Genomic DNA, 56,329 nt, shown 5'->3' with positions numbered 1-56,329 from the left:
GAGCTTAAGCGGTGGCACGGCGCCATGTGGCTGAGCGTCGTGGCCTATGGATTTGCGATCACGCTGGGCTGGGCGTACTGGCCCGCTTTGGCTGGCGCCGGCGGTCGAGTCCTGGCGTTGGGCACCCTGGTGCTGGCCCTCGCTGCCGCTGTTCAAACGGTCAAGACCTGGCGGGCCGATCTGGTCGCGCGACGCCGCCGACTACGGCTGGCGATGCTTGCGATCAATGTCCTGCTCATCGCGGCCGTCGCCGTCGCCGGCTTCGCCGCAATTCCTGTCGCGGTTCCCGGCGCGCCCGGCAGCTTCCCGACCGCGCTCGGCCTGTTCCTGGTGGCCATCCTCGCCGGACTGGGGGCTTTCGCCACGCAGCCGGCCGTGCCCGTCAACGACGCTACGGCGGCAATTGCATCCAGCGATGCGCGCGAGGCCGATCGCGCCACCGCGGGGCGGGTGGTCGTCGATCCCCGGGTCGCCGTCGATCCGATCCTGCTGCGGCGTCTCGACCATCTGATGACCGTGGAGCGAACCTACCGGCAGGAAGGTCTTGCGATCGGCGCGCTGGCGGCGCGGCTCGACGTTCCCGAGCACCGGCTTCGTCAGGCCATCAACGAAGGGCTGGGCTATCGGAACTTCAATGCGTTCCTCAATCGCTACCGCATCGAGGATGCCAGGCTGGCGCTCTCTGATGTGACGCAACGGGAGGTCCCGATCCTGACCATCGCCATGGATGCAGGCTTCCAGTCGATCGGACCCTTCAACCGCGCCTTCAAGGCCGAAACCGGCGTCACCCCGACCGAATTCCGGCGCGAGGCGCTGAGCCGGTCGGAAACCGACTGCGATCCCGGGATCAACCAGCCGCGCCGGGAAATCGGCTAGCCGATTTTTGGATCGGGCGAGAAGGCCGTGACCCGATGGGGCAGATTGGCGGGCAGAAATCTCTGTCAGTCAGCACGCTGCGCGGCGCCATCGTCTGGTTCGATCCATCAGGCACTGGGCGCGCGGCTCTCGACGGCGTCTTCGCACGGATCATGCGCAATCCGCTGGCGCCGCTGCTTCTGGCGATCCCGATCGGCATCGCTTTCAGCCTCGACCCACGCTGGATCAATGTGATGGGCGTGAGGACGCCGGATCAATCGCTCATCACCAACGTGCAGGCCTGGATCGGCTTCGGCATCGCCTTCGGCGTCGGCTGGCTGTTGCATCGGCAGGTCGATCTGCTGCGGCTGCTCGAGCGACGCTGGCTGTCGCATCTCCTGATCGCGCTTGGCCTGATCCTGATCAGCTTCGTGCTTGTCGGGGTGATGACGTCCGCGCCGGGTGCACCGAAACTGCCTTTCAGCTTCGCCACACTCAGGCTTGTCTCCGCGATCCTGTACGCGCCGGCCATATGGATTTCGAGCTTCGCCGCCATCGGTCTCGCGCTTCGCTTCATGTCCGGCTTCAGCCCGACCCGACGCTACCTCGCTGATGCCTCTTACTGGCTCTATCTGATCCACATGCCGATCGTGATGACGCTGCAGGTCGCGCTGTCGCAACGCGACTGGCCCGGGCTGATCAAATTCGCCATCATTCTCGTCGTCGCGATTCCGCCGATGCTGGCGAGCTATCATCTCCTGGTGCGTTTCACCTTCATCGGTGCGGTCCTGAATGGCCGCCGCGCCGAGAAGCGCGTTCTCCCGCAAGGCGGAATTGCGACTGCGTAGACAGTGCCGCCTCACGCATTAAGATGCCCGCAACAAAATAAGCGGGCAAGAAAACTGGGAGAAGCGTCATGAAGTTCGGCATCTTCTATGAGCTGCAACTGCCGCGGCCCTGGGTGGCCGGCGACGAGCTCAGCCTCTACCAGAACGCACTCTCGCAGATGGAGCTCGCCGACAAGCTTGGCTACGACCACGCCTGGGTGGTCGAGCATCACTTCCTCGAAGAGTATTCACACTCGCCGTCACCTGAGTCGTTTCTTGCTGCCGCAAGCCAGCGCACCAGGAACATCCGGCTCGGCCACGGCATCCTCCAGCTCACCACCAACCATCCGGCCCGCGTTGCCGAGCGCGTCGCGGTGCTCGACCTCTTGTCCAATGGCCGCTGCGAATTCGGCATGGGCGAGAGCGCCTCGATCACCGAGTTGACGCCGTTCGGCCGCGACATGGAGACCAAGAAGGAAGTCTTCGAGGAGGCCGTCGCCGCGATCTTCCCGATGTTCAAGGATGCAGGCTCCGAGCATCACGGCAAATATTTCGACATCCCCTTGCGCAATGTCGTGCCGAAGCCGGTGCAGAAGCCGCATCCGCCGCTGTGGATGGCCTGCTCGCAGCTGCCGACCATCGAGCGTGCCGGCCGCCACGGCTTTGGCGCCCTCGGATTCCAGTTCGTCAGCGCCGATGCCGCGCATGCCTGGGTGCATGCTTACTACAACGCGATGACCAAGCGTCTTGCCAAGCTCGCCGATTACGAGATCAACCCGAACATGGCGCTGGTGTCGTTCTTCATGTGCGCGAAGACGGATGAAGAGGCGCGTGCGCGCGCCGACGGCGCCACCTTCTTCCAGTTCGCGCTGCGCTTCTACGGCGCCTCGCAGAACCGTCAGCGGCCCGCGCCCTACACCGTCAACATGTGGGACGAGTACAACAAATGGAAGCGCGACAATCCGGAAGCGCAGGAGGCCGCCTTGCGCGGCGGCCTGATCGGCTCGCCGGAGACGATCCGCAAGAAGCTCAAGCGCTTTCAGTCGTCGCATATCGACCAGGTCATCCTGCTGAATCAAGCGGGCAAGAACAGCCACGAGCACATCTGCGAATCGCTCGAACTGTTCGGCCGCGAGGTGATGCCCGAGTTCCAGAACGATCCGGCGCAGGCGGCCTGGAAGCAAGGCGTGATGAGCGGCGAGATCAAGCTGGAAGAGATCGACACCGAGGCTTTTACCGACCGCTACGGCAAGCTCGCCATCAACGTCGCGCCGGCGAAGGCGGCGGTGGGGTAGGGGCGAGCAGCCCGTCGTTCGGCATGGGCCCCGGCTCAGCAGCGCACCGCTGAAGAAGCGCTGCGCTGCGTCCGGGGCACGAGACTGAATCGACCAGCAACGCTCTCGTGTCCCGGACGCGCTGCAGCGCGTAGCGATGCTGCGCAGAGCCGGGACCCACGCGGCATACGTCGGCCCAGCCGACTTCCAGCCAAATCCCCTTGCTGATATCCTCCGCCAAACAACCTTGGCGGAGGAATCCCATGCGGCCCCACGCGGCGCCCCCAACTCCAGCGGCCGGCGACGTCACGCCCGCGGTGCTCGCCATCGGTCGTCCGGATTTTCCAAACATCCTCATCGACACGCTGCGCCGGCAGGCCGGCGTCGGCCATTGCATGGTGTTTGCGCTAACGCGCGCCGGCGCGGCGAGCTGTCTGCTCGATGTCGGCAACATCCCGACCGGCGGTGATCTCGGCGCGGCCTATGCCGGGCAGTTTCACCAATCCGATCCCAATCGCGATGCGCTGTTCGAAGCCGAGAGCGGAGGGCCGATCGTGCTGCCGTCGTTCGCACCGCGCATGTATGGCGCGCGCTACCGAAAAATCTTCTTCAACGACTCGGACATTGTCGACAAATGCGCGACTGCGATCTGGACGGGCGACATCTGCTTCTATGTCAATTTCTACCGCATCACCGCCCAGGGCCGCTTTGGCGACGTCGAGCGTGCGCGGCTGCAGGCGATCGCACCGGCGATTGGCGCCAGCGTCGCGCGCCATTTCCAGCGGGCCGTGACCGCAACGCCCGACCAGTCTCTCGCCGCGCTGTTCGAGACGCGCGCGCCACTCTCCGCGCTGACGCCGCGCGAACAGGAGGTCTGCCGCCGCATCCTGCTCGGCTTCAGCTCCGAGGCGATCTCGCAAGCACTCGGCATCAGCCTGCATTCGACCCTGACCTACCGCAAGCGCGCCTATGAGCGGCTCGGCATTTCCGCGCAGAATGAATTGTTCGGAATTGTGCTGCGCCTGCTCGCGGGGCCTGGTCGCCTGAACTGAAGGGTACGCCAGGTCCGCGATCTCTGCTTCCGGGGGTAAAGCGGACACCTGACCGCGCTCCGTGCATCTCGCTCTGAGCTAGTAGGCAGGACCGCCACCAGCTAATATTGAACCAGGGGTGAGAGGTTGGAGCAGGTATCCGGGCCGCCTCTTGGATTTTCGCGAAGGTCGAGGGGCGTTCTGTGGATGGGCTAGGAGACGAGGAAAAGTGGCCGGAGCCGATCTGGCAAATGACACCGCCCGAGGCCGCGGGCTGGTCCCCAAACGCGCTCGCTCATGTAGACGCAATCGCGGATGAGATTGGGACTGCTGCTCTGATGATTATCGAACGCGGAGCGGTCGTTCATCAGACGGGCGCGGTCGCTCATCGCTTCATGTGTCATTCGATTCGTAAGAGCCTCTTGTCGGCTCTGTTCGGCATCTACGTTGCTGAAGGAAAAATTGATCTGTCTTCCACTCTTGCGTCACTCGGAATCGACGACAAGGAGGGATTGAGCGATCGCGAGCGCCTGGCGTCCATAAATTCGCTGCTCATGGCGCGCTCCGGTGTCTTCCATCCGACGGGGTACGAAACCGCTTTGATGATCGCAAGGCGGGAAGCGCGTCACAGCCACGGTCCAGGAACGTTCTGGTGCTACAACAACTGGGACTTTAACGCGCTCGGCACGATATTCGAGCAATGCGCCGGTCTTGGTTTGTATGAGGCCTTCCGGGATCGGATCGCCATACCCTGCGGTATGGAAGATTTTCGCTATGGGCCAGACGCGAAGGACGGCGATTACGTGGAGCTCGAAAAGAGCATCCACCGCGCCTATCCGTTCCGTCTCACGGCCAGGGATCTTGCGCGGTTTGGGCTGCTTTATCTCCGTGGCGGACGCTGGGGCAGTCACCAAGTGGTGCCGAAGAAATGGGTGAAGCTCAGCGTGCAACCCTACTCAGATGCGGGCCCGGCCGGAGCTTATGGTTACATGTGGTGGGTGGTCCGCGACGGTATCCATTTCCCGGCAACGATCATGCCTCCCGGCTACAGTGCTCAAGGAGCCGGTGGTCATGTGATGATGGTACTGCCGGAGCAGGACCTCATCTTGGTGCACAGGGTCGATACAGATGCAGGCCGAGTCGTTTCGCCTCTGCAGCTTGGCCGCTTGTTTGAAGCAATTCTCAGCGCAAAATACGACGCATTGTACTAGGCATGATCGATCATCAGCCTGCGTGGCAGTTCCCGGACCGTCGGTGACGGCAGCTTCTCTGGTCCGAAGCCAGCCCATCGCGTCATTCGCGCGGTGGCAGCTTCTCGGCTGAACATCGCAAGAGTCGCCGCCACTTCCGCTATCCGGGGAAAGACGCGACGTTAGGGGGCGTTGGATCGACCACCGCTTCTGATCCGAAGCGGGCATTGCGCATGGCTCGAAATCCGTCGAGCCATGCGATCCTGTGTCTCGGGCGGTGTGGACTAGCGGCGGCCCTTGATTTCGGCGACTCGATTTTCGCCGGCCAACTTGCCTCCGGCTAGCAGGCTGCTGCAAATCCACCGAGCCTCTCTGGAGGTCGAGCCCAGGAAGGTTTTGGTGTCGACGCACTGCGCGTAGGTGTTGTAGGTCAGCGTGTCTCGGCACGTCGGCGAGAAATTGCTGATATCGCGATCACCACTTATACTACATCCAACCCAAGGCGCGTTGCCGACCCTGTAACTTGTTTCGCAACCACCGTTGCAGGTGCTGGCGGATTTCTCCAGCCTGGCAAGCCGCCCCAATGCCGTACCCGGCGCGAATACCGGATTTTGAGCGGTTGACGAGCCGGATGTCCGGTGGGCTGTCGATGTCGTTGACCTCCGCGGCGACGCAATCGTTGGTTTTGCCATCTGCTTCGGTGCTTCGACCGAGACGGCGGGAAGCGCGGAGTCTGAGCCGGTTGTGGGTTGCGACATTGCCGTACCGCTGGCGCTGCATAGCAAGACGGCTGACAAAATAGCGACGGCTGACGGCACGGCGAAGCCTGAAGACAATTTCATGAGACAGCTCCCCAAATGCGGGACGGAAAAGCCGTCCCGTCAGCTCTAGGTTGTACCATGGTATTCCGAAACCGGCAATCTGAAGGGCGAAAGACCATCTGACGATTTGTCGTCATAGACTGCGACTGCAACGCCCGGCCAGAACCTCGCGGCGCTGTTCGAGACGCGCGCGCCACTCTCCGCGCTGACGCCGCGCGAACAGGAGGTCTGCCGCCGCATCCTGCTCGGCTTCAGCTCCGAGGCGATCTCGCAAGCACTCGGCATCAGCCTGCATTCGACCCTGACCTACCGCAAGCGCGCCTATGAGCGGCTCGGCATTTCCGCGCAGAATGAATTGTTCGGAATTGTGCTGCGCCTGCTCGCGGGGCCTGGTCGCCTGAACTGAAGGGTACGCCAGGTCCGCGATCTCTGCTTCCGAGAGCAAAGCGGACTCGCGGCCCGGGCTGCGCGATCGTCGCCTTGTGACCCCAAAGCGGACATCCGCTTGGCGCGTCCGGACCGGCATCCAGACCGAAGCTCGATTGGGCAATCAAACCGGCGCGGCCACTTACAGACTCGGCCCGCTAGCGGCCAGACTCTTTCTGCTCGATCTTATAATTCGCCTTGATAAAGGCACCTATTGCGCGCCGGGCGTCTTCGACAGACTTTTTCATATCCGCCCATAGCGACAGCAAATCGAACTTTTTATCATCACGATCATAATCGAAGCCGAACATCCGATGTACCAAGTTGGTGTCCCAGCCTACCGCGAGCTCGACTTGCGCCGCTTCGCACATGGATTGATATATTTCCATCTTTAACTTCATTGCAGAAAATGAGGCTATTACTGTCTGGAGCTGCTCTGAGAGAAGCGAAAGATGAATACGGAAACGTTCCAGCGCATGCTCATGGGCGGCGATAGCGTCTTCCCCCGCGGGACTCGTGCGTAAACGATCGAGCTCAGTAATGTCTTTCTCGACGTCGCCTAGAATATCGTCCATCCGACGCAACGCTTTATACGACGTGTAGCTTGCTGCCCGGACTTCATCCTTATCGAAGAACGAATCTGCGCGCGCTCCAAAGATGTCGACGAGCTTCTTTGCTACTATATCGACCACGGATGCAACAAACGTCCCTTCGATGATCATGGCAACCTCCGATCGCGCTGGTGAGCGATAGAGTACCACGAAGAGCAATTTATGATAGGTGCATCGCGCGCCAGGGGGCTGAGGACCAAGCTTGACCGGGCAGACCCGCCGGAGATGAGCTGTCGCCCCCACTCTCCGACACCGCGATGAAGGTCACGGTCCTTAGACTGCCTATTTGGTCGGTTTGTGGCCCATCGGCGAAGTGGCAGCACGTCTCGCTGAGGTCCGTTTAGCGGGGTTCAGCGGACCGGGTTCACTTACGTTGCGTCTATCGTTTTTGACCCAACTCAGACATCGCGGGCAGGACGACTGCCAGCACCAGCGAGTTTGGCATTCATCCGAAGAGCGGCGCTAAGAAGGCTGGACCGGTTTGTTTGCACGGCCGCCACGCGATGGCTTCCACGCCGGAGGAAATCGCTCTAAACTAACAAGAGACGCAAGAGTAGCAACGCGCCGGGTCTTTGTTGATCTGTGTCAGGCTGGATACCGCCAACTCGGAACGCACTGCAAGATGATCTTTCCAGAGCGATCTCAGTTGCTGGGCGCGAAAAACAGCAGCAGGCTCGTTCGCGACCGCAATGACGGCGGCTCGGCACAAACCATTGGGGCGAGGCAACATGTTTAGTACGTCCTCGTCATGCGGCACCTCGGCCTATTTTAAAAGTCTGACGCGAGCCGGCCAACGAATCAAGGCGGCTGCAAGGAGAGTGCCGTTCGCGCTCGTTGCCGCGCTCGTTGCTGCAAGTTCGAACGCCACGTTTGGAGATACGCCGGCCGCACGAAGCTTTTCGCAACCGGGCCTTCAGCGGGTTGGTGATTATCTACGACATGAGATCGCGATCGGTAAAATTCCAGGTGCGATCCTGTTGATCCAGCAGCATGGAAAGCCAGTCTATTATGAAAAATTCGGCCTGCGCGACGTCGCAACCAAGGTAGCGATGACGGATGACACCATCTTTCGGTTCTATTCGATGTCGAAGCCGATCACATCGGTTGCCGCGCTGATGCTGGTTGACGACGGCAAGCTGTCGCTCGATGACCCCCTCTCCAAATACATTCCGGCCTTTGCCGACGTAAAGGTCGGCGTGGAAAAGCTCGACGCGACTGGAAAGCCAGTGTTTACGCTGGAACCGCTCAAGCGCCCAATTACCGTACTCGATCTGATGCGACAAACTTCCGGTATCACCTACGGGTTTTACGGCGACGGCCCCGTGCAAAAACTCTATCGGCAGGCCGACCTTTACGGCGGCGATTTTGACAACGCCGAGTTCGCTGCGCGCCTAGCGAACCTGCCGCTCGCCGAGCAGCCGGGCACCACTTGGACCTATAGCCATTCCGTCGATGTGCTCGGGCGGGTGATCGAGGTGGTTTCAGGACAATCGCTGTTTCAGTTCGAGAAGGAGCGGCTGCTGGATCCCCTTGGCATGAGCCATACCGCGTTTTTTGTTGCGGACGAGGCAAAGCGCCCGCTGGTTGCCCAGTTCCTGCCGGATGATCTGATAGATCCACCCATTGCCGGAATCAGGGAACCGATGGTGCATAGGCGCTGGGAATCCGGTGGTGCCGGACTGGTAGGGACGACCGGCGACTACGCGAGCTTTGTGCAGATGCTCCTGAATGGCGGCACGCTTGACGGACGACGCTATCTGAAGCCGGAGACGGTGGCCCTGATGACGTCGGACCAAATCGGTCCTGAGAGCGGAATCGCACCTGCTAGTGTTTATTTTCTGGCAGTCCACGCCGGATTCGGACTGGGCGTTGCCGTGCTTACATCGCCGCAGCCGAAGAGGCCGTGGCCGCCAGGCATATATGGATGGGATGGCGTGGCCGGCGCCTTTTTCTTTGTTGACCCGTATGACGATCTGTTCGCGCTCTGCATGATGCAGTCACCATCGCACCGCGGCCGGATCGAGACGGAGTTGGCGCCGCTGATTTTTGATGCGATGGTGAGGTAGGCTGCCAAAGCTTGATCGACTTCAGGGACCGATCGCGATTGCCGTTAGCCAGGAGTGCATTCGGCTCCATCCTCGAGTTGCCCACGTCACTCCTCGACTTCGCCGGCGAGGTGATCCGATCAACTTCGAATGATTGACGCCGAGTACGTTGATCGCCGCTGCCATCGAACAACATAGCCTCCTAGTCCTACTGGATCACAAATTTCGTCGTTGGCTTAGCGGTATGCGACGGGTGCAACATGAGCATCGTTGCAGGTTCGCTACAATCGCGACCGCCAACAGGCGATGGATGGTTGCGATCGAGTTCGGAACGTGGCGTTGCGGCCGGATCGGGGGCGCCGCGGGGTCGGTAACCACGGGGAAGGGCAGGTTTTTCGATTGCAGCGGCGCCATCAGGTCCTGAGGGGGGAATCCTCTCCCGCTCGGAGATCAGAAAACCGTAGGCTGCGATCGACATCGTGCCGTGGTGGTGAAAGCCTCGCCACGTGCGCCCCTCATAGTGGCCGAGGCCGATTTCCTGCTTGAGTTCCTGATAATCGCGCTCGATTCGCCAGCGCAGCTTGGCTAGATCGACGAGGTCGCGCAACGGCATGTCGTGGTCGACGGTTGCGAGCCAGAACTTCGTGGGCGCAGCTTCGTTTTTGGGCCATTCGATTAGCAGGATCTCTTCGGCAAACTGCGCTTCGCCCCGTATTGGCGCGGCACGCACGCGTACGCTAGCAAAGCGTGATCGCAGTTTCTCATTGCTGCCGTCTCGCCACGTGATGGTGCGCCAAGCGTGTTTGGGCAGGCTGCGCGCCAAAGCTTCGACGCTGACGCGCTTCGGCTTCCGATTGTCCTCGCGCACCGCGCGCACTTTGACGGTCGAGACGATGGCTGCCACGTAGTCTAGCCCCAAGCCCGTGATCGCTCGGCGCAGACCGCTGTTCGTCCCATAACTCGCGTCAATCAGCACGGCACCGCAAGCCACCTTTGCCGTCACAGCCGCGCGGATCTGCTCCAGCGCAAGCTGCGGTTTGGTTTTGAACCTGATCGAGCGTGGCACATGCGCCTCGGCGCGGCGCGATCTGTCGCCTGTCCACGCTCGCGGCAGATACAGCCGATATGCGATCGGCAGACTGCCATGATGATTGGCGATCGACAGCGTCACCGCCACCTGGCAATTGGCCTGCTTGCCGAGTTGTCCGCAATATTGATGATGGACCCCGACCGAATGCCGGCCCTTCTTGGGAAACGACGTATCGTCGATGATCCAGGCTTCGATCGGTCCATGCCGCGTCATCGACGGCATCACCAGGTCTCGCACCTTGGCCAGCATCTGATCGTCCGACCATTCCGAATTGGCAACGAAATGCAGCAGCTTCTGATGCTGTGCCGAAACCTGCGCCGGCGCTGTCACTGCCGCCATCGGCTCCACGCTGCGACGCCCTTCCGTCGCCAATAGCCCTGAGCAATAATCCCGCAGCGGTCCCGCCCGGTCCGCGTGCCCAACCACCTTCGTCAGCTCGCCGACATACGCCCCAAATCGATCCGCAATCGCCATTCCGCTGCCGCGATCCATCACAGCCTCCTCGCTAGACGGAAAGCTCAACAACCATCTGATTCCAAACTAAAATCAAACGTGGCAAACTGACTCAGCTAAATGACTCAGTCGTACTAGTATCTCTGACACGCCACAAAACCGTTCATCGTTCCGCCGCGATAATCCAATCTTAGTACGTATCTAGTCGTACCGACCGTCTTGGTAGTAGGCAGCCCGGATTCGAGTGGTGTACCAGCTCAAACGCCGTGATGTCGGGTTTAGGACTGAGAGCCGACCGAGGTAAGACGGCGCCGCGATGCCCGTTGTTGACCCTAGGCTTTGATTGTCATGGGCGTGCTTGCTTATGCCCAGAAACATGAAGGGTGCTTGCGCGGACGCTCGCTCCAAACCTTCCAGCCCTGCGGATCAATCGGCTCTGACATATAGCGCTGCCCGCGACGCCGCGGCTTGTCTGGCGAGACTGTGTTTCAACAGCCTAGGTCTGGTTGTGGCCCTAGGCGGCGGTTGGGGGATGTCTGCTTTTTCGCTGCTGTCAGGGGGTAAGCAGACATCTGGCGAACGGGCCGCGACCGCCCGCCTTTGACCCTTAGTAGAAACTAACGTTGCGCAATCAACATGCCCAACATGCATTCCGAATGGCTTCGTCAGCTACCCTATTTGGTTCACACCAACAGAGAACTCGGCCTAATGCTGAGAGGCACGAAGCCCCTCGCATATTTCACGGATTTCGTTGGTCGTGAACCAGACATCTGTATTCGATATTGGCGGATGTTCGACAGGCATGTTGCTGTAGGCCGCCTGATAAGACGCGAAGTGATCGAACCATGCCCTGAACTGCCGCAACTCGAATATCGGGTGCTGTTCTACGCCTTACCGGGCCACGAGTGGCGGATCGATGCTATGCTTGCGCTCCTGCACGAACCCGGAGCTTGGTCCGATGACCGCGAAAGGCGCTTTGGCGAGTCGCTTGGCTACGAGGAGTGGCAGAATGACTATTGGCTAACGCACCGTCGTTCGCTCGCAGACGCTTAGTCTGCACTTGGCCCATAACGAACGTCGCTCATGCGTTTGTCGATGTCCGCTGTTGTGTGCCATGCGGAGCCGCTATCGTGCCCGCGCGCACCCGACCTAGGGAGACACGCTCCAATACTTTCTGTCCCTATCCCTAGGGACAGACGCCGTCACCGGATTTCGCTAGGCTGGCTTGGATCACAGGAGAATCCAGGGAGAGCCCGCTTGAGCACCGCGCCGCGCATCGACATCGACCCGGCCTCGTTCTGGGCCGATCCCTATCCGATGCTCGCAAGGCTGCGCAGGGAAGCGCCGATCGCTTTCGTGCCGCAGCTGGGCTCGACGCTGCTGACGAGCCGCGACGACATCTCGATCTCCGAGAAGCAGATCGACGTGTTCTCCTCCCACCAGCCCGCCGGCCTGATGAACCGCCTGATGGGCCACAACATGATGCGCAAGGACGGCGAGGCGCATCAGGTCGAGCGGCGCGCGATGTTTCCGACGGTGTCGCCGAAGACGGTGAAGGCGCACTGGACCGCGCTGTTCCAGGCGCACGCCGATCGCATCATCGAAAACATCCAACCCGGCAGCCGGATCGATTTCATGCGCGACTTCGCGCTGCCGTTCTCCGGCGAGTGCCTGAAGTCGATCACCGGCCTTACCAATATCGGCTTCGCCGACATGGATGCGTGGTCGCAGGGCATGATCGAGGGCATCGCCAATTACGGCGGCGATTCCGCGGTCGAGGCGCGCTGCCATGCTGCGACGTCGGGCATCGATGCTGCGATCGACGACATCCTGCCGGTGATGCGCAAGAATCCCGACCAGAGCATTCTCGGCGTGCTGCTCGCCTCCGGCATGCCGATGGAGAGCGTGCGCGCCAACGTGAAGCTTGCGATCTCCGGCGGCCAGAACGAGCCGCGCAAGGCGATCGCCGGCACGGTGTGGGCGTTGCTGACGCATCTCGATCAGCTCGAGCTCGTGCGCAAGGGCGAGGTGACGTGGCTCGAGGCCTTCGAGGAGTACGCGCGCTGGATCTCGCCGATCGGGATGTCGCCGCGCCGGATCGCAAAACCGTGGAGCATCCGCGATGTCACGTTCGAAACCGACGAGCGCGTGTTCCTGATGTTCGGTTCCGCCAACCGCGACGAGAAGCATTTTGAGCGCGCCGACCAGTTCGACGTGCGGCGTGACACCTCGAAGAGCGTCGCCTTCGGCGCGGGGCCGCATTTCTGCGCCGGCGCCTGGGCGTCGCGCGCCATGATCGCCGACGTCGCGCTGCCGACGGTGTTTGCGCGTGCCAAGGGAATCGAGCTTGCCGATGACGAGCCGGTGCGGATCGGCGGCTGGGCGTTCCGGGGCTTGCAGAATTTGCCGGTGAGATGGCTGCAGTAGCGCGCAGGGGAGGTCCATTCCGAGCGCCGCCATCATGCCATCCTGCGCCTGTTTTGCCCGACGTGTCAAATTTATTTCGGATAATTCGTATGTGATTGTTTTCACTCGCCCCGGCTACTGTGCATGGGGTTGTTTTCGCGCTTTTTGTTCCGGCCCCGAGTCCAGGCCGGATCCGCGCGGCCCTTCACATCCGCGTGCAGAAAAATTCCATCTTCATTCGCTCCACCGTTTGAAAGATTAATCATGCGCTCTGCCACAAGGGCAGTGCTTGCATCGCTATTTTCCCGCACGTCTCGACAGCTTTCCCGCCCCGCACCATCATTCCCCGGACATGAATGATGACGGCCGTACGCGGCCGGGAGTTTGGAATGCAGCGTCGTGACTTTCTGAAACTGTCCGCTGGAACCGCGGCCGCAGCGGCGTTTGCTCCGCGCGCGAGCGCGCAGGCCGCGGTGAAGGAAATTCGTATCGGCTACCAGAAGACCGGCGTGCTGGTCATCACGCGCCAGCGGTCTACCTTGGAAAAACATTTCACGCCGCAGGGCATCGACGTGAAATGGGTCGAGTTCTCCTCGGGCCCTCCGATGATGGAGGCGATGAATGTCGGCAGCGTCGATTACGGTGCGGTCGGCGATTCCCCGCCGGTGTTCGCCCAGGCCGCGGGCGCGGCGATCGTCTATGCCGCCGGCCAGCCCATCACCAACGGCCAGGGCATTCTGGTGCCCAAGGATTCATCGATCCGTTCGATCGCGGACCTGAAGGGCAAGCGCATCGGCTTCACCAAGGGCTCCAGCGCCCACAATGTCGTGGTGCAGACGCTGGAGAAGGCGGGCCTGACCTACGCGGACATCACTCCGGTCTATCTGACCCCGCCGGATGCCGGTCCCGCCTTCGCCAATGGCAGCATCGAGGCCTGGGCGATCTGGGATCCTTATTTCGCGATCGGCGAGACCAGGCAGAACGGCCGTATCCTGATCAATGCGCGCGAGGTCACCAAGACCAACTCCTTCTACATCGCCAACCGCGAGTTCGCGAAGAACCACGGCGCGGTCCTGCAACAGATCGTCGACGTCACCACCGCGACCGGTCAATGGGCCGAACAGCACCGCGGCGAGGTCGCCAGGTCACTGGCCGCGATCACCGGCGTGCCGCTGGACATCCAGGCCGTCGCCGCCGAGCGCGCGAATTTCGTGATCGGCCCCGTCACCGACGAGATCGTCGCGACCCAGCAGGGCGTCGCCGACCGCTTCTACAAGCTCGGCCTCATTCCGAAGCCGGTCGTCATCCGCGACATCGTCTGGCGCAGCACGGCGACCTGATCGTGCCAACCAACCTCCCCATTTCAAAAGGTTTGAACATGAGGCGTATCATTCAGCGTCTGATCGCGACGATCGTGCTCTCGATCGGCATCGTCGCGGCTGCGGTCGGCACCTCCTACGGCCAGGACAAGGTGGTCCGCATCGGCTACCAGAAATACGGCAAGCTGGTGCTGCTCAAGAGCAAGGGTACGCTGGAGCCGAAGCTCGCGGCCGACGGCTACAAGGTGGTGTGGACCGAATTCCCGTCCGGCCCGCCGCTGCTCGAAGCGCTCAACGTCGGCGCCATCGATTTCGGCAACACCGGCGAGGCCCCGCCGATCTTCGCGCAGGCCGCCGGCGCGCCGATCCAGTATGTCGCCTACGAGCCGCCGGCGCCGAAGGGCGAGGCGATCCTGGTGCCCAAGGACAGCCCGCTGAAATCGGTCGCCGATCTCAAGGGCAAGAAGGTTGCGCTCAACAAGGGCTCCAACGTTCACTATCTCCTGGTCAAGGCGCTGGAGAAGGCGGGCGTCAAATATTCCGAGATCGAGCCTGTGTTCCTGGCGCCGGCCGATGCGCGCGCCGCCTTCGAGCGCGGCGCGGTCGATGCCTGGGTGATCTGGGATCCGTTCCAGGCCGCGGCGGAAGCCGCGACCGGCGCGCGTACGCTCGCTGACGGCACCGACACCGTCGCCAACTACCAGTTCTATTTCTCCTCGAAGAAATTCCTCGACGCGAACCCGAAGATCGTCGACGCCGTGCTCACTGAGCTGAGCTCAGTCGACGATTGGGCCAAGGGCGACATCCACGCGGTCGCCGAACAGCTGGCGCCGGCGATCGGCCTGTCCGTCCCGGTGGTCGAGGTCGCGCTGAAGCGGCAGTCCTACGGCATCAAGCCGCTGACCGATGCCGTCATCGCCGATCAGCAGCAGGTTGCCGACGCATTCTTCGCCCTCAACCTGATCCCCAAATCCATCAAGATTTCCGACGTGGCCGGAGGCCAGGTTCATGAGTAAGCAATCCAACGCCAACATCCTCTGGTTCCTGCCGACCCACGGCGACGGCCGCTACCTCGGCACCGGGATCGGCGGCCGCGAGGTCAATTTCAACTATCTGCGCCAGGTCGCGCAGGCGGCCGATCAGCTTGGCTATTTCGGCGTGCTGCTGCCGACGGGACGGAGTTGCGAGGATTCCTGGGTCGTCGCCTCCTCGGTCGCGCCGTTCACCGAGCGGCTGCGTTATCTCGTCGCCGTTCGTCCCGGCCTGCAATCGCCGACCGTGGCGGCGCGCATGACCGCGACGCTCGACCGCATCACCAATGGCCGCTTGCTGATCAACGTCGTCACCGGCGGCGATCCCGTCGAGAACAAGGGCGACGGCATTTTCCTCGGCCATGACGAGCGCTACGAGGTCACGCGCGAGTTCCTCAACGTCTATAGCGATCTGCTTGCGGGCAAGACCGTCAATGTCGAGGGCAAGCACATCCATATTGAGGACGGCAAGCTGCTGTTCCATCCGGTGCAGTCGCCGCGGCCGCCGCTTTATTTCGGTGGCTCGTCGGATGCTGGCATCGACGTCGCAGTCGACGCCGTCGACAAATATCTCACCTGGGGCGAGCCGCCCGCGCTGGTCGCCGAGAAGGTTGCGAGGGTGAAGGCAGCCGCGGAGGCACGCGGCCGCAAGCTGTCCTTCGGCATCCGGCTTCACGTCATAGTCCGCGAGACCAACGAGGAAGCCTGGCGCGCCGCCAACGAGCTGATCAAGCATGTCAGCGACGATACCATTGCCACCGCGCAGAAGAACTTTGAGCGGATGGACTCGGTCGGCCAGCAGCGCATGGCGCAGCTCCATGGCGGCAAGCGCGACAAGCTCGAGATCGCGCCGAACCTCTGGGCCGGTGTCGGCCTGGTGCGCGGCGGTGCCGGCACGGCGCTGGTCGGCGACGCGCAGACGGTCGCCGCGCGCATCAAGGAGTATCAGGACATCGGCATCGATACCTTCATCATGTCGGGCTATCCGCATCTGGAGGAGGCCTATCGCTTCGCCGAGCTGGTCTTCCCGCTGCTGTCGCTCGATCTGCCGAACAACGTGACCAAGCTGCACTTCAACGGCGGTCCGTTCGGCGAGACGGTCGGCAGCGATTACCGTCCGCAGCACCGGGTGTCGCAATCATGAGCTTGATCGATAGCGTTTCGCTTCCGCGCAACCTCCGCCTGCCGCGCGTCGACGGTCTGGTCCAGTGGATCGTGCCGCTCGCCATCATCGCGATTTGGCAGGTAGCGAGCGTCACCGGCTTCGTGCCGGTGCGCGTGCTGCCGGCGCCGAGCGATGTCGCGCTCGCCGGCTGGAAGCTGCTGCTGTCCGGCGAGCTGATCCGCAACATCTGGGTCTCGTTCTGGCGCGCCTCGATCGGCTTCCTGATCGGCGGCAGCATCGGCTTCGCCTTCGGACTCGCGAACGGCCTGTCGCAGCTTTCCGCAAAACTCACGGATACAACGCTGCAGATGGTGCGCAACGTGCCGCATCTGGCCCTGATCCCGCTGGTCATCTTGTGGTTCGGCATCGACGAGAGCGCAAAGCTGTTTCTCGTGGCGCTCGGCGTGTTCTTCCCGATCTATCTCAACACGCTGCACGGCATTCGCACCGTCGATCCGCAGCTGATCGAGATGGGCCGCATCTACGGCATGAGCGACAGCGAATTGTTCCGCCGCGTCATCTTCCCCGGCGCGCTGCCGTCGATCTTCGTCGGCATCCGCTTCGCGCTCGGCATCATGTGGCTGACGTTGATTGTCGCCGAGACCATCGCGGCGTCGTCGGGCCTCGGCTACATGGCGATGCAGGCGCGCGAATTCATGCTGATCGATGTCGTCGTGCTCTCGATCCTGATCTACGCCCTACTCGGCAAGCTCGCCGACAGCGCCTCCCGCGTGCTGGAGCGCCTGACGCTCTCCTGGCACCCCGCTTTCCAGAAACGCTGAGAGTGACATGCAGACAGCCCTTCGGACCTCCCTTCCGGAAACCGAGCTCGCCAGCCGCGCCAACTTTGTGCCGGCGGCCCGTGTGGCGCGCGAGGAGCGGCCGCTGCATGTGAGCGGCCTGCCGCTCAGCATCCGCGGCCTGCGAAAATCCTTCGGCGACAACGAGGTGTTGCGCGGCATCGATCTGCACATCCCTGCCGGCCAGTTCGTCGCGATCGTCGGCAAGAGCGGCTGCGGCAAGAGCACGCTGCTGCGTCTCATCGCCGGCTTGGAAAAGATCGACGCCGGCAGCATCAGCTTCGGCGATGCGGCGATCAAGCCCGAGGATATCCGCGTGATGTTCCAGGAGCCGCGTCTGCTGCCCTGGGCGCGGGTGCTATCCAATGTCGAAGTCGGGCTCGGCCGCGATCGTTCGTCCAGCGATGCGCATGCGCGTGCCGAGAAGGCGCTGACCGAGGTCGGGTTGACCGACAAGCGCGACCAGTGGCCGTCAGTGCTGTCGGGTGGCCAGAAACAGCGCGTTGCGCTCGCCCGCGCGCTGGTCTCGCGTCCACGCGTGCTCGCCTTCGACGAGCCGCTCGGTGCGCTCGATGCGCTGACCCGCATCTCGATGCAGCGGCTCCTGGAGCGGGTCTGGCGCGACCAGGGCTTTACCGCGATCCTGGTGACCCACGATGTCGCCGAGGCGGTCGCACTGGCGGACCGGGTGCTGGTGATCGACGAGGGCGGGATCGCCCACGACGTCATGGTTAACACGGCCCGGCCGCGCGAGCGCGGCTCCGCCGAGCTTGCCGCCCTCGAGGGCTCGATCCTGAACCACCTGTTGTCAGCGGACGATCGTACCTAGATAAAGAGGAACCCCATCTCGGGGAGCATGCCATGAACGTAGTCCCTCGCGAGCTCATGACCGAAATACCCGTCTCGTCCGCCGATTTCCGCGGCGCCATGCGCCATCTCACCGGCGGCGTCAGCATCATCACCGCCGGGCGGGGCAAGGACATCACCGGCATGACGGTTACGTCCGTAACTTCGCTATCGGTCGATCCGCCGTCGCTGATCGTCAGCATCAACCGCGATGCCTCGTCATTCCCTCTGATCCGTCGCTACGGTGCCTTCGGCGTGAACATCCTCGCAGCCGATCAGCTCGATGTCGCCGAACGCTTTGCCGGCAAGGGGGGCCTGAAGGGGGCCGATCGTTTCGCCGGCGCCCAGTGGGTCACGGCTGTCTCCGGCGTTCCGCTGCTGGTCGGCGCACTGTCTGCCGTAGATTGCGAGGTCGAGGAGATCGTCGAGCGCCACTCGCACGGCATCGTCATCGGCCGCGTCAGGGACATCAAGAACTCCACCCGAACGGCCGCGCTCGCTTATTGGCACGGTCAGTATGTGGCGGTGGATCAGGACGAGGACGCCGCAAGGCTTGCGGACGTCAGCGTTCCCGCGCGCAGCAGCCGCGGCGCTTGATCGCCGCAGGCTGGCCTTTTCCCCGTCATCGCTCTAGAAGCCGTTCCTGAGCCTCCCGGGTTGGGGAGCAACGGAGCGAGACGATGAAGCGCGTCGGGACCTGGGCCTTCTATGCCGTCGGCGCGCTGGCGATCGTGTATCTCGCGCTCTACGCCTATGCGACCTTCCGCGGTCAGCCGTTCGTGCCGGGCGATCCCATCCACATTTTCCGCAAGCCCGACGCGCCGAGTTATTCGTAGGACTCAAGAGGTCTCGTAGGGTGGGCAAAGGCGCACTTGCGCCGTGCCCACGATCTCTCTGCGATAGCGAAAGGATTGGTGGGCACGCTTCGCTTTGCCCACCCTACGGCACCATCGCTGCGGCACCTTCACCCCCGTAAGATCGCCAGCGCCAGCGCCTGTGCGCGCGGCACGATGCTGTCGAGCTCGAGATATTCCTCCGGCGAATGGGCGAGCCCGCCGACTGGCCCGACGCCGCAGATCGTCGGCGTGCCGACCGCGGCGGTAAAGCCGGAATCGGCGCAGCCGCCGGAGAACTCGCCTTGCAGTGTGGTGAGGCCGGCCTGCTTTGCGGCGGCTTGATAGTTTTCGAACAGCGCCTTCGAGTTCTCGCTCTGCACCACCGGCACGAACTCGCCCTTGATGGTCAGCACAGCACTGGTGCCGGGCACGTAAGGCGTCGCGACAATCCGTTCGATCTCGGCCATGACAGTGGCGCGGTCTTTCGGATCGACATAGCGCATGTCGATCTGGCCCTCGGCGTAAGGCGCGGTCGTGTTGACCGACTGTCCGCCCGAGATGAGGCCGACATTGAGCGTAATGCCCTTGGTGAGGTCGGTCAGCGCGTGGATCTGGATGATCTTGTGCGCGAGCTCGCCGATCGCGCTGATGCCGGCGGCGAAATTGGCGCCGGAATGCGCCGCCTTGCCGGTGACGGCCATATGCATGAAGATGCCGCCCTTGCGGCTGGTGACGACATTGCCGGTGGGGCGGCCCGGCTCGGAGTTGAACACGGCGCGCGCAGAGCGCCCCTCGCGTTCGATCACTGGCCGCGACGAGGGCGAGCCGATCTCCTCGTCCGAGGTGATCAGCAGCTTGATCGGATGAGGGTTGCCGCCGAATTTGTGGAAGGCTGTGGCGACGAAGATGTTCATGACGAGGCCGGCCTTCATGTCGGCGACGCCCGGCCCATAGGCGCGCTTGTCCTTGATCGTGAACGGGCGACGTCCGGCCTCACCCTTGCCGAATACGGTGTCGCGATGCCCCATCAACAGCACCGGCTTCTCGTTGCTGCCGGGTTTCGCCACGTCCGCGTGGAGTGCGTCGCCAAACGTGCCGTGGCTCTCCCTGCGCGAGGGAATGCCGTGCTCGGAAAAGTGCCGCTCGAACCGCGCACCGACCGCATCGACGCCTTCCTTGTCATAGGACCCGGAATCGATGTTCACGACATCGCGCAGCAGATCGATCATCGCCTGCCGCTGCGATGCCAGCCAATCCGTGATTTGTGTCTCCGACATCGTCACTGTCCCCCAACTGATGTTATGCTGCGCTTATAGAGCCCTCGTCGGCGATGAGCTAGGCGCCGAACGCGGGCACTGTGCGCAGAAACGCACGTCGGGTGACGCAGGGGCGAAGTCGTGCGACCGCTTAACGCTTCGGTTCCGCCATCGCTTCCACACCGCGAAGTTGCGTCGCGACGGTCAATGCGCCGATCTTTCGGCCCATGTCCTTGCCGACTTCGGTCGAGAACCGGTAGTGAAAGCCGGCCCAGATGCGGGCGTTGGAAACTTCGTCGCTGTAGTCCTGAAGCCGCGACCATTTGCGCGTGACACCTGGTGCGGTGGGGCTGGTCAGCGAGAACTCGCCGAAATCTCCAACGACAGTCTGGAGCACGGTCGAAATCGCTGCCGATACGATGCAGTGGGCGCACGGATATTCCGGGTGCATCGGCGTTTCCCCCAGCGGTAGCCAGGACGGATCGCGAGGCGTCGACGCATTCGACGTCAGATCGGCGTTGCGTATGGCCGTGATCGGTCGCCAGAAATTGTAATGGTACTTCGCGTCAAATACGGCGACGATGGCGTCGTTGCCCGCAATTGACGTCAACGCATACAACCGGGCGCAGTCGACGAGATCCATGCCCTTGGCCATTGCCGCCTGCCTCACGATCGGATTGTAGGTGCGGGCGCCGACAAAGAACCAGAATCGACCGATCGTCGTTTGCTCAGGGGTCCGGGTCGGGCTGCTTCGGCTACCGACCTCGCGGATTTCATTGACGTCCCGGGTCCAAACCTCTGAATCAAGCGCCGGCGGCGCTCCTGGGCGAAACTGCGATCCGGACGCCATGACCCAGGGTGTCGTCGCGCCCGTGGTCGAGAAAAGCGGGACGGTTGTCGGAACGTAGGCGCCCGGTGTCGTCAGGGGCCGGTAAGTCTCCGGAACGGCGCTGCCATCGTCAGCACGAAGCTCGATGATCTGCATCGCAGCCGCTTGTCCTAGATTGATGCCGGCGATCTTGGACTCGCCATCGGCAATCGGCACAAGTGAGTTCGTCAGCGTCGCATCCAGATCCGGCTTGATGTCCGGATAGATCGACAGCAGCACGTCGTGAGCCGCAACCGCCGCCGCGGCTTCCCGCGAGGTCGAACGGTCTGTGGGCAAGGAGATCTTGTAGGGCGCGTAGCGGCGATCAATCGCGTTGACCGCCTCGAACATTGCGACATGCATCATGGATAAGGCACGGCTGTGGGGCGCCGGTGGAATTTGCTTCTCGGCGGCAATCGCGTCGGCTTTTGCGTTCCAATCCATGATCACGTCGGCGCGCGCAAGCGGTGTCGAGGCTGCGATCAGCGCAACAATCAGCGACAGGCGGGAAATCGTGCACGAAAAGTATTTCATGACTTGCCCTTTCGATTTTAAGGACCTTCGCGAAGGCGGATGCGGCACCTGGCCGATATCACGCGAGGCTGCGCCAAGATTCTAGCGATCTTGACGCAGCTTGATTGTGAACTGCTTCACTACGGCCCGCGGCCCATCTACCAGGCAGAGTTGTCCCGGTCGGCAGATAGTCGCGGCTCGAATGGGTAGGCTTGGCTTACCGTTCGCGCTGCATTGTGGAGTCGGCTATAGTCAGCTCAAGCTGCCAGTTGGACGTGCCGAAGTCCGAAGCTGGATTTTTCAAGGCAGCTCGCATGCCGTCGGCAGGCAATGCCTTGCTCTCGTTTCAGAGCCTCTTTTCCAAGACTGCATTGTGTTCGATGTAACCTCAACGGAGAGAAACATGCCGTTGTTCATCTCGTACGTCTCGTACTCAAACGCGGGCATCAAGGGAATGGTCGACAAGCCGATCGATCGTACCTCAGTCATTGGTGCGCTGGTCGAAAAGGCTGGCGGAAAGCTCCAGGGAGCCTTCATGACCACCGGCCCACATGACGCGGTGCTCGTCACGGAGTTTCCCGATGGAGCGGATGCCGTCGCCATCGGAATGGCCGCCGCCGCAAGCGGCGCCATTGCCAAGATCGAGACGGTGCGCGCCTGGAAGATGAGTGAATTTAAAGCTGTCGCGGAAAAGGCCGCGAAGCTTGCAAGTGCGTACGTACCGCCGGGCAAGTAGCCTGACGCGAGCGTAGTGGCCGCATAGCCAAACACCTGGTCGCCACGGTCGGGTCGTCCCGGCCGTGGCACCCGGGGTCGCGTCACGAGACCAGCAAGCTGGTTGCCTACGCCCCCATCATCGGCATCCGCGGATATTCACCCGGCGTGCCGGCCGGCGTGATCGGGATGCCGCCGTCGGCGTATTCGTTGAGCTTGTTGCGCAGCGTGCGGATCGAGATGCCGAGGATGTTCGCGGCATGGGTCCGGTTGCCGAGGCAGTGTTTGAGCGTCTCCAGGATCAGGTCGCGTTCGACGTCGGCGACGGTGCGCCCGACCAGCGCCCGCGTCACCTGTTCGGCGGCCATGGTGGCGTGCGCCACCGCCGGCACCGTCTTGGCGAGGTCGAGGCGGTCGCCGTCCGGGGTGAGGATCGCATCGGGTCCGATCTCGTCGCCCTGCGCCATCAGCACCGAGCGGTGCATGGTGTTTTCGAGCTCGCGGACGTTGCCCTGCCAGCGGTTGGTGGAGAGCACGCGGCGGGCTTCCGCCGAGATCGGCCGCACCGGCACGCCGTTGGCCTCGGCATATTTCTTCACGAAGTGCTGGGCGAGTTCGAGAATGTCGGCGGGACGCTCGCGCAGCGGCGGGATCTTCAAATTCACGACGTTGAGGCGGAACAGCAGGTCCTCGCGGAACGTGCCTTCGCGCACGGCGTCCGCCAGATTGCGGTTCGAGGTCGCGAGAATGCGGATGTCGACCGGCACGGGCTTGGTGCCACCGACGCGGTCGATCACCCGCTCCTGAATGGCGCGGAGCAGTTTCGATTGCAGGCGGACGTCCATCTCGGAGATTTCGTCCAGCAGCAGCGTGCCGCCGGTGGCTTCCTCGAACTTGCCGATGCGGCGGGCAATCGCGCCGGTGAAAGCACCCTTCTCATGGCCGAACAGCTCGGATTCCAGGAGATGCTCGGGGATCGCGGCGCAGTTGATCGAGATGAACGGGCGCTTGGCGCGGGCCGAGCGGGTGTGGACGTAGCGCGCCAGCACTTCCTTGCCGGTGCCGGATTCGCCGGTGATCATCACCGAGGCGTCGGAGCCTGCGATCTGCTGGGCGAGCTTGACGACCCGCGCCATGGCTTCGTCGCGATAGATCAGCTCGCGGGAATCATTGGCCACCGCGGCGAGCACCGCGGCGATCAGCTCCGGATCCGGCGGCAGCGGAATGTATTCCTTGGCGCCGGCGTGGATCGCTGCGACCGCGGCGCGGGCGTCGTTGGTGATGCCGCAGGCGACGATCGGGGCGTGGATGTGCTCGGCCTCGAGCCGCATCACGAGGTCGCGGATGTCGAGGGCGACGTCGACCAGTAGAAGGTCGGCACCCTTGCCGCCGCGCAGCACGCGCATCGCCTGCTCGTGATCCTCGGCATGGGTCACGGTGGCGCCGTTCTCCATCGCGATCTTGGTGGCGGTGGTGAGCTGGCCCTTCAATGTGCCAACGATGAGAAGCCGCATGTCAGTCTCCTGTCCGTCTGTTCGCGCTGTCGCGCTTTATTCCCTGTGCGTGCGCTAGCCGCGTTCCGTCCTGATGATTTCAGTCATGGTGACGCCGAGCTTGTCCTCGACCAGCACCACCTCGCCGCGGGCGACGAGCTTGTTGTTGACGTAGATGTCGATGGCCTCGCCGACGCGGCGGTCGAGCTCGAGGACGGTGCCGGGTCCGAGCTTCAACAGCTCGCCGACGTCCATCTTCGAGCGGCCGAGCACGGCCGAGACCTGCACCGGCACGTCGAAGACGGCCTCGAGGTCGGCGGCAACGCGCGAGGCATATTCGTCCTCGTTGTAGCTGACCTCGGCGCCGGTCGGTGGCAATGGGCCGTTGAGGTCGGGCAGCGGGACCTGTCCGTCGTTGTCACTCATGGCTTAATTCCCCCTGCGAGACGCGATATAGCGTCCGACCATGTCGTCGATCTTGGCCGCGATGGCGCTGCGCTCCAGCACGACGCCGCCATCGGCCCATTCGATCCGGCAGTCGCCGGTGGCAATTTCGGGCTCGGCCAGGATCACCAGCCGTCCTTCGAAGCCGCTCTGCTTGGCGAGCCGCTCGATCTTCTCGCGCGCACTCTCATAGAGCGCGTCATTGATGCGGACGACGAGATGCGGCGTCGCGACCAGATGCGAGAAGCAGTCCTTGACCAGCGCCATGATCTCGCCGAGCGGCTCGGCGGCGACCAGGTCGGCGCAGAGCTTGCGCGCCACCGCGAGCGCGACGTCGACCGCCTCGGTCTCCATCTTGCTCTCGATATTGCCGATGCCCGCCGCGATGCCCCGGATGCCGATGTTGATCTCTTCCATGGCAAGCGCGACGCGGCGGTCACTCTCGGCCTTGGCTTCGCGCTGGCCGGCGGCAAAGCCGTCCTGATAGGCGCGCGCTTCGGCTTCCGCGACCTTCTGCACCATCTCGGCCGCAGTCGCGGCCTTCTCGCGCGTCCGGTCGGGCGCGGCGAAGTCGGTATCGAACAGGAATTTGGCGGGAGCGCCCATCAATACACCAGCTCGTCGTCAGCGCGATTCTTGGTCAGCATGATCTCGCCCTTGGCGGCGAGGTCTTTTGCGAGGTTGACCAGCAGCGCCTGGGCCTCGTCGACGTCGCGCAGGCGCACCGGCCCCATCGCCGCCATGTCGTCCTGCAGCATCTTGGCCGCGCGCGAAGACATGTTGCCGAAGAAGAAGTTGCGGACGTCCTCGTTGGCGCTCTTCAGCGCCACGCCGAGCTTGTCCTTGTCGACGTTGCGCATCAGGGTCTGGGCCGAGCCGGAATCGAGCTTCACGAGGTCGTCGAAGGTGAACATCAGCGCCTTGATGCGTTCGGCGGATTCGCGATTGTCCTCTTCCAGCGAGGTGATGAAGCGGGTTTCGGTCTGGCGGTCGAAATTGTTGAAGATTTCCGCCATCACCTCGTGGGCGTCGCGGCGGCGGGTCTGCGAGAGGTTGGACATGAATTCGGTGCGCAGCGTCTTCTCCACGCTCTCGATCACCTCCTTCTGCACCGCCTCCATCTTCAGCATGCGATTGACGACGTCGAGCGCGAGGTCCTCGGGGAAGATGCCGAGCACGCGCGCGGCATGCTCGGGCTTCAGCTTCGACAGGACCACGGCGATGGTCTGCGGATATTCGTTCTTGAGGTAGTTGGCGAGAACCTCTTCCTGCACGTTGGACAGCTTCTCCCACATGTTGCGCCCCGCAGGGCCGCGGATTTCGTCCATGATGCCGTTGACGCGCTCTGGCGCCAGATATTGCTGCAACAGGCGCTCGGTGGCGTCGAAATTGCCCATCAGCGCGCCGGAGGCCGACATGCGCGAGACGAATTCGAGCAGCATGTCCTCCACCGTGTCGACCTCGACGGTGCCGAGCGTCGACATTTCCAGCGAGAGCTGGCGCACCTCGTCGTCGTCGAGCAGTCCCCAGATCTTGCCGCCATATTGCTCGCCGAGCGCCAGCATCAGGATTGCGGCGCGCTTCGGCCCCGCCACCGCCTCGACCTTGGCGCCCGCGCGGCTGCCGGCGCGCTGACCGAGCGTGGAGATCACGCTGGTGATGTCGTTCGAGTTGGCGTTTTGCAGATTGCCGGCCATGTCAGGTCACTTCTCGAATCATTTCGCGGGTTCGGTCAGCCATTGACGAATGATGGCCACGGTTTCGTTGGGGTTGCGCTCGGCGAGCTCGCCGACGCGATGAACGGACTGGGCATGGACCTGGCCCTGGACGGTGGCGACGTCGATCGCGCTCGCGGTACCGCCCGGCAGGAGCGGCTGGCCGCTGGAAGCCGGCGTGGCCTCATCGGACGCGGCGGGGCCGGTGAGAACGCCGGAGATGGCGGCGGCGACCTCGTCGGAGGCGAGGATGCGCTTCACCAGCGGGCGGATCACCATGAACATCACGACCAGGCCGAGCAGCATCATCACGCCGAGCTCGACGAAGTACATGACGTCGTCCTTGGTGAACTGCAGCATGCCGAGGAAACCGGAGGGCTCGGCGATCGGGGCGCTGGAGGGCGCGTCGGCAAAGCGCAGATTGACGACCTCGACCTGGTCGCCGCGCTTCTGGTCGAAGCCGATCGCCGAGCGCACCAGGGTGGCGATGCGGTCGAGCTGCTCCTTGGTGCGGTCGGTGTAGGCGAGATCGCCCTTGTCGTTCTTGGTGTAGATGCCGTCGACCAGCACCGCGACCGAGATGCGGTTGACCCGGCCGGCCTCGGTCACCTCGGTCTTGGTGGTGCGGGAGATCTCGTAATTGTTGGTCTCTTCGGTCTTCTTGCTCTGGTCCTTCGCCGCCGGGCCGCTGTTCTGCTGCTGGCCGGGGAGCTCGTTGTTGACCGTGACCTGGCCGTTATTGTCGGCGGTCATGCTCTGCTCTTCGCGGGTCTGGCTCGAGCGCAGCACGCGGCCTTCGGGATCGAACTTGTCCGAGGTCTGGGTGACCTTGTTGAAGTCGAAATCGGCGGAGAGCTGGACGCGGGCGCGGCCTGAGCCGACCACGGAGGAGACGATGTCCTCGACCTGCTTGCGCAATCGCTTCTCGTAGGCGGTGCGACGTTCGTCGCCGACCTCCTGGTCCGGATCGGTCTGGGCGCCGTCCGCGAGCAGCGAGCCGGCCTCGTCGACGATCGAGACCCGCTGCGGCTTCAGGCCGTTGACGGCGGAGGCGACGAGGTGACGGATGGCGCGAATCTGCTGGGCTTCGAGCGAGCCGCGGACCCGGACCACGATCGAGGCCGACGGCTCCGGCGCCTCGCGCGCGAACAGCGGACGCTCGGGCAGCACGAGGTGGACGCGGGCGGCCTGGATCCGGTCGATCGCGCGGATGGTGCGGGCGAGCTCGCCCTCCAGCGCGCGCAAGTGATTAATATTCTGGACGAAAGAGGTGGTGCCGAGCGCGTCCGACTTGTCGAACACTTCATAGCCGATGCCGCCGCCCTTGGGCAGGCCGCCCTCGGCGAGCTTCATCCGCAGGCGGGTAACCTTGTCCTTGGGCACCATGATGATGGTGCCTTCATTGCGCAGCTCGAACTGGACGCCCTGGCGTTCCAGATCCTTGATAATGCTGGACGAATCTTCAACCGAGAGATCGGTGAACAGCGTCGTCATCTGCGGCGTGGTGACGCGCATGATGACGAAGGCAAAAAAGCCGATGAGCGCGGCGGTGACCGCGATCATCGCCCCGAAGCGGGCGGCGCCGATACCTTTTAAAAAGTCCGTAAGACCTTGCAAGCAACCCGCCCCGAAGCTTCGACCCGCATTCCAAGAGCGGCCGAGTGGGCAATTATTGCCTAGGTGATGGTTTCGATATGGTTAACGAAGGTTAAGAGCTCGGACAAAAGTAGCGCCAAAACGAAACATGAAAAAAATCGGCCTCGCAACGCGGGGCCGATTTTCTTCAAAAGCAGCAGATTTCCGGATTGCTTACTGGCGATATTGCTGGATGCGGGTGGTGCGAAGACCCGCCAGACCGTGCTGGTCGATGGAAAACTGCCAGGAGAGGAATTCGTCGACCGTCAGGGTGTACCGGCTGCAGGCCTCCTCGAGCGAGAGAAGTCCGCCGCGAACAGCAGCGACGACTTCAGCCTTGCGGCGGATGACCCAGCGTTTGGTGCCGGGTGCGGGCAGATCTGCAATCGTCAGCGGACTGCCGTCCGGCCCGATGACGTATTTTACCCTCGGGCGATGGGGTTCTGTCATGGCGTACTCACAAACTCTCAACCACTGAACTCACTTCCCAACCGTACGCATGCGGGCTTAAAAATCCGCTAAGCCTAAGGCTTCAATACAATTCTCCTTGAAACTTGCTGGAACGCTGCCGGCCCTGCGGGCTGAAAACACAATTTCAGCCGGCCGAGCGGGGGTCTTCGTAAATACTTTACTAACGAACGAGGCCTGCGCAGCTTTGTCGCAGAGCTCTCAACTGTCGTCCTGGGGCGCGCGTAGCGCGAGCCCGGGACCCATACTCCCAGGGAGTAGTTTGACGAAGACTCGGGGTTGAGAAGTCTTCGGCGGTACGACTACCTGCGTCTCGTCGATGGATCACGCGGTATGGATCCCGGCTTTCGCCGGGATGACACTCATAAATTAGCTGCCGGAGCTGCTGCTGCTCGCCACCACGCTCTTCACCTGGCTCAGCGTGTAGCTCTGGCCGTCGATGGTGAGCAGCGGCGGCGACTGGGTCAGGTCGACGGACGACACCGTGCCCTGCACCTGCGCCGAGATGCCGACATTGTTGTTCGAGGCGTCCTTGCCGGTCGCCGTGATCGTGTACTTGCCATCAGGCCATTGCGTGCCGTCATTGCCCTGGCCGTTCCAGGTGAAGGGAATGTCACTGCCGGCGCCCGCGCTATATTGGCCGGTGAACACGGTCTGGCCGGTGGAATTCGCGATCGAAATATTGACGGTGGCGCTGGAGGGCACGTTGAGGTGCCAGGTCGCCGAGGACTGCGACATGGTCGCGGTGGTGCCGTCGACCACCGCGGTCTTGCCGACGTAATCCAGCGCCTGGGTCGCCTGCGTGGTCTGCTGCAACGTGACGAGCTGCGACAGAGAATCGTTGGTCTTGAGCTGCTGCTCGACGCCGGCGAACTGCACCAGCTGCTGGGTGAACTGGTTGGTGTCGAGCGGATCGAGCGGGTTCTGGTTCTGCAACTGCGTGGTGAGCAGCGTCAGGAAGGTCTGGAAGTTGCCGGCGAGCGTCGCGCCCGTGGACGAGCCCAGGCTCGAGCTCGACGAGGAGGACGACGAATTCTGCGTGGTGCCGGAGACGACGGAGGGGGCGGTGGCGGCATTCGTGGTGGTCATAAGCGAATACTCCTCACACTCTGATATCGACGCCGCTGCTCGATCCGAGCACGCGGCCATAGCTGCGGCTCACGGGCGCGGCCGCGGCAGAATCGTCTTCACTGATGATCACCCGGCGGGAATTTCCGGAATTGTCGTTGTTCTGGCCGGAGTTCTGACCCGATGAATTCTGGTCGCGCAGGCTGAAAGAGAGGCCGTTGCTGCCGGTCTTGAGGCCGGCATCGTCGAGCGCGCGCTGCAATTGCGGCGCGTCCTGCCGCAGCATCTGCAGCGTCTCCGGCTTCTCGACGGTGAGATGCGAGGTGACCTGGCCATTGCGGTCGACATTGATGCGGACGTCGATGCGGCCAAGGTCAACCGGATCGAGGCTGATGTCGAAGCGGGTCTTGCCGGAGCGCGCGGCGGCCGCGATCTCGACCGGAATGCCGCTGATCGGCACGGCGTTCGAAGTCGCCGCGGTCGCGGTCAGCGTCGCGGTGGAAGCGGTGGCCGTCGATGTGGTCGTCGTCAGCGGCGCCTGCACGGCGTTGGCCGCTTGCGTGCTGGCGTCGGTCGTCGCAGCGGCAACGGCTTGCGTGTCGGCATGCGCGTGCGTGGTCGGCGCGGCCGGTGTGGCATCGGCGGTGCGATTGGCAGCATCGGCCTTGGCGTCGGCAGCAGTCGCATCAGCCTGCGGCTTGGCGGCTTGCGGATGCGCGGTGGCGTTCGCCGTCGTCGCGGTCGCGGGATTTTGTGCGGTGGCAGCAGTCTGTGCGGTCTTGGCCGTGTCCTGGCCGATATTGGAAACGTCGATCTGGCCCTGCGCAGTCGCGGTGGCCTTGAACGACGTCTTTGGCGTGCCCTGGTCGACCGCGGTGAGCTGCGTGGCGTTGGCCGTTGCAGTCGCGTCGGTGGTCGCGGTTGCCGCATCGGTCAGCGCGGCCTTGGCGTCGGTGGTTTTGCCGTCGGTCTTGGCGGTCTTGCCGGTTGCATCGACCTTGGCGCCGGCGATCTGCGCTGCGGTCGAGGCGCTGGCGGCGATGCCGGCGGCTGCGATCGTCAGCGGCGAGGAGGCGGTGTTGGCGGCCTGGCTGGCCGCGGCGTTCGGATCGACCGGCACCACGGGCGCGGCGACGGGGACAGCGGTCGGATCGGGCGTCGCCGCCGGCGTCGCGGCGGCCTGTGCTGCGGCAGCGGCGTCCACCGCAGCGGCGAGGCCATCGGTGGTGCCGTCGGTCTTGTCGCCCTTGGCGTCTTTGGAATCTGGCGACTTGTCGCCCGCCTTGGTCGTGGAGGCGTCGCTCTTGTCCTTGGTCTTGGCCGGCGCCTTGGTCGGATCGGTCGTCGTGTCGCTTGTGGCTTGCGTCGAGGAATCCGTGCTGTCGCTCGCGTTGCTCTGCGAGGACTGATCGGTCGAGGACGAGTCGCGCGTGCTCCGGTCGGACGAGGAGGACGATGACGAAGACGACGACGAATCGCTCCGCCGCGGCGTGTTGTCCTGGCTCGCGGACGGGGCGCTGTTGCTGATGGCCTGGGTGTTGCTGTCGACCAGCGACCCGAAGGAGTCGCTCGGGGTCGAGTCCTTGGTGCTCTGCGACCGGGCAGGCTTTTGCTGCGCGCTGGAGACCTGCGCGCTTGCCGCTACGTCTGACGTGACACCAACCACAGGCGACCCCTTGAAAACATCTTCGGACAAGAAGGTCAGCAAGGAGCGGGCCAATCCCTTAATTCGATGTTTTATATAGCAAAATCAATATCTTGATGAATTGGCTGCGCCGCCACCATCCCCCTCGCGGCCCCGTCATTTCTGCCGCCCCGGCAAGAATTGCCCTAAGCGTGCGGCCCGCGCGATTGCTTCACCGGAATGCCGCCTATATTAAAGGGTGCTCTCAGCCGCTTTCGACCGGGCAAGCCAGTCTCCGGGGGAACCCAGGTTCCCGGGGACCGTCTACGTCCCGGTCAGAGGCATTATCGCGGATCGCCGAACGCCGCCGTCAAACGCAAAGCCCATGCTCAACAGTCTGGATCTCGAAGGCCGTCCTGAGGACACCAGGGTCGTCGTTGCCATGTCGGGCGGCGTCGATTCCTCGACGACGGCTGCGCTGTTGAAGGCTGAAGGCTATGACGTCGTCGGCATCACGTTGCAGCTCTACGACCATGGCGCCGCGACCCACCGCAAGGGCGCCTGCTGCGCCGGCCAGGACATCCACGACGCCCGCGACGTCGCCGCAAAGCTCGGCATTCCCCATTACGTGCTCGACTACGAGGACCGCTTTCGCGAGTCCGTCATCGACAATTTTGCCGACAGCTACGCGCTCGGTGAAACGCCGGTGCCGTGCATCGAATGCAACCGCAGCGTCAAGTTTCGCGACCTGCTGAAGACCGCGCGCGAGCTCGGCGCCACTGCGCTTGCCACCGGCCATTACGTCGCCTCGCGCCGCCGCGATGACGGTTCGCGCGCGCTGGTCTGCGCCGCCGATGCCGACCGCGACCAGAGCTATTTCCTGTTCGCGACCACGCAGGAGCAGCTCGATTATCTGCGCTTTCCCCTCGGCGACATGACCAAGCCCGAGACGCGCGAGCTGGCGCGCCGCTTCGGTCTCTCCGTTGCCGACAAGCACGACAGCCAGGACATCTGCTTCGTGCCGACGGGCCGCTACACCGACATCATCACCCGTCTGCGTCCGAACGCGATGGACCCCGGCGACATCGTCGATCTCGACGGCCGCGTGCTCGGCCAGCATCACGGCATCGCCAATTTCACCATCGGCCAGCGCCGCGGCCTCGGCATCGCGGCCGCCGCCCCGCTGTTCGTGGTGCGGCTGGAGGCCGCCAACCGCCGCGTCGTGGTCGGCCCGCGCGATGCGCTGAGGATGCACCGCATCACCTTGCGCGACGTCAACTGGATCGGCGGCGGCGACATCGACCGCGTGATCGGCAATGGTCTCGAGCTGTTCGTCCGCGTGCGCTCCACGCGCGCGCCGCAGCCGGCCTGGCTGCGCGGCGCCGATGGTCACTACGAGGTCGAGCTCGTTGCCGGCGAAGAGGGCGTTTCGCCGGGACAAGCCTGCGTGTTCTACGACGCGCCCAGCGGTCAGGCGCGCGTGCTCGGCGGCGGCTTCATCCAGAGCGCCGCGGCGAAGGTCGCTGGCCACACAGCGCGTCCGCTCGCCGAAGCCGTGCGCGGCTGATCTTGTCGAGATTGGGCCCAACTGCTACCGCGAAGGCAGTGCACTCCCTCTCCCGCTTGCGGGGGAGGGTTGGGGAGGGGGCTCTCTCCATCAGCGATATATCGCGAGCGGAAAGAACCCTCACCCGCCACGCTCTTGCGAGCGTGTCGACCTCTCCCGCAAGCGGGAGAGGCACAGACCGAGTTCGCGGCGAGGACCGACATCACCAATGACCGTCATCTATCAGTAGAGTATCAGGCAGGGCAGGGGGCATGGCAGCAGACATCTCGCGGGCCGGGGTCGAGAAGGCCTATGGCCGCTGGGCGCCGGTCTACGATCTCGTGTTCGGCAAGGTGTTCGATGCCGGCCGGCAGTCGACCATCGCGGAGGCCGACCGCATCGGCGGCCGCATCCTCGACGTCGGCGTCGGCACCGGGCTCTCGCTGTCGGATTATTCGCGCACCACAAAAATCTGCGGCGTCGATATTTCCGAGCCGATGCTGCGCAAGGCGCAGGCGCGCGTGCGGAGTTTGCGTCTCTCCAACGTCGAAGTGCTCTCGGTGATGGACGCGAAGAACCTCGCGTTCCCCGACGCCGCCTTCGATGCGGTGGTCGCGCAATATGTCATCACCGCCGTGCCCGATCCCGAAGGCACGCTCGACGAGTTCGTGCGCGTGCTCAAGCCCGGCGGCGAGCTGATTCTGGTCAACCACATCGGCGCCGAAAAGGGTTTTCGCAAACTCTCCGAGCTCGCGTTTGCGCCACTCGCCCGCCGCCTCGGCTGGCGCCCGGAATTCCCGTGGGCCCGCTTGGTCAATTGGGCCGCCAAGCACGGCGGCGTCACGCTCGCCGAGCGCCGCCCGATGCCGCCGATGGGCCATTTCTCGCTGATCCGCTACCACAAATCGTAATGTTCGGCGGTGGGAACGCCGGGCCATGCCCGCGCGTTTCCTTCCCATGCACACCACAGCAAACATCATCCTGGCCAGCCTTGTGATCGCCGCCTCAGGCGCCGCGATCGCGCAGGCCCCGCCCGCCCCGGCAACGCCGCCGCAAGCGACCGCGCCGCCATCCACCCAACGCGCCGCCGACTGCGCGCCGCAGGACCGCCCGAACCGAGCCACCGCGCCCGACGGCACCACCACCGGCCAGTCCCGGGAACCGCTCGGCGACAAGCTGGCAAAATCCGACGGCGTGCTCTGCCCGCCCTCCGGCGTCGACCCCGACATGCACGCCCCAGCGCCCAGCACGGATGGCGCCATGCCCGTCATCCCGCCCCCCGGCAGCCCTGGCGGCGACCCCACGGTCCGGCCGAAATAAGAGAGAATCTTCGCCTCTCCCCGCCTGCGGTGAGAGGCCGAAATCCGCGGTAGGCGCGGATTTCGGGTGAGGGGGACTCTCCGCGAGTCTGGTGTGGGAAAATCACGAATCCTGCGCCCAAAAATCGCCGATTCCGGCGCGAAATCAGCTCCAGGCGGCCTTGTCGCGCCGAAGCTTTTAGCGAAGGCGGATTGACTTCCCGTCGCCCCCTTCTTTATATGCCGCGCGTTCGCGAGATCGGCCTGTTTCGGCCCTCGCGACCCTGTGGCGGGGTAGCTCAGCTGGTTAGAGCACGGGAATCATAATCCTGGGGTCGGGGGTTCGAGTCCCTCTCCCGCTACCAAAAAAATCGTTTTACATCAATTAGATAACAACATCGATCCCGAGGATGGCATCGGGCGGGCGAGTACCGTAGCAAATCGGTAGCGGCCCAAGATCCTCGCGTTCTGCAATCTAATCCTTGAAGCGCATCGTTGCTTGAATCCTTCGATCAGCAACGTGGCGAGGCGAAGCTGGGGAGCTGCGATCTAATCCTTGGCCCGGAAAGATTGGGCTCTAGGAGCTCGCGGCAACGAACTCACTGTTGCAACCTAGCCCTCTCAAGGCTGAAACAGGGGTTCGATTCCCCTAGGGAGCGCCATCTGCTAATTTTATCATTGTAATCCCTGCCAAATTTTCGATGTTTGTCCCATTCTGATTTCCGGTGGGACACTGTGTGTGCGCTATGTGTTCACATGTGGTCTGCTGTTACACCTCTTCATCTCAACTTCGACATGGCAGCATCAGCAATCTTCCTGCGGCTGGCCGCCTTCGTGTAGCGTTCAACCTCTTCCAAGGTTTGGTGTCCCGTTATCGCCATGATCTCGTGCGGCGTGGCACCGGATTCAGCGAGGGCCGTCGACGTTGCTTTGCGGACGCCATGGGCTGAACAGTGCGGAAGATCCGCCTGGCGACACCAATCTTTGAACTTGTTTCCGAAGCCGTTAGCCGTGAACGGCTTTCCAAATTGGGTGAGCAAGAACGTCAATTGGGTGCCGACGTTCGCGGCAGCGATGCTCGCCGCCAGTTCTGGATGCAGCGGAATATCGATGTCAATCGGATTGCGGTGTTCGTTCTTTGCTTGTCGGAAGCGAATCCTGTTGTCGCGAATGTGCTGACGACCAAGGCGTGGTGCGTCCTCGCGCCGGCCTGTCGTGTAGCGCAGCAAGTCCAGAGCGAGCCGCGCTTGTGAACCGATCGGATGCCGCTTGTAAAATTGTTGAATCTCTTCGTTGGTCCAGGTGTGATGTCCGTCAGATCGATATTTCAGCTTTTTCACACCGATCGTGGGATTAACTGTCGTTTCCTCGGCTTCGTTGGCCCAGGAAAACAACGCGCGAAGCGCCTTCAAAAGTTGATTTGCTGCAGCCGGCGTCGCAGATTTCGCATCGCGCATTCTCCGAACGTGGCGAGCTTGCATCATCGCGACCGGCTTGGCCGCGTGATCCTGTGCAATCTCGTCGAGCGCGCGCCGTTGCCAGCTCTGCGTGCTGCTATCCAGCGCCCTGTACGCCGCGCTCGCATAGTAGCGAATGCAGAGATGACGAAATGACCCTTTCTTGGCTTCATTAGCTTGTCGAACTGTGTCGGGAGCCGCGGCAGAAACTGCGGCATGATACTCTTCCATAAATTCCGGCGTGCCCGGCAGTGTCCGAATGCGCACTTTAGGTTTCCCCGGCATTCGAACGTAACAGCGGACATTCCCGTGACGATCGCGATCTTCGCAAAGGAATTTGAGGCGGATGCGCATCGGTTTAATCCCAAGGATTTCCGTCGGCATTGCTGAGCGCTTCAAAGGCACGATCGACTCCTTTGAGATCCCAGATAACGCGACCTCTAATTCGCTTCGGCGCGGGCATTTCACCTTCGGTGACCATCTTGTCGAATGTTGAGGCGCTGACGCCGATGTACTCCGCGGCCTGCATGCGCGACAAGACGTCATCGAAGCAGCAAGGGTCTTCTTGCGCATGATTAGACATGAGGGCGATGACTCTGGCCTGTCTCCATTTGTGAAGGACGAGCTCAAAGAAAAGATAATCTATACGAATGCATCCGTCGGGGACCCCGAAGCCATAACAAGCCGCCTTCGAACGGTGTTCGAGTCTTTCGGTTACCCTCTGGTCGATACTGAAGTGATGCAGGTTGAGACGGGTTACTCCTCCGTGCACCTGATTGCATTTTCCAGCGTTCGCCACGATGGCGAGGTTGCGAAAGTGCCGATTGAGATACAAATTCGGACAGTGTTCGAAGACGCATGGGGTGAGATCGATCACAAGCTGCGGTACTCGTCAAATCGGAACAAGTCAGCATCGTCGGAAGCCATTCTGGAGAGCTGGCAGCCGCATCTCAACGTTCTGAAGTCTTTTACCGACGGATGCGCGCAATATGCAGGCATCATCAAGAATCAAGCTATTGACGCGCGACCAAGGCCTGAAATTGACCCGTTTGTCCCGGTCGATAATGTCGAAGAAGCACTTGGACAAATTGGCGACGCCGGAGAGGAGCTTCTTTCAGCACTTAGGAGTGCATATGACAAGCGCGAACAGGCGATGGAGTTGGCCCGCACGGCTGGTCAAAGCGCACCCTCTACTGTGGAAGCTTTCTTGGAAGCTGCGGACCTCTTCTCCGCCTCCTCTGCACTGTTGCCGAATGCATCGTTCGGTTCTGCTAGGCAAGGGGAGGCTGCTGAGTTCTTCTCCAAAATGGAAAGAGCTTTTTGCCTCCTCTCTGCTGGAAAGAAAGCGTCTATCGACGAAGCTATTAAGATCTACAGCGACGCTCAGGAAAAGTCGCCAAACAGCGTGGTAGTTTACTACAGATACGCGCAGGCGCTTACGCGGCTAGGAGAGTTCGATTCGTCATTGACCAAATATGCCAAAGCTGAATCTCTGCTATCAACTGACAGATATCTACCCTCCGGTCATTGGCTTCACGTCTTGATCCCTCGCAATAGAGGGTATGTCACATGGCGAAAGAGCCTTTTGCTGGCCGACGAACACGATAAAAAAGCCGAACGTCTGCGGCTTCTAGTCGAAGCCTATACGCACACCAAGAGGGCTACCAAGCTCTCGCAAGAGCTGCAGCCCCAAAGCAAGCTAGCCCAAGCCCGAAACGCAAACAACGCGTTGTACTATGCGGTCGAATACATGGCGCTTCTTGGCTCCGACGAGATACCCTCTGAAATTCCAATTGAGGACGTACGCGTGTAAGCGCTCAGCCGGGACCCTATTGAGGCAGGCTTGACGTTTTGCGGAATCGCCACGGCATGAGGTCTTCGATTCTGCTATGGGGATGGCCGTCGATGATCGCCTCGAGTGTTTCGGCGATGTAGGCAGCCGGGTTGACGTCGTTGAGCTTGCAGGTGGCAACGATCGACGCCAGCAAGGCCCAATTTTCAGCCCCAATTTCATGGCCCGCGAAGAGCGCATTTTTTCTGGTCAGGCAGACTGGCCGGATGGCGTTCTCGACAGGGTTCGTGTCGAGCTCGAGGCGCCCGTCTTCGAGGAAGCGGGTCAGCCCTTGCCAGTGATTGAGCGCGTAGCGGATGTCCTCGGCGAGCGTCGAACCGCTGGAGATCATAGAAAGCTGTTTCTCAAACCACGGCTTTAAAGCAGCGATGAGGGGCGACGAATGCTCCTTGCGGGCGGCCAGCCGCGTGTCCGGCGATGCACCGCGTACCATGGCTTCAATGGCGTAAAGCTGCGCGATGTGCCGAACGGCGGCCTCGGCGATCGGCGATTTGCTGTTACGGGCCAATTTAACGAAGCGCCGGCGCAAATGGCTCCAGCAATGCACGAGCGTCCATGGCCCTTGCGGTCGAGCGACTTCGGTCAGCCGGTCATAACCGTCATAGGCATCGCATTGCAGGAAGCGTCCGCCAAAGCCGTCCAGGAACTGCTCCGCGAAGGCACCGCTGCGACCGGGGGCATATCGGAACAGCACGATCGGCGGACTTGGGCCGCTGTGGCCGCGGTCGTCGGAGACGATCGCCCAGAAGTAGCCCTTCTTCGTTTGGCCTCGCCCGGGATCGAGCACCGGCGCCGTGGTTTCGTCCATGAACAGACGATCCGCCATGGCCAGGCGGCGGCGCATGTGGTCCGCGATGGGCTGAAGATGGAAGCAGGCGCGGCCGGACCAGTTGCCCAGTGTTGCCCGATCAAGCCGGATCCCCTGGCGCGCATAGATCTCGGCCTGACGGTAAAACGGCGTATGGTCGCCAAACTTGGAGACGATCACGTGCGCAATGGCCGCTTCGGTCGGCAGCCCGCTGGGCACGACGTGCTCCGGTGCGTGCGCCTGCACGACAGGGCCCGAGCAGCGGCGACAGATGTATTTCGGGCGGCGCGTGACCAACACCCGCCATTGCGCCGGGATCACGTCGAGGCGTTTGCTGACGTCCTCGCCGATCTTCGTCATGGCGCCGCAACCGCACGGACAGAGCGTGCTCGCAGGCTCGATGATCCGTTCCACCCGCGGCAAATGGGCAGGCAAGCAGCCGCGATTGCGATGAGAACCTTGATCCGGCACGCTCCGCGATCGGCCCTTGATCACAGCCTCGGCTCTCTCCTGCGCGGCGTCCAGGATGCCTTGCGCGATCTCTACGTCTTCCAGCGGTAAGTGATACTGATCTGGCCGCAGCTTCTCGGACTTCGCGCCGAACTTCTCGCGTCGCAATTCGCCGAGGATGACCTCCAGCCGACGCCGCGCTTCCTCCGACGCCGCCAGCGCCCCCTGATGCTCGCTCAACGCCGCCTGCGTTTGCGCCAAAAGCGCTTTGAGTTGTTCATTTTCGTCGCGCAGCGCCGCGATGCTCATGCGCTATTTCGAGCACATCGCCGCCGCACGTGCCACATTCAAAATAGCTGCCGAGTCATTCTGCCGCAGCTATCCAGCCGCCTGGGGACGTCGCGCTTCTTCCGGGCGGACCAACCTCCAATCCAGCCCCTCGAACAGGGCTGCGAACATCGCCGGCGATATGCGCATCACGCCGTCTGCAATCGTTGGCCAAACGAACCTGCAACCTTCGAGACGCTTGTGCACTAACACCAGGCCCGTTCGATCCCAGACCAAAATCTTGATCCGGTCCGCTCGTTTCGATCGGAACACGAAGGCTGCGCCGCTGAACGGGTCGAGACGAAGCATCTCCTGCACCTTCGCCGCAAGCCCATCGTGGCCACAGCGGAAGTCGATCGGCCGCGTCGCGATGTAAATCTTCAGATCGGCACCGGCCGCGATCATCGTGACGCTCGCACTGCGCGGATCACCCGGGACAGCTGCTCGCCATCTATGGCTGTGTCCGTCCGCAGCACGACATCACCGATCGAGATCTCAAGCTTGATCGCCGGAACGTGACGCTCCTTCAACGCGCTTTCCACGACCAGCGGTGCGAATGTCGACTGCGATACCTCGCACGGCGCCAACATGCCTCGCTGTCGAAAGCGTCGTCGCCAATCGTAAATCTGCCAGCGCGTCGCTCCGTGCTTGCGCGCCACCTCGGACACCTGGGCGCCGGGTAGCAGACTCTCGGCGACGATCCGGGCTCTCTCAGCTTCCGAACGCACGCGGCGCCCCGATGGCCCTTCAAGAACCTCCAGCCGGCTCACCGCCCCCGCCGATGAGCCGTCCAAATGGACGTCCTTTTTGCTGTCCAATCCCATCCCAAACCTCCGTCCAAGCCGGAGGCTTCTTCGCACAGCTATCCCGATCCCGAAGCAAGGGTTCCGGCTAAGCGCTTACGTACGCGTATGCCTGGAAACCTTGGAAGCTCACGTGGATTTGGCAACAGCATCGCGCGACCGATTGAATTGGATCGATACGATTTGCCGGGCCAATGCCTTCCTTGGGGAAACGGAAAAGGCGGTTTTAGCAGCTGAGCGGATTGAGCATCTGCTGAGTGGACCGCAAACCGGCCCGGATCGCGACAGCATCGAGCACTCATCAGACGTCAACTCGACCCGATCTTATTACGCCACGACTAGCCATCTTAATGAACGCGAAAGGGATATGCTTGATCATGCCCTTTGGCTTCTCAGGAAGCACGGTCCGGGTCCGGAACGTGATGGAACACATCCGCGGTAGAGCAGTTAACGCTTGACAGATCTTGGGTTACCGCCCACCTTTAAAAGGCAACTTTTGGAGCGCGTGTGATGAGATATCCTGACACTGGCGAAGGCGACTAGTTTTCTGGGCATTCTGTGGGTAAAAAGGGCTGCATTTTGCGGCCCTTTTATTTTTTGGGATTTGAATAAGTATCAACTCGGATGCTTTAGGTCAGTCCTGCTATCCGGCCCGATGCAGTCCCCCGTTTGGGGCGCGCCGCTACTTTCGGCACGGATGTAAGGACGAGGCAGCGCCTCGGACTAGCTGCGGATATCTCTCGTCTTCGTGCAGCTGCCTCTGTCATATAACGACCGTCCTTGAATGCATTTGATGCGCCCAAGAATCTGAGGGAAGCTCTCGACGCTTGTAAGCGCTCAGCCGGGACCCTATTGAGGCAGGCTTGACGTTTTGCGGAATCGCCACGGCATGAGGTCTTCGATTCTGCTATGGGGATGGCCGTCGATGATCGCCTCGAGTGTTTCGGCGATGTAGGCAGCCGGGTTGACGTCGTTGAGCTTGCAGGTGGCAACGATCGACGCCAGCAAGGCCCAATTTTCAGCCCCAATTTCATGGCCCGCGAAGAGCGCATTTTTTCTGGTCAGGCAGACTGGCCGGATGGCGTTCTCGACAGGGTTCGTGTCGAGCTCGAGGCGCCCGTCTTCGAGGAAGCGGGTCAGCCCTTGCCAGTGATTGAGCGCGTAGCGGATGTCCTCGGCGAGCGTCGAACCGCTGGAGATCATAGAAAGCTGTTTCTCAAACCACGGCTTTAAAGCAGCGATGAGGGGCGACGAATGCTCCTTGCGGGCGGCCAGCCGCGTGTCCGGCGATGCACCGCGTACCATGGCTTCAATGGCGTAAAGCTGCGCGATGTGCCGAACGGCGGCCTCGGCGATCGGCGATTTGCTGTTACGGGCCAATTTAACGAAGCGCCGGCGCAAATGGCTCCAGCAATGCACGAGCGTCCATGGCCCTTGCGGTCGAGCGACTTCGGTCAGCCGGTCATAACCGTCATAGGCATCGCATTGCAGGAAGCGTCCGCCAAAGCCGTCCAGGAACTGCTCCGCGAAGGCACCGCTGCGACCGGGGGCATATCGGAACAGCACGATCGGCGGACTTGGGCCGCTGTGGCCGCGGTCGTCGGAGACGATCGCCCAGAAGTAGCCCTTCTTCGTTTGGCCTCGCCCGGGATCGAGCACCGGCGCCGTGGTTTCGTCCATGAACAGACGATCCGCCATGGCCAGGCGGCGGCGCATGTGGTCCGCGATGGGCTGAAGATGGAAGCAGGCGCGGCCGGACCAGTTGCCCAGTGTTGCCCGATCAAGCCGGATCCCCTGGCGCGCATAGATCTCGGCCTGACGGTAAAACGGCGTATGGTCGCCAAACTTGGAGACGATCACGTGCGCAATGGCCGCTTCGGTCGGCAGCCCGCTGGGCACGACGTGCTCCGGTGCGTGCGCCTGCACGACAGGGCCCGAGCAGCGGCGACAGATGTATTTCGGGCGGCGCGTGACCAACACCCGCCATTGCGCCGGGATCACGTCGAGGCGTTTGCTGACGTCCTCGCCGATCTTCGTCATGGCGCCGCAACCGCACGGACAGAGCGTGCTCGCAGGCTCGATGATCCGTTCCACCCGCGGCAAATGGGCAGGCAAGCAGCCGCGATTGCGATGAGAACCTTGATCCGGCACGCTCCGCGATCGGCCCTTGATCACAGCCTCGGCTCTCTCCTGCGCGGCGTCCAGGATGCCTTGCGCGATCTCTACGTCTTCCAGCGGTAAGTGATACTGATCTGGCCGCAGCTTCTCGGACTTCGCGCCGAACTTCTCGCGTCGCAATTCGCCGAGGATGACCTCCAGCCGACGCCGCGCTTCCTCCGACGCCGCCAGCGCCCCCTGATGCTCGCTCAACGCCGCCTGCGTTTGCGCCAAAAGCGCTTTGAGTTGTTCATTTTCGTCGCGCAGCGCCGCGATGCTCATGCGCTATTTCGAGCACATCGCCGCCGCACGTGCCACATTCAAAATAGCTGCCGAGTCATTCTGCCGCAGCTATCCAGCCGCCTGGGGACGTCGCGCTTCTTCCGGGCGGACCAACCTCCAATCCAGCCCCTCGAACAGGGCTGCGAACATCGCCGGCGATATGCGCATCACGCCGTCTGCAATCGTTGGCCAAACGAACCTGCAACCTTCGAGACGCTTGTGCACTAACACCAGGCCCGTTCGATCCCAGACCAAAATCTTGATCCGGTCCGCTCGTTTCGATCGGAACACGAAGGCTGCGCCGCTGAACGGGTCGAGACGAAGCATCTCCTGCACCTTCGCCGCAAGCCCATCGTGGCCACAGCGGAAGTCGATCGGCCGCGTCGCGATGTAAATCTTCAGATCGGCACCGGCCGCGATCATCGTGACGCTCGCACTGCGCGGATCACCCGGGACAGCTGCTCGCCATCTATGGCTGTGTCCGTCCGCAGCACGACATCACCGATCGAGATCTCAAGCTTGATCGCCGGAACGTGACGCTCCTTCAACGCGCTTTCCACGACCAGCGGTGCGAATGTCGACTGCGATACCTCGCACGGCGCCAACATGCCTCGCTGTCGAAAGCGTCGTCGCCAATCGTAAATCTGCCAGCGCGTCGCTCCGTGCTTGCGCGCCACCTCGGACACCTGGGCGCCGGGTAGCAGACTCTCGGCGACGATCCGGGCTCTCTCAGCTTCCGAACGCACGCGGCGCCCCGATGGCCCTTCAAGAACCTCCAGCCGGCTCACCGCCCCCGCCGATGAGCCGTCCAAATGGACGTCCTTTTTGCTGTCCAATCCCATCCCAAACCTCCGTCCAAGCCGGAGGCTTCTTCGCACAGCTATCCCGATCCCGAAGCAAGGGTTCCGGCTAAGCGCTTACCGACGCTTCGGAATTGCGGTCGCTTAATCGGACGGGAGCGCGCGTAGTCAACGAGCAATTGCAATCGGCACCGGCTGCACAGCTATCGCAAGCGACTGGCGCGCTGCTGGCACCGTTCCGCTCGCTGTTAGTATCCCGCCGTACCAATATTGATTGCTGTTATTAGCCGGTGGACGGCAAGGCCATCGGTTTGGTTCGTCCCCGAGAGCATGCATTGGCGCAACTTAATCGTGAGCCATACCTGCAAGCGCCTTCATCGCTAAAAGCAACGCGGACAATCTCCGCCGGTGTCCAATGGACTCCGCTGTGTAACGCCCATGCTTGTACGCGTGGCGATTTCCTTTAGGTGCTCCCGGCGAGGGACCGCCGTGCATCCGACACCTACCATTTGCCATCGCCGGCGACTGGCACGGCTTCCCGCTCCGAGTTTTCGCTCCGCAACGTTTCGCCCGCCGCATATCCAAGAGCATGGGGTTGATCCTCGGATTTTGTGAGCACCCCACCCCCTTGGACGTTGCCGACAATTGCTTGTCCGCCGCTGTGGACGTGAACGTGCTCGACGGTGACTTTCTGTTGCCCCTTGCCGCGATGCCGGTTCAATGCCTCCAGCAACGCGGCGTGCGTGCGAGACAGCTTGTTCGCCTGACCTAGATTTTCTTTGCGGCCTTCAAGTGTCTGCTCGGCAATCATCGCCCGCCGATAACACTCCATTGCCGCATTGTGCGAGGCGAGAAGCTGAGCCGCCAGCATACCCTCGAATTCATCGTTCGGCGAAATGGCAGCAAGGAGGCTCAGCGACGCCACCTGCCGTTCGTGAACTCGATCGGTGTCGGGATTGTGCCCGTGCCAGATGGAGCCGGCGGCTTGGCCTACGATGGTGTTGTTCCAAGCGTCAAAACTTGAGCCACCGATATATTTGAGCTTCGGATTTGAACTGAACTATCCAGCTTGTGAACCTTCGGCGGCGGCTCCTTAGCTCGCCGTCGGATTGCTTTGGCTTTCGTCATGGTGGTCCCTCTTGAGCAGCGGCGGCTCACCCGCTACGGCGCTATTGGGTAGCGCGCTTCGCGAGCCGCCTTACCCCTATGGTAAACTATATGTGTGCCTTGGATTGATACCGCGGCTGCTGGCTTGTGAGCCCTCACGGTACCAATCGAGGGCACCGTGAGGGGGGTTTTGCTGACTTTCATGCGACGCGGTGCATCTGATTTGATACCGCGACGGGATATTTTGATACCGCGTTTTGTTTTTTCGTGGCCCCAGTTCATGAACTTCTTGCTCGGCAGTTCTCCGGTGACATCGCAGGTCCACCAGGTCAGACCCCATTCAGTGGCATGCAGTATCTTTCAACTAAATGCGCCTTTCGTCATGCAGACGAGTTGCCTAGTCCACAAGCAAGCGGCTCTCCGCGACTCTTTAAAGCCGGTTGAGGGCATTTTCCCCACTGGTTGTGAAGTAGTTCATACCTGCTCGCGCTTTTTTCCCACGCAATGGGGGTGGAGAAAAGGAGTGAGGAAAGCCGAATTGAAACGCTGACGGGTCAGCGTTGATCCCGTTCTTCGGAGGAGGCCGCAAATGAGAAATGCTCTAATTTTTTTTATTGCGTACATGTTTGTAGTTGCTGGAGTTTCCATTTCATTTGCTCAGAGTTCGGCTGTGCATGAAGGAGGCCCGAACAAGCGCGAGGGCTGTTACAATTCTGCTGGACAGTGGGTGCCCTGCTTCAATGATCAGGCCAACTCGGGAGACACCGACGCAAAGAAACGTGCAGAACGAGAAAGAATGGAACAGAGTCGGCGCGACTATGAAGAGAAGGCACAAAGAGACTACGACGAGCGACAACGACAAAGGACATCGACGTCTGTCGAGAGGTCAGGCCGACAAGCTGACGCTGGATGGCAATGCTTTCCCGATTACAACAGCTGCACGAGCTATTGCCGTCGGTCCTTAGGTGTTGAAGGCAATGCTGGCTGGTGCGGAGGAATTTGTAGCGAAACCGGCACGGGACGCATACCTAAACCGGCTGAGTTTGGTGACCAACGTTGCTACCACGCCCCTTAGCCACACGATGTTTGCTTGTCCGCGTCGCACGCAGCCACATTCGGGATCGATGCTCGATCGTAGTGGATTGTCGCCTGTTGGCCCATCGCGCCATTTCGCTGCCGCGCGGCAATCCCGCCGCTTCAGGAGCAAAGCTGACCTGGCCGAAACTCATTAGCACGCGCCTTAGTAATGTAATCGCGCATTCTTTGCTGCCCTTTCAATTTGCAGAAATTCTGCCTCGCCCGCTCGCGCGTCTAGTCTCAAAATCCGTCGGGAGAAGGCGGTTCGCTCGCTACAGCGCTCCTTGAGGGCGCGCTCCGCTAAACAGGCTTTGCCATGCCATCGCAATAACAAAAACAATGATTGCGGCAAAGCATCCCACGACCTTCAGCGGATGATCGCTACCGTCCCTTAGAAGTCGCTGGCCAATTTGGACAGTCCGCGATATTGGGTTCATCGCACGAGCTATAGCGATAGCAACGGCCATGAGCGGCAACCAAGAGAACACTAAAAGCGCAGGATAACTGGCGAAGAAGGTTTGATACAGAGCGTACGGGAGGCGGTCGATCCTGCTGGGATTGAGAGCCAACCAAATGTAGACCATTGTTCGCGCCGCCGTACCGAAACCAACAACCAAAAATCCGAGCAATGTGCCTGTCAGTAACGCTAGAATCGGGCGCGTGCCTATTCGCCTAAGCCATGGCCTGATTATGAATAGTGAAACATAGTCCGTAACAGCGTTGAACGGATAAGCAATGATCGTTCCTCCGATGAGGAAGGCCGTTGTAGTCTCGACAAATGCTGGCGCAAGACCTCGCATCTCAAACAACACCACGAGTGTTGCTATCAGCGTGAAGAGCAATGAACGCGAGAATGCACGAAGAGTGAGAAGGGGGCGAGTGTATATCTTATCAAAAAACTCCACCAAAGCCGCAGCGATTTCCTCATTCTCGTAGTCACGCAGGTTCATTGCGCCCGCAAGCGTCGCCTTCCCTTTGTCCGACGCATTTTCATCAAGCCAAGAAAAAAGACGGTAAGCCGCAGCCGCGTAGATGAACGGTGTCGTGTAACCAAGTTGCTCTAACAGCTTCTCCATTTCTCCACGCGCCCCTCGCGCCTTAGTGTCGCATTTTATCACACAACCCCGAAGCGCGCACGGCGGTTTTGCGCGCACTTGCAACGCTGGACTGAGCAGGCTTTCCTGCAGGCGCTGTTCCGGGCTTTTGCACCCTTTTACGTGCTACCTCCATGGTAAACTATATGTGTGCCCTGAATTGATACCGCGACCGGGCGAATTGCGAGCCATCGCGGAACCAATCGAGGGCACCGTGAGGCCGTTTGCCGATTGTCATGCGACGCGGTGGATCTGATTTGATACCGCGACGGGATATTTTGATGCCGGCTTTTGTTTTTCGCGGCCCCAACTCATGAACTTTTTGCTCGGCAGTTCGCCGGTGACATCGCAGCTCCGCTATTTGTGAACGTGGCGAATGAGATCGGCCACGGCTGTTGCTTGACTGGAAGGCAACTTGTGATAGCGTTGCAAACGGGCTTAAAAAAGTGAGCCCTAATGGAATTTTGGTAGCAAGGTATATTCTCGGTCGTTACGGCATTTCGTTGATGTTGCCGGTAAAGCAACTTGTTGACAGGCCCTGATGGTCTTACGCCGACCGCAGCGTGATTACGCAGCTATATTATGTGCGTCTGAGCGAATATTCAAATTTGAGAAACTCTCACCTGCGTTGAAGTTGAGATCTTCGGGTTACCAGTCGGGAGCTATCTTAGTCGGCTGTGCATACGGATTCGGCTGCTGCGACGACCCTGCTTAGGGAGAGTAGTCATGCTGAATAGAGTTCCGAAGCCCCTACCGGACGCCAATATCGGGGCGCCGACATGGCCAAGTTGTTTCGAGGTTATGAGGCTAGCACTCGCGGGCGTCTACTCGCGAGGAGCAGCGTTCCGCAGAGGCCTTTTGCTAAAGGCAATGAACCCCATTGCCGCACCTTCCTTGGAGATCGGACTTGACCCGCGTCCCATCGTGTACTTGGCCCGGAAGGTGGAGAGTGCGGAGGCGGCTCATCGCAGGCTGTGCGCCATTCTTCTTGCAATGACGGTGCTGGCTGCTCTTTTTGGTATGCCTGAAGTAATATACGTTCTCATCTTCCTATTCGCGGCCGTTGCCGTCGGCAAACACAAGGCAGATGTTCAGGGCGAGCTAGACAAGTTTTCCAAGAGCAAATTCAACTTGGGTATGGCGGCGCAGCTGCTTGATGCACCGCATGATAGAAAGCTCGACGTTGGGTTGGGTTCCTACGAGCAGCGTGTGCTTGTCTATAAGGATTTCGATCCCTTTAAATTCGCCGGGCTTCCGATTGGAAAATGGTCGTTCACCGTGGACATTGAACGACCTGCACAAATTGCATCAAGCGTTGCCAAGATTCATCCGATCTCCTCTGCCGAAATCGAGGCCGCGATTAAGCGAGAATTGCCGGGAAGCGGTTTCGGCGATCTTCTCGTAAGGCATATCGTGGCAGTCCGTGGCGAGGATGCAGCCTTGCTGCCGATGATTTCGCGCGAGCCAAATACCAAACAGCCGAATGTGTTTCTAGATGAGGCGACCGTAGCCCAGCTCGCTCAGCAACACCCCAATCTTGTTCGCGGCTACTTCTTATTTCATGACATCCGCTGGGACGGCGAGCTGATTTTGACGCACGTGGTTAGAACAGCACTCCAGGGGCGGATATTCTATATAGAGACTAGCAGGTTCGTTCTTACCCCGCCCTCGAAGGAGTTCAAGGTCGTCGATAGCACTAACTTCTATGATAAGACTTTGAAGACAAAGGTCGGCGGATTCATTGCGGGAGCAATTGGCAGTCCATTTATAGTGATCGCTGAAACTTACAACTTGATTGCTGTTGCCATGCTCGGCAGATCAATCGCGAGGATCAAGAAAGACTACGAAAAGAGCCTAGAAACGAACCCAATCTTTAACTACGGGTCCGCCGAAAGCACGCGGCGGGAGATGATGGACGAAAAGTTCGATCATTTTTCCCAAAAGGCGGACTTGGATTTTGCGGTGAAGGCATTTGATCAGACGATCGTGGAGCTGATCTGCAGCTATATGGAGGATCATGGTGTGGACGTCTCCGACCTGCGGAACAAGGCCATGACCATCTATAACTCTGGTCTCATGGTTCAAGGCGGAGATGTGACGGCGCAGGCAATGGCTGTTGGCCAAGGCGCTACTGCGCAAACGAGCCAGGCTGCGAAAAATCCTCTCAACACCAAGGTGCATGCGTCATGACCATCAAGGACATCCCCTCGGGAAACGAAGGTATAGTTGCTGAAAGCGTCAGCGCTCAGGTCATGGCCGTTGGAAGAAATGCTAGAGCAAGCCAAGCCGTCTCTTCTGGAGATCTCGCTGAATTCCGAGCCTCGCTTGAGGAGCTCAAAGCGGCGATCGGAAAGCTCGCTCTTCCTGACGGCGCAAGGGCATCGGTTTCCGGACACGTGGCTGAATTAGAGGCGGAGGCAGCAAAGGCGAGCCCTGATCGAGGTCGCGTCGAGGGAGCACTAAGATCCTTGGCGGCGTCGACAAAGCTAATAGGGGAATTCGTCTCTAACGCCGGTACAGTTCTTGGGCCTATTGCAAAGCTGGCGACCCTCTTTGGATTTGCGATCCTCTAGCTTCCAAGGCGATCCGCGCTATCGCGAATCGACTTCAAGCTGGTTGGCCTAGCCAGAATCGGAATGCCAACCAGCGCCTGCGACCGACACTCCGAGCTGAGCGTTCTGCGGGCTGGTGAAAGCTCACCAGCCCTGATGGGTTCCTCGCGCCCTTCTTGGGTAAAGAAACTAATTCTCACGAGATCGAAAACAGTCAAACCAGCGCCCCCTGGGGTGGGGGTGGTGCTGACGAGGAAGGTGCCACAGCAGGCGCTGGCAAGGAAGGTACCGCAGCAGGTGGTCCCGCGGACGGGGTCCGCTGGCCTGGTAGCCGGCGGCTGCGAATATCCTCAGTAAGCCTAGTTCGAAGCCGGCTGCTCAACGTCTGCAGGAACACATAGTCTTTGAATTCATACTCTTGCGCCTGGCCAGCCGGTGCCGCCATCTCGTCGCTGGGCTGTTCAATGATGAACCTTCTTAGGCTGGACGACCACTTCACGCCACCCAGCCGTGGTTTTCCGAATTCCCACGCCTCGACCCTCTCGTCGTTGGGCTGCTCAATATTGAAATGTTTACGGTAGTCCTCGACGACACTTTTCTGGGTTAGTTTCTTGACGTCATCGGGAGACTTAGGAACACACAGGTCATCCACGGATGATGCACGTGTCAGGGCGCGTGCCAGCCGCAAGTAGGCATCGCGAGCCTCGGTACTCAAGAGCAAGCCCGACTCAAAGTACCACTTGGAGATAGCCTGACCGATCTGCGCGCATTTGTAGCGGTCGATGGGTTCAGGTTCAGCAGGGAAATAGATAGCAAACGCTGAAGTATGCTTCGCGAGGCCTTTGTCGCCCTCGTAGCTTTCTAGCCTCTTTTCGTGAGTGGCTTGGTCCAGATCGGCAGCCTGCTTCTCGCGAGCTGCTTCCACAGCAACGAGAATATTCCGCTTATCTTGGTCCAGATCGGCGGCCTGCTTCTCGCGAGCTGCTTCCACAGCAGCAAGAATATTCCGCTTAGCCACACAGTAAGCAACAAAACCGGCAAATGCAGCGCTGAGAAAACTGCCAATGCTTGCGATAATTGCCTGGCCCCATCTGCCCCAGAAGAGAGAGTCCTCGTTGAGCTTTTTAGCCTCAAGTCCAAGCTTTTGAACCTCGAGATCAGCTTTGCGCTCCAGCAGGCTGCCAATTTTGCGCTGCTGCAAGTCCTCGTTGAGCTTTTTCCAAGAGACAAAGCCTTCGTCGAGCTTTTTAGCCTTAAGTCCAAGCTTTTGAACCTCGAGATCAGCTTGGCGCTCGAGTAGGCTGCTAATTTTGCGCTGCTGCGGAGCGCCCGAGTCCTGTTGCGCGGAAGCAGTAGCCCCCAGCACGAGCCCAACGACGAGGAGGGCAGCGCGTACTTTGCCAAGAAAGGAACATTGCGTTGGCATCTGCTTCCCCTGGGGAGGCTAGGGACCACTTTGCGCCATCCATAATGAAGTATCACGTCTCGCCGTGCATGCTCATGCATGCTTGCGACTGAGGTCTCCATCTTATCCGGATTTGGCCCCGACCGGTACAGGTAACCAACGCAGAGACAAAGCTGCCTGTGGGGCTTACATTAAAAGCCATGTGTCAGTAGTGAGGGAATTCCGATCCCGGACCGGTTCCGTAGTGGACAATACGCGATAGGCAGGCATCATCTTCTGCGGAGGCATTTCGCACACCGTCGTTGAGGCGTCATGCGTTCGCCGAAGTTCTCCCTCCGCTCCGCCGCTCGCAGATCGCCGTGCTCGCCTTTGCACTTTTCTCTCCTTTTGCATGCCTGACATTTGCTAAGTTTGATAGCACTCATGGTGGCCGCTACGGCTGCGCTTGTGCGGGCGCGCTTGGTCTGTCTCAGGAGGAGCATACCCGTTTCTGCACGGACAGACGGTCGCGGGCTGTTAACGTTGGCGACCAGCCCCTTGCCTATAGTTAAGCCTTCGGAGTGACTGTTGGCTTTCGATCCGCTCTCTCAGGATCCACCCGGAAGTGCCGGCGCGTTACGATTGGAGCAGCGCTGAAAACGTACTTTGACATAAGAGACGCTGAAAGCCTCAGAGGAGCTACAGTGCTTTCTTTTCGCTGGCGTTCTCGCTCATTACCGAGCATCTCGCAGAAACGCAGAGCTCAACATGAAAAAGCGCTCGCGTCTAAAGACCTACACGCATTTTCGAATCGTGCGCGTATATGCGCTTGAGATAGGTTTCCTCGTTTGTTGACCTGCTTAGCCTTCGTCGCAAGATTGGGCCCGCCTGCCCGGGCAAGTCGGTGGGTGAGACGCCTCGCCCGAATCAACGCGCACAAGCGAGAGCACGACGGGAAATCCTCCATCAGGCAGATCTTCAATCCGACCACCGGGATCTCCTCGATCCTTACGTGAAATGTTTGAACGACGATGAGTGCCGACGAACGCTCCCGGTTTCGTTCCGGTCAATCGGCCGCCCAAAAAAAGAATCGAGCTCTTCCATAACAACGCATACGCGAATACCGCGAATTTGGGTGAGACGGTGCCGGACCGCCGAACTCGCCGTTGATCGTCGCGGACACTCCGCGGTGAGCTGCGTCGTCCAACCACAACAGCGATTGTGAGAAACTTCACAATACAACCTCGGCCTGAGGCTTAGGTTAGGGTGCATCGAGTAGTGCTACGGATGTGCTAGGTCCTATTTGGTTACCACTTTGCATGTCCCGCAGCGATAAGCGATCGAGGCATCTTGGGGTTTCGACTCCTTCAGAGTTTCAGAAGCGGGAGAAGCACATGGTGGGACGTCTTCCAGAATGTCGGATTGATCTAAAAGCGCGGCTCGAGAGTGGCGGGCCGCGCAAACTTCTTGCTATCGACGGGGGCGGAATCCGAGGCATCCTCTCGTTGAAAATTCTAGAGGAAATCGAGCGATTGCTGATCAAGGCAAGCAACCGCGCCGACTATCGTCTGGCAGACTATTTCGACTATGTCGCCGGAACCAGCACGGGCGGAATCATTGCCGCCGGCATCTCCATCGGAATGCCGGTGAAGAAGATCCTCGATTTCTATCTGAATAACGGCGCCGCGATGTTCGACAAGGCGAGCATCATCCGTCGCCTTCAGTACCAGTATAAGCGCGAGCCGCTCGCACAGAAGCTGAAGGAAGTCTTTGGTGAGGACACGACCCTCGGTGCTCCAGAGCTTGAAACGCTTCTGCTTCTTGTCATGCGCAACGCTACGACCGACTCGCCATGGGCGATTTCTAACAACCCCTTTGCGAAATATAACGACACGAGGCACGAAGCGTGCAATTTGCGCTTCCCACTCTGGCAATTGGTGCGCGCGAGCACCGCAGCTCCAACCTATTTCCCTCCTGAGGTGATCGACTGCTGCGGAAAGCCCTTCGTATTCGTCGATGGCGGGATCACGATGTATAACAACCCGGCCTTCCAGATGTTTCTGATGGCAACGGTCGACCGCTATTGGGTTCATGCACCGGTTAAGAGCCGGGGCTGGAAAACGGGTGTCGACCACATGCTCATCGTATCCATCGGCACAGGCACCAGCGCGGGAGAGAATTACAGCCTACGTCCTGACGAGATGAACCTGATCTTTAACGCGACCGCCATTCCATCGGCACTGATGTATGCCGCTTTGAACGAACAGGATGCTCTCTGCCGGATCTTTGGCGATTGTGTCGCGGGCCCATTGATCGACCGCGAGCTGGACAACTTGATCCCGTCGAGCGGCCCACTGGACAAGAAGCTGTTTCGTTATGTTCGATACAACGCGGAACTCACCCAAGAGGGGCTCGCGGCACTTGGTTGCGGGAACATCGAGCCCACCCGAGTGCAGAAGTTGGATTCGATCGAAGCGCTGGACGACTTGCAAAGAATCGGCGGAGCCGTCGCGGAGCAAAGGCTGAACCTAGAGAATTTCAATCTTAACGTCTTCAGACCTTAGGGGCCTCTACCGCAAGCGCGGATATTCCGGTGGCGAAGAGCGCGCGCAGACGGCGTTGAGGTCGGTGGCTGCGGCCCTTGGGGTGGTCCTCGTCCGGCTTCGGTTTGGGTCGCCTTGCGGCCATCAGGCTCCGGGGTATCCTTCAAGACCAAAGCTTTCGTGTATCTAACCAGAAAACGCGCATCGTCCTGCGCGACGCCTCCTCCAAGAAGTCTTGCGTTCCACCAGGAGCATCGCCGCCTTCACCATTCCAGAGACAGATAAGGGCAACCTTTTCGTGACCATAGCGAGCAGCCGATTCCAGCATCCAAAGATTGTTGCGATGAAAGGGATTTGTCTCGGGCTGAAGGGGCCCGAGTTCATTGGGCATGACATGGAGCGTTGCCTTCGATTTCGCGGCAAAATAGCGGTCGCGCCAATTGGCGTCAGCGAAGTCAACGGAATTTGCTAAGAAAGCCTCTTCGTCGAAGGGGATGTAGAGTTCAAGCCGCATGCGTCGTGCGATGCAAGTTTCGGCGAACAAGAGATCGCCGCCGCACGCGGCGCCACAAATCGCAAGGTCGCCTTGCTCAGCATGAATTTCGGCGACCGTCTTTTCGATCGCAGCAGCAGCCACGGCCTCCCTTTTTGGCGGAAACCTTGGCGTCTTTCGATCGGGCGCATCTATCATGTGGCCGCTGAAGAGCACGACCTTGTTCGGGAACTGATCGGTTTGAGCTGAAGACATTTTGGCACCTGACCCTACGCAACGTGGCAAGCGTAGCCGAAAAACCCGGCGGGAGACCGATTGCGTGATTGGACATCGAGCCTGCACGATCGCGGTTCGCGTTTAGTTTGCACCGCAATATGCGCTATCTGTGAAGTAAGTTACACGCCGCCTGCTTCTGCGCTGCTAATGTTATTCGTGGAAGTGCACGGGACTTATAGGAGAGTGACATGCCTCGCCTCCATTACGCCGTTGCTTTACCATTCCTTCTTGCGGGGATCGTCGACTTAACCGGGGCGCAGGCGGCGAGCCTTCGGGTCGGCGATGCCGTGCAGATAGTGCACGATGTCACGGGTCGACAGTCCACCGAACAAGCGTGGGGCTCAAAAGCCGAAGGCGACGACGTCTACGAAAATGAATTTATCCGCACTGCGGTCGAGAGTCAGGCGCGCATTCTACTTGTCGACCGGACGGCTCTCTCAGTTGGACCAATCACCATGATCCGGATCGATCGTATGGTCCACAATCCTGATCAATCCATCAAGGGTATCATCGTGAGTGCTGGCGAAGGCGCCGTGCGCTGGACCAGTGGGGACTCGAATTCCTATTTGATCAAGACGCCCACCGCCGACGTGACACCGATAGGCACTGTGTTCGACCTGTTCGTCGACTGGCAGAGGACCTTTGTGATATTGCGACAGGGTCGTGCCAACGTCTGCACCAACGGCCTGCAGCCGACGTGCAGGATGCTCGTCAACGCCGGCGATGTGATGCTGGTGACTGCGAATGGGCTGCAAGGACCTGCGCGCGGGGGACCCGAACCGGCAGACTTTGCCGACCGCTGCCTGAGTGCCAGCGCTCGGAACTGCACCATAAATCTGACCTACACTCCGCCTGAGCCTACGCAGCGAGAGCCGCCGGCCTCCAAGACAAGGCGGACCGACATCCAACCGAGCCGACCGCGGGCGATCGAAGAAAAGCCGCAACGATCGCGGGTGGTTGAAGAAAGGCCGAGACGATCGCAGGTGGTGGTCGAAGACCAATCCAGGCAACCAGGCGTGGATCCGGGAGTTGTGGCCACGGCAGCGATCTCTGCTATTCTACCGCTTGCCCTCGGTTCAATCGGCCCACAACGTCCACAGCGTCCGCCCAACTACGGGTACGGGAATCCAAGCCGTTGGCGCGAGTCCTACGGTAGTATGGGACCCGGTCCCGGCATGAGGGGCGTGCCTAGGCCTATCCCGTCCACGCCTTCGCCCGTCATCCCATCCATGCCTAGGCCCGTCCAGCCCTCGCCTACGTTCCACTCCCACTGTCCAGACTCAGTCTGCTGACCGCGGGTGGTCGAAGAGAAGCTGTAACGATTTCGAACTGCGCATGCGGGAAGATGTCGCCGGGGAATACATGCCTGTGACCGGCTATGGAGTTTGGTATGAAGGGCGCGCCTAAGCCTATCTCCCTAATGAAACAAGGCTCGCCCTGGCTCTACTTGGCGGCGTGGTAGGGCCATCTTTTCTCCGCGATGCACCACGCCGGCGGCTCCAGTTCGAGGAAAGCTAGCCGTTGCTGGTCCACCGTGAGGCAACGCGGCACCAAGCTCTTTGCATGATTGACCAGCGCTTGCGTCGTCGGAAACACGGGCCAGATGCGTGCGGTGCCGTCCTCTGACGCGGTGACAAGTCGTTCACCGTCGGCACTAAATGCGGCGTCCCACATCGGGGCCGCTCCCTCCAACACAGCGAGGGGTTTGCGGGTGTCGGGGTCCCAGATGCGCACGGTGCTATCGGCGGACGCCGTTGCAATCCTTCTGCCGTCCGGGCTGTAGGAGACGCCGAAAAGCGAGCCCTGATGACCCTCAAGCATCGCTAGAAGCCTACCGGTCTTCACATCCCACAGCCGAGGGGTGTTGTCGCCACCAACGGTCACTGCCCCCTTGCCATCCGGGCTGATGGCAATCTTGTGCGTTCCAGCCTCATGATCCTGACCCATCTGCTTGCTCTGCGCGATCTCCTCGCCCTTCTCGGTTTCCCACGTACGAAACGTGTGGTCGGCACCCAACGTGACGACATGTTTGCCGTCGGCAGTGAATGCCGCGGCGTGAACTTTTCCTTGGTGACCGACCAGGCGCCCCACGATGTTGCCTGTTTTCGCGTTCCACAGACGTGCCATGTCGGCGGCCGTCGCAACCAGCGAACCATCGGGGCTGAACGCCACGCTGCGGACCGGTCCGTTGTGTTCCGGGAGGATCGCGAGTTCGCTGCCCGTTTGGGTGTCGGAAATGCGGGCCGTGCCGTCGTGAGATCCAGTGACCACGCGTTGGCCGTCCGGACTAAACATGGCGCTTGACACCCTCGCCACGTGTTTGCGGAGAACGGCTTGCGACACGCCTGTTTGAGCATCCCAGATGATAGCAGACCCGTCAGCGGCGCCCGTGAAGACCAAGTGTCCATCGTGGCTGAAGGCGACAGCCCGGAGTCCTTCACTGCGTCCCTCGAGGGCCAAGCTCAATGTGTCGGCATGCGGCTCGACATTCCACAACCGCGCTGTGTTGTCCTCCGACGCGGTCAAAACCCGCGCGCCATCGGGGCTGAATACAGCAGTCCGCACTGGTCTCGAATGTCCTCCGAGAACCCCCTTCAATTTGCCTGTCCGCGCGTCCCAAATCCGAGCGGTACCATCGTTGGACGAAGTTACGACCTTGCTGCCGTCACCGCTGAACGTCGCGAAGCGCACGGGTTCGGTGTGCCCCACAAGAGGCAAGCTCACTTTCGTTCCAACGTTCCAGATGCGGGCTGTCCCATCATCGGATCCCGTCACCACGTGGCGGCCGTCGCAACTTATTGCGACGCTCTCCACCTCTGCGTCATGCCCTGAAAAAACATCGATCGGCTCGCTCCTGTCGAGAGCCCATAAACGCACGGTCTTATCTACGGAGGCTGTCACCATCAGGTGGCGCTGGACGCCTGTGTCTGACTCGTCCATCGCGAAGGTCGCCGCGCGGATTGGACCGGTATGCCCTTCGTACACATGAATGGATGTTCCAGTCGCTGCATCCCATAGACGCGCTGTCCGATCGTCCGAGATGGTCAGGATGGTTTTGCCGTCGGGCGTAAAGATGGCGTCGCGTACCGGTCCGGTATGCTGGTCAAGATTGTAAATCTGCTTGCCGCTGTATGCCTCCCATACGCGCGCGGTGTTGTCGACGGAGGCGGTCGCCACATACCGGCCGTCGGGACTGAAC

The 56,329-nt window shown here is 61.2% G+C and carries 53 protein-coding genes, 2 tRNA genes and 1 pseudogene (2 of these 56 only partly in view); 29 read left to right on the top strand and 27 right to left on the bottom strand.

The genetic code is table 11. From position 1 onward, the window contains the following. The 5 genes from V1280_RS24040 to V1280_RS24020 form a co-directional block, all read left to right on the top strand. Positions 1-876 carry the 3' portion of an AraC family transcriptional regulator gene (locus tag V1280_RS24040; RefSeq protein WP_334529725.1) on the top strand. Its footprint begins 261 nt before the window's first position, so the window shows 876 of its 1,137 coding nt (coding positions 262-1,137); its start codon lies off the left edge, out of view; the stop codon is at positions 874-876. A 35-nt stretch (positions 877-911) separates the two neighbouring features. Beyond that, positions 912-1,703, top strand: coding sequence for an acyltransferase family protein (locus V1280_RS24035; RefSeq protein ID WP_334529722.1), 792 nt, complete (start codon positions 912-914; stop codon positions 1,701-1,703). A gap of 68 nt (positions 1,704-1,771) precedes the next feature. Further along, entirely contained in the window at positions 1,772-2,977 is a 1,206-nt protein-coding gene (locus tag V1280_RS24030; RefSeq protein WP_334529719.1) for an LLM class flavin-dependent oxidoreductase, read from the top strand. Between the two features lie 242 nt (positions 2,978-3,219). Then, on the top strand, positions 3,220-4,008 hold the full coding sequence (locus V1280_RS24025; RefSeq protein WP_334529716.1) for a helix-turn-helix transcriptional regulator: 789 nt from the start codon (positions 3,220-3,222) through the stop codon (positions 4,006-4,008). A 230-nt stretch (positions 4,009-4,238) separates the two neighbouring features. Beyond that, positions 4,239-5,198, top strand: coding sequence for a serine hydrolase domain-containing protein (locus V1280_RS24020; protein ID WP_334529713.1), 960 nt, complete (start codon positions 4,239-4,241; stop codon positions 5,196-5,198). A gap of 263 nt (positions 5,199-5,461) precedes the next feature. On the opposite strand, the gene V1280_RS24015 is transcribed toward V1280_RS24020, so the two are convergent. Beyond that, entirely contained in the window at positions 5,462-6,019 is a 558-nt protein-coding gene (locus tag V1280_RS24015) for a hypothetical protein (RefSeq protein ID WP_334529710.1), read from the bottom strand. 127 nt (positions 6,020-6,146) lie between these two features. Between V1280_RS24015 and V1280_RS24010 the strand changes: the two are divergent. Continuing rightward, positions 6,147-6,404, top strand: a pseudogene (locus V1280_RS24010) (helix-turn-helix domain-containing protein); the annotation flags it as partial. Between the two features lie 178 nt (positions 6,405-6,582). Here V1280_RS24010 and V1280_RS24005 read toward each other — a convergent pair. Continuing rightward, a complete protein-coding gene (locus tag V1280_RS24005) occupies positions 6,583-7,146 on the bottom strand; it encodes a hypothetical protein (RefSeq protein ID WP_334529707.1) in 564 nt (187 codons plus the stop codon). 617 nt (positions 7,147-7,763) lie between these two features. Between V1280_RS24005 and V1280_RS24000 the strand changes: the two genes are divergently transcribed. After that, entirely contained in the window at positions 7,764-9,101 is a 1,338-nt protein-coding gene (locus V1280_RS24000) for a serine hydrolase domain-containing protein (protein WP_334529704.1), read from the top strand. 187 nt (positions 9,102-9,288) lie between these two features. On the opposite strand, the gene V1280_RS23995 is transcribed toward V1280_RS24000, so the two are convergent. After that, positions 9,289-10,644 (bottom strand): IS701 family transposase, encoded by a 1,356-nt coding sequence (locus tag V1280_RS23995; protein WP_334538154.1) that lies wholly within the window; start codon positions 10,642-10,644, stop codon positions 9,289-9,291. Between the two features lie 615 nt (positions 10,645-11,259). Between V1280_RS23995 and V1280_RS23990 the strand changes: the two genes are divergently transcribed. From V1280_RS23990 to V1280_RS23950, 9 genes are all read left to right on the top strand, one after another. Next, positions 11,260-11,676, top strand: coding sequence for a hypothetical protein (locus tag V1280_RS23990; RefSeq protein WP_334529701.1), 417 nt, complete (start codon positions 11,260-11,262; stop codon positions 11,674-11,676). 204 nt (positions 11,677-11,880) lie between these two features. Beyond that, a complete protein-coding gene (locus tag V1280_RS23985; RefSeq protein WP_334529698.1) occupies positions 11,881-13,050 on the top strand; it encodes a cytochrome P450 in 1,170 nt (389 codons plus the stop codon). 368 nt (positions 13,051-13,418) lie between these two features. Further along, the gene (locus V1280_RS23980; RefSeq protein ID WP_334529695.1) at positions 13,419-14,369 is read left to right on the top strand and encodes a sulfonate ABC transporter substrate-binding protein; all 951 of its coding nucleotides are present in this window, start codon (positions 13,419-13,421) and stop codon (positions 14,367-14,369) included. A gap of 38 nt (positions 14,370-14,407) precedes the next feature. Then, entirely contained in the window at positions 14,408-15,364 is a 957-nt protein-coding gene (locus V1280_RS23975) for a sulfonate ABC transporter substrate-binding protein (RefSeq protein ID WP_334529692.1), read from the top strand. Continuing rightward, on the top strand, positions 15,357-16,523 hold the full coding sequence (gene ssuD, locus V1280_RS23970) for an FMNH2-dependent alkanesulfonate monooxygenase (RefSeq protein WP_334529689.1): 1,167 nt from the start codon (positions 15,357-15,359) through the stop codon (positions 16,521-16,523). The genes V1280_RS23975 and ssuD overlap by 8 nt, the downstream gene beginning before the upstream one ends. Further along, positions 16,520-17,326 carry an aliphatic sulfonate ABC transporter permease SsuC gene (gene ssuC, locus V1280_RS23965; RefSeq protein WP_334529686.1) on the top strand — a complete coding sequence of 269 codons (807 nt, stop codon included), beginning with the start codon at positions 16,520-16,522 and terminating at the stop codon, positions 17,324-17,326. The genes ssuD and ssuC overlap by 4 nt, the downstream gene beginning before the upstream one ends. 7 nt (positions 17,327-17,333) lie before the next feature. Then, positions 17,334-18,173, top strand: coding sequence for an ATP-binding cassette domain-containing protein (locus V1280_RS23960; protein ID WP_334529683.1), 840 nt, complete (start codon positions 17,334-17,336; stop codon positions 18,171-18,173). A gap of 32 nt (positions 18,174-18,205) precedes the next feature. Then, positions 18,206-18,787, top strand: coding sequence for a flavin reductase family protein (locus tag V1280_RS23955; protein ID WP_334529680.1), 582 nt, complete (start codon positions 18,206-18,208; stop codon positions 18,785-18,787). Positions 18,788-18,870: 83 nt separating this feature from the next. Next, positions 18,871-19,026, top strand: coding sequence for a hypothetical protein (locus V1280_RS23950; protein WP_254133775.1), 156 nt, complete (start codon positions 18,871-18,873; stop codon positions 19,024-19,026). 128 nt (positions 19,027-19,154) lie between these two features. Here the strand turns inward: V1280_RS23950 and V1280_RS23945 are convergent, their stop codons facing one another. Together V1280_RS23945 and V1280_RS23940 are read right to left on the bottom strand one after the other, a co-directional pair. Then, positions 19,155-20,303 (bottom strand): M20 family metallopeptidase, encoded by a 1,149-nt coding sequence (locus tag V1280_RS23945; protein WP_334529674.1) that lies wholly within the window; start codon positions 20,301-20,303, stop codon positions 19,155-19,157. 130 nt (positions 20,304-20,433) lie between these two features. Continuing rightward, the gene (locus V1280_RS23940; protein ID WP_334529671.1) at positions 20,434-21,390 is read right to left on the bottom strand and encodes a vanadium-dependent haloperoxidase; all 957 of its coding nucleotides are present in this window, start codon (positions 21,388-21,390) and stop codon (positions 20,434-20,436) included. Positions 21,391-21,514: 124 nt separating this feature from the next. On the opposite strand from V1280_RS23940, the gene V1280_RS23935 reads away from it, so the two are divergent. Together V1280_RS23935 and V1280_RS23930 are read left to right on the top strand one after the other, a co-directional pair. Next, complete coding sequence (locus V1280_RS23935) at positions 21,515-21,769, top strand: hypothetical protein (protein ID WP_334529669.1); 255 nt, start codon at positions 21,515-21,517, stop codon at positions 21,767-21,769. Between the two features lie 297 nt (positions 21,770-22,066). Beyond that, a complete protein-coding gene (locus tag V1280_RS23930; protein ID WP_334529667.1) occupies positions 22,067-22,399 on the top strand; it encodes a GYD domain-containing protein in 333 nt (110 codons plus the stop codon). A 106-nt stretch (positions 22,400-22,505) separates the two neighbouring features. Here V1280_RS23930 and flbD read toward each other — a convergent pair whose 3' ends face one another. From flbD to V1280_RS23890, 8 genes are all read right to left on the bottom strand, one after another. Continuing rightward, complete coding sequence (gene flbD / locus V1280_RS23925) at positions 22,506-23,891, bottom strand: sigma-54-dependent transcriptional regulator FlbD (RefSeq protein WP_334529664.1); 1,386 nt, start codon at positions 23,889-23,891, stop codon at positions 22,506-22,508. 54 nt (positions 23,892-23,945) lie between these two features. Further along, the gene (gene fliN, locus V1280_RS23920; protein ID WP_148771019.1) at positions 23,946-24,296 is read right to left on the bottom strand and encodes a flagellar motor switch protein FliN; all 351 of its coding nucleotides are present in this window, start codon (positions 24,294-24,296) and stop codon (positions 23,946-23,948) included. A 3-nt stretch (positions 24,297-24,299) separates the two neighbouring features. Then, entirely contained in the window at positions 24,300-24,920 is a 621-nt protein-coding gene (locus tag V1280_RS23915) for a FliH/SctL family protein (RefSeq protein ID WP_334529660.1), read from the bottom strand. Continuing rightward, entirely contained in the window at positions 24,920-26,011 is a 1,092-nt protein-coding gene (gene fliG / locus V1280_RS23910; RefSeq protein WP_334529658.1) for a flagellar motor switch protein FliG, read from the bottom strand. The genes V1280_RS23915 and fliG overlap by 1 nt, the downstream gene beginning before the upstream one ends. An 18-nt stretch (positions 26,012-26,029) precedes the next feature. After that, complete coding sequence (fliF, locus tag V1280_RS23905) at positions 26,030-27,646, bottom strand: flagellar basal-body MS-ring/collar protein FliF (RefSeq protein WP_334529655.1); 1,617 nt, start codon at positions 27,644-27,646, stop codon at positions 26,030-26,032. Between the two features lie 192 nt (positions 27,647-27,838). After that, complete coding sequence (gene sciP, locus V1280_RS23900) at positions 27,839-28,114, bottom strand: CtrA inhibitor SciP (protein WP_002714638.1); 276 nt, start codon at positions 28,112-28,114, stop codon at positions 27,839-27,841. 387 nt (positions 28,115-28,501) lie between these two features. Next, positions 28,502-29,221 (bottom strand): flagellar hook assembly protein FlgD, encoded by a 720-nt coding sequence (locus tag V1280_RS23895; protein WP_334529652.1) that lies wholly within the window; start codon positions 29,219-29,221, stop codon positions 28,502-28,504. A 13-nt stretch (positions 29,222-29,234) separates the two neighbouring features. Then, on the bottom strand, positions 29,235-30,866 hold the full coding sequence (locus V1280_RS23890) for a flagellar hook-length control protein FliK (protein ID WP_334529650.1): 1,632 nt from the start codon (positions 30,864-30,866) through the stop codon (positions 29,235-29,237). 343 nt (positions 30,867-31,209) lie between these two features. Here V1280_RS23890 and mnmA point away from each other — a divergent pair, with 343 nt between their 5' ends. The 5 genes from mnmA to V1280_RS23865 all read left to right on the top strand — a co-directional run bounded on the left by mnmA (position 31,210) and on the right by V1280_RS23865 (position 34,330). Continuing rightward, positions 31,210-32,391, top strand: a complete 1,182-nt coding sequence (mnmA, locus tag V1280_RS23885) for a tRNA 2-thiouridine(34) synthase MnmA (RefSeq protein WP_334529647.1) — start codon at positions 31,210-31,212, stop codon at positions 32,389-32,391. Positions 32,392-32,642: 251 nt separating this feature from the next. Next, entirely contained in the window at positions 32,643-33,281 is a 639-nt protein-coding gene (locus V1280_RS23880; protein WP_334529644.1) for a class I SAM-dependent methyltransferase, read from the top strand. Between the two features lie 46 nt (positions 33,282-33,327). Further along, positions 33,328-33,690: a hypothetical protein gene (locus V1280_RS23875; RefSeq protein ID WP_334538399.1), complete on the top strand. Its 363-nt coding sequence runs from the start codon at positions 33,328-33,330 to the stop codon at positions 33,688-33,690. 266 nt (positions 33,691-33,956) lie between these two features. Continuing rightward, a tRNA-Met gene (locus tag V1280_RS23870) sits at positions 33,957-34,033 on the top strand. Between the two features lie 209 nt (positions 34,034-34,242). Next, positions 34,243-34,330 (top strand) — tRNA-Glu (locus tag V1280_RS23865). Positions 34,331-34,447: 117 nt separating this feature from the next. Here the strand turns inward: V1280_RS23865 and V1280_RS23860 are convergent. Together V1280_RS23860 and V1280_RS23855 are read right to left on the bottom strand one after the other, a co-directional pair. Then, on the bottom strand, positions 34,448-35,479 hold the full coding sequence (locus V1280_RS23860) for a tyrosine-type recombinase/integrase (RefSeq protein WP_334529641.1): 1,032 nt from the start codon (positions 35,477-35,479) through the stop codon (positions 34,448-34,450). 4 nt (positions 35,480-35,483) lie between these two features. Then, a complete protein-coding gene (locus V1280_RS23855) occupies positions 35,484-35,663 on the bottom strand; it encodes a helix-turn-helix transcriptional regulator (RefSeq protein ID WP_334529638.1) in 180 nt (59 codons plus the stop codon). A gap of 33 nt (positions 35,664-35,696) precedes the next feature. On the opposite strand from V1280_RS23855, the gene V1280_RS23850 reads away from it, so the two are divergent. Next, on the top strand, positions 35,697-36,938 hold the full coding sequence (locus V1280_RS23850) for a tetratricopeptide repeat protein (RefSeq protein WP_334538398.1): 1,242 nt from the start codon (positions 35,697-35,699) through the stop codon (positions 36,936-36,938). 16 nt (positions 36,939-36,954) lie between these two features. Here the strand turns inward: V1280_RS23850 and tnpC (V1280_RS23845) are convergent, their stop codons facing one another. From tnpC (V1280_RS23845) to tnpA (V1280_RS23835), 3 genes are all read right to left on the bottom strand, one after another. Next, entirely contained in the window at positions 36,955-38,544 is a 1,590-nt protein-coding gene (tnpC, locus tag V1280_RS23845; RefSeq protein ID WP_334518647.1) for an IS66 family transposase, read from the bottom strand. A gap of 69 nt (positions 38,545-38,613) precedes the next feature. Next, positions 38,614-38,967 (bottom strand): IS66 family insertion sequence element accessory protein TnpB, encoded by a 354-nt coding sequence (tnpB, locus tag V1280_RS23840; RefSeq protein WP_027545641.1) that lies wholly within the window; start codon positions 38,965-38,967, stop codon positions 38,614-38,616. Then, positions 38,964-39,386: an IS66-like element accessory protein TnpA gene (gene tnpA, locus V1280_RS23835; RefSeq protein WP_334518652.1), complete on the bottom strand. Its 423-nt coding sequence runs from the start codon at positions 39,384-39,386 to the stop codon at positions 38,964-38,966. The genes tnpB (V1280_RS23840) and tnpA (V1280_RS23835) overlap by 4 nt, the downstream gene beginning before the upstream one ends. Positions 39,387-39,498: 112 nt before the next feature. Between tnpA (V1280_RS23835) and V1280_RS23830 the strand changes: the two genes are divergently transcribed. After that, positions 39,499-39,807, top strand: coding sequence for a hypothetical protein (locus tag V1280_RS23830; RefSeq protein WP_334529635.1), 309 nt, complete (start codon positions 39,499-39,501; stop codon positions 39,805-39,807). Positions 39,808-40,214: 407 nt separating this feature from the next. Here V1280_RS23830 and tnpC (V1280_RS23825) read toward each other — a convergent pair whose 3' ends face one another. From tnpC (V1280_RS23825) to V1280_RS23800, 6 genes are all read right to left on the bottom strand, one after another. Further along, complete coding sequence (gene tnpC, locus V1280_RS23825; RefSeq protein ID WP_334518647.1) at positions 40,215-41,804, bottom strand: IS66 family transposase; 1,590 nt, start codon at positions 41,802-41,804, stop codon at positions 40,215-40,217. 69 nt (positions 41,805-41,873) lie between these two features. Further along, the gene (gene tnpB, locus V1280_RS23820) at positions 41,874-42,227 is read right to left on the bottom strand and encodes an IS66 family insertion sequence element accessory protein TnpB (RefSeq protein ID WP_027545641.1); all 354 of its coding nucleotides are present in this window, start codon (positions 42,225-42,227) and stop codon (positions 41,874-41,876) included. Beyond that, on the bottom strand, positions 42,224-42,646 hold the full coding sequence (gene tnpA, locus V1280_RS23815) for an IS66-like element accessory protein TnpA (RefSeq protein ID WP_334518652.1): 423 nt from the start codon (positions 42,644-42,646) through the stop codon (positions 42,224-42,226). The genes tnpB (V1280_RS23820) and tnpA (V1280_RS23815) overlap by 4 nt, the downstream gene beginning before the upstream one ends. A 303-nt stretch (positions 42,647-42,949) precedes the next feature. Beyond that, positions 42,950-43,183 carry an HGGxSTG domain-containing protein gene (locus V1280_RS23810; protein ID WP_334538397.1) on the bottom strand — a complete coding sequence of 78 codons (234 nt, stop codon included), beginning with the start codon at positions 43,181-43,183 and terminating at the stop codon, positions 42,950-42,952. Then, on the bottom strand, positions 43,107-43,529 hold the full coding sequence (locus V1280_RS23805) for a hypothetical protein (protein WP_334529632.1): 423 nt from the start codon (positions 43,527-43,529) through the stop codon (positions 43,107-43,109). The genes V1280_RS23810 and V1280_RS23805 overlap by 77 nt, the downstream gene beginning before the upstream one ends. A gap of 1,531 nt (positions 43,530-45,060) precedes the next feature. Beyond that, a complete protein-coding gene (locus V1280_RS23800) occupies positions 45,061-45,864 on the bottom strand; it encodes a hypothetical protein (RefSeq protein ID WP_334529629.1) in 804 nt (267 codons plus the stop codon). 888 nt (positions 45,865-46,752) lie between these two features. Here V1280_RS23800 and V1280_RS23795 point away from each other — a divergent pair. Further along, positions 46,753-48,072, top strand: a complete 1,320-nt coding sequence (locus V1280_RS23795) for a hypothetical protein (protein WP_334529626.1) — start codon at positions 46,753-46,755, stop codon at positions 48,070-48,072. Next, the gene (locus V1280_RS23790; RefSeq protein ID WP_334529623.1) at positions 48,069-48,455 is read left to right on the top strand and encodes a hypothetical protein; all 387 of its coding nucleotides are present in this window, start codon (positions 48,069-48,071) and stop codon (positions 48,453-48,455) included. The genes V1280_RS23795 and V1280_RS23790 overlap by 4 nt, the downstream gene beginning before the upstream one ends. Before the next feature lie 193 nt (positions 48,456-48,648). Here V1280_RS23790 and V1280_RS23785 read toward each other — a convergent pair whose 3' ends face one another. Beyond that, entirely contained in the window at positions 48,649-49,860 is a 1,212-nt protein-coding gene (locus V1280_RS23785; protein ID WP_334529620.1) for a hypothetical protein, read from the bottom strand. Positions 49,861-51,212: 1,352 nt separating this feature from the next. On the opposite strand from V1280_RS23785, the gene V1280_RS23780 reads away from it, so the two are divergent. After that, entirely contained in the window at positions 51,213-52,382 is a 1,170-nt protein-coding gene (locus tag V1280_RS23780) for a patatin-like phospholipase family protein (RefSeq protein WP_334529617.1), read from the top strand. Positions 52,383-52,524: 142 nt separating this feature from the next. On the opposite strand, the gene V1280_RS23775 is transcribed toward V1280_RS23780, so the two are convergent. After that, entirely contained in the window at positions 52,525-53,109 is a 585-nt protein-coding gene (locus V1280_RS23775) for a hypothetical protein (RefSeq protein ID WP_334529614.1), read from the bottom strand. A 209-nt stretch (positions 53,110-53,318) separates the two neighbouring features. On the opposite strand from V1280_RS23775, the gene V1280_RS46865 reads away from it, so the two are divergent. Further along, the gene (locus V1280_RS46865; RefSeq protein WP_442895154.1) at positions 53,319-54,422 is read left to right on the top strand and encodes a FecR domain-containing protein; all 1,104 of its coding nucleotides are present in this window, start codon (positions 53,319-53,321) and stop codon (positions 54,420-54,422) included. Between the two features lie 151 nt (positions 54,423-54,573). Here V1280_RS46865 and V1280_RS23770 read toward each other — a convergent pair whose 3' ends face one another. Further along, a protein-coding gene (locus tag V1280_RS23770) for an nSTAND1 domain-containing NTPase (RefSeq protein ID WP_334529611.1) crosses the window boundary here: on the bottom strand, positions 54,574-56,329 show its 3' portion. Its footprint extends 2,453 nt past the window's final position; only the last 1,756 of its 4,209 coding nucleotides appear in the window; the start codon falls outside the window, past its right edge; the stop codon is at positions 54,574-54,576.

It is taken from the genome of Bradyrhizobium sp. AZCC 2230 (genome assembly GCF_036924495.1).
In the GTDB taxonomy this organism is placed as follows: Bacteria; Pseudomonadota; Alphaproteobacteria; order Rhizobiales; family Xanthobacteraceae; genus Bradyrhizobium; species Bradyrhizobium rifense.
This window is presented reverse-complemented; position numbering and strand designations above follow the sequence as displayed.

Bases quoted from the DNA above. Each gene is read 5' to 3' on its own strand.
- V1280_RS23990 (WP_334529701.1), top strand. From the start codon at position 11,260: ATGCCCAACATGCATTCCGAATGGCTTCGTCAGCTACCCTATTTGGTT.
- sciP (WP_002714638.1), bottom strand. From the start codon at position 28,114: ATGACAGAACCCCATCGCCCGAGGGTAAAATACGTCATCGGGCCGGAC.
- V1280_RS23930 (WP_334529667.1), top strand. From the start codon at position 22,067: ATGCCGTTGTTCATCTCGTACGTCTCGTACTCAAACGCGGGCATCAAG.
- flbD (WP_334529664.1), bottom strand. From the start codon at position 23,891: ATGCGGCTTCTCATCGTTGGCACATTGAAGGGCCAGCTCACCACCGCC.
- V1280_RS23950 (WP_254133775.1), top strand. From the start codon at position 18,871: ATGAAGCGCGTCGGGACCTGGGCCTTCTATGCCGTCGGCGCGCTGGCG.
- V1280_RS23775 (WP_334529614.1), bottom strand. From the start codon at position 53,109: ATGTCTTCAGCTCAAACCGATCAGTTCCCGAACAAGGTCGTGCTCTTC.
- V1280_RS24015 (WP_334529710.1), bottom strand. From the start codon at position 6,019: ATGAAATTGTCTTCAGGCTTCGCCGTGCCGTCAGCCGTCGCTATTTTG.
- V1280_RS23935 (WP_334529669.1), top strand. From the start codon at position 21,515: ATGGATAAGGCACGGCTGTGGGGCGCCGGTGGAATTTGCTTCTCGGCG.
- V1280_RS23915 (WP_334529660.1), bottom strand. From the start codon at position 24,920: ATGGGCGCTCCCGCCAAATTCCTGTTCGATACCGACTTCGCCGCGCCC.
- fliN (WP_148771019.1), bottom strand. From the start codon at position 24,296: ATGAGTGACAACGACGGACAGGTCCCGCTGCCCGACCTCAACGGCCCA.
- V1280_RS23995 (WP_334538154.1), bottom strand. From the start codon at position 10,644: ATGGCGATTGCGGATCGATTTGGGGCGTATGTCGGCGAGCTGACGAAG.
- V1280_RS23955 (WP_334529680.1), top strand. From the start codon at position 18,206: ATGAACGTAGTCCCTCGCGAGCTCATGACCGAAATACCCGTCTCGTCC.
- V1280_RS23785 (WP_334529620.1), bottom strand. From the start codon at position 49,860: ATGCCAACGCAATGTTCCTTTCTTGGCAAAGTACGCGCTGCCCTCCTC.
- V1280_RS23880 (WP_334529644.1), top strand. From the start codon at position 32,643: ATGGCAGCAGACATCTCGCGGGCCGGGGTCGAGAAGGCCTATGGCCGC.
- V1280_RS24005 (WP_334529707.1), bottom strand. From the start codon at position 7,146: ATGATCATCGAAGGGACGTTTGTTGCATCCGTGGTCGATATAGTAGCA.
- tnpB (WP_027545641.1), bottom strand. From the start codon at position 38,967: ATGATCGCGGCCGGTGCCGATCTGAAGATTTACATCGCGACGCGGCCG.
- ssuC (WP_334529686.1), top strand. From the start codon at position 16,520: ATGAGCTTGATCGATAGCGTTTCGCTTCCGCGCAACCTCCGCCTGCCG.
- V1280_RS24020 (WP_334529713.1), top strand. From the start codon at position 4,239: ATGACACCGCCCGAGGCCGCGGGCTGGTCCCCAAACGCGCTCGCTCAT.
- V1280_RS23960 (WP_334529683.1), top strand. From the start codon at position 17,334: ATGCAGACAGCCCTTCGGACCTCCCTTCCGGAAACCGAGCTCGCCAGC.
- V1280_RS23975 (WP_334529692.1), top strand. From the start codon at position 14,408: ATGAGGCGTATCATTCAGCGTCTGATCGCGACGATCGTGCTCTCGATC.
- mnmA (WP_334529647.1), top strand. From the start codon at position 31,210: ATGCTCAACAGTCTGGATCTCGAAGGCCGTCCTGAGGACACCAGGGTC.
- V1280_RS24025 (WP_334529716.1), top strand. From the start codon at position 3,220: ATGCGGCCCCACGCGGCGCCCCCAACTCCAGCGGCCGGCGACGTCACG.
- V1280_RS23810 (WP_334538397.1), bottom strand. From the start codon at position 43,183: ATGCGGCGGGCGAAACGTTGCGGAGCGAAAACTCGGAGCGGGAAGCCG.
- ssuD (WP_334529689.1), top strand. From the start codon at position 15,357: ATGAGTAAGCAATCCAACGCCAACATCCTCTGGTTCCTGCCGACCCAC.
- tnpA (WP_334518652.1), bottom strand. From the start codon at position 42,646: ATGGGATTGGACAGCAAAAAGGACGTCCATTTGGACGGCTCATCGGCG.
- V1280_RS23895 (WP_334529652.1), bottom strand. From the start codon at position 29,221: ATGACCACCACGAATGCCGCCACCGCCCCCTCCGTCGTCTCCGGCACC.
- V1280_RS23790 (WP_334529623.1), top strand. From the start codon at position 48,069: ATGACCATCAAGGACATCCCCTCGGGAAACGAAGGTATAGTTGCTGAA.
- V1280_RS23860 (WP_334529641.1), bottom strand. From the start codon at position 35,479: ATGCGCATCCGCCTCAAATTCCTTTGCGAAGATCGCGATCGTCACGGG.
- V1280_RS46865 (WP_442895154.1), top strand. From the start codon at position 53,319: ATGCCTCGCCTCCATTACGCCGTTGCTTTACCATTCCTTCTTGCGGGG.
- tnpC (WP_334518647.1), bottom strand. From the start codon at position 41,804: ATGAGCATCGCGGCGCTGCGCGACGAAAATGAACAACTCAAAGCGCTT.
- tnpC (WP_334518647.1), bottom strand. From the start codon at position 38,544: ATGAGCATCGCGGCGCTGCGCGACGAAAATGAACAACTCAAAGCGCTT.
- V1280_RS23875 (WP_334538399.1), top strand. From the start codon at position 33,328: ATGCACACCACAGCAAACATCATCCTGGCCAGCCTTGTGATCGCCGCC.
- V1280_RS23945 (WP_334529674.1), bottom strand. From the start codon at position 20,303: ATGTCGGAGACACAAATCACGGATTGGCTGGCATCGCAGCGGCAGGCG.
- V1280_RS23780 (WP_334529617.1), top strand. From the start codon at position 51,213: ATGGTGGGACGTCTTCCAGAATGTCGGATTGATCTAAAAGCGCGGCTC.
- V1280_RS24000 (WP_334529704.1), top strand. From the start codon at position 7,764: ATGTTTAGTACGTCCTCGTCATGCGGCACCTCGGCCTATTTTAAAAGT.
- V1280_RS23850 (WP_334538398.1), top strand. From the start codon at position 35,697: ATGATTAGACATGAGGGCGATGACTCTGGCCTGTCTCCATTTGTGAAG.
- V1280_RS24035 (WP_334529722.1), top strand. From the start codon at position 912: ATGGGGCAGATTGGCGGGCAGAAATCTCTGTCAGTCAGCACGCTGCGC.
- V1280_RS23800 (WP_334529629.1), bottom strand. From the start codon at position 45,864: ATGGAGAAGCTGTTAGAGCAACTTGGTTACACGACACCGTTCATCTAC.
- tnpB (WP_027545641.1), bottom strand. From the start codon at position 42,227: ATGATCGCGGCCGGTGCCGATCTGAAGATTTACATCGCGACGCGGCCG.
- fliG (WP_334529658.1), bottom strand. From the start codon at position 26,011: ATGGCCGGCAATCTGCAAAACGCCAACTCGAACGACATCACCAGCGTG.
- V1280_RS23980 (WP_334529695.1), top strand. From the start codon at position 13,419: ATGCAGCGTCGTGACTTTCTGAAACTGTCCGCTGGAACCGCGGCCGCA.
- tnpA (WP_334518652.1), bottom strand. From the start codon at position 39,386: ATGGGATTGGACAGCAAAAAGGACGTCCATTTGGACGGCTCATCGGCG.
- V1280_RS23795 (WP_334529626.1), top strand. From the start codon at position 46,753: ATGAACCCCATTGCCGCACCTTCCTTGGAGATCGGACTTGACCCGCGT.
- V1280_RS24030 (WP_334529719.1), top strand. From the start codon at position 1,772: ATGAAGTTCGGCATCTTCTATGAGCTGCAACTGCCGCGGCCCTGGGTG.